At 70.3% G+C, this 55,040-nt stretch carries 58 protein-coding genes and 1 tRNA gene (1 of these 59 running past the window's edge); 29 read left to right on the top strand and 30 right to left on the bottom strand.

What is annotated here, in order from left to right:
- Positions 1 to 112: 112 nt before the first annotated feature.
- Entirely contained in the window at positions 113 to 268 is a 156-nt protein-coding gene (locus tag ACWGQ1_RS04880; RefSeq protein WP_452312465.1) for a VOC family protein, read from the bottom strand.
- A 287-nt stretch (positions 269 to 555) separates the two neighbouring features.
- On the opposite strand from ACWGQ1_RS04880, the gene ACWGQ1_RS04885 reads away from it, so the two are divergent.
- Positions 556 to 1,287 (top strand): TetR/AcrR family transcriptional regulator, encoded by a 732-nt coding sequence (locus ACWGQ1_RS04885; protein WP_136044868.1) that lies wholly within the window; start codon positions 556 to 558, stop codon positions 1,285 to 1,287.
- On the opposite strand, the gene ACWGQ1_RS04890 is transcribed toward ACWGQ1_RS04885, so the two are convergent.
- On the bottom strand, positions 1,288 to 1,980 hold the full coding sequence (locus tag ACWGQ1_RS04890; protein WP_136030119.1) for a trimeric intracellular cation channel family protein: 693 nt from the start codon (positions 1,978 to 1,980) through the stop codon (positions 1,288 to 1,290).
- A gap of 34 nt (positions 1,981 to 2,014) precedes the next feature.
- Here ACWGQ1_RS04890 and recO point away from each other — a divergent pair, with 34 nt between their 5' ends.
- Together recO and ACWGQ1_RS04900 are read left to right on the top strand one after the other, a co-directional pair.
- Positions 2,015 to 2,758, top strand: coding sequence for a DNA repair protein RecO (gene recO / locus ACWGQ1_RS04895; protein WP_136030121.1), 744 nt, complete (start codon positions 2,015 to 2,017; stop codon positions 2,756 to 2,758).
- Entirely contained in the window at positions 2,755 to 3,558 is an 804-nt protein-coding gene (locus ACWGQ1_RS04900) for an isoprenyl transferase (protein ID WP_136030123.1), read from the top strand. The genes recO and ACWGQ1_RS04900 overlap by 4 nt, the downstream gene beginning before the upstream one ends.
- Here ACWGQ1_RS04900 and ACWGQ1_RS04905 read toward each other — a convergent pair.
- Positions 3,498 to 4,109, bottom strand: a complete 612-nt coding sequence (locus ACWGQ1_RS04905) for a P-loop NTPase family protein (RefSeq protein WP_247981784.1) — start codon at positions 4,107 to 4,109, stop codon at positions 3,498 to 3,500. The two genes, ACWGQ1_RS04900 and ACWGQ1_RS04905, sit on opposite strands and share 61 nt — an antisense overlap.
- A gap of 56 nt (positions 4,110 to 4,165) precedes the next feature.
- Between ACWGQ1_RS04905 and ACWGQ1_RS04910 the strand changes: the two genes are divergently transcribed.
- On the top strand, positions 4,166 to 4,840 hold the full coding sequence (locus ACWGQ1_RS04910; RefSeq protein WP_136036919.1) for a DsbA family oxidoreductase: 675 nt from the start codon (positions 4,166 to 4,168) through the stop codon (positions 4,838 to 4,840).
- Positions 4,841 to 4,909: 69 nt separating this feature from the next.
- Here the strand turns inward: ACWGQ1_RS04910 and ACWGQ1_RS04915 are convergent, their stop codons facing one another.
- Positions 4,910 to 6,106, bottom strand: coding sequence for a metallophosphoesterase (locus ACWGQ1_RS04915; protein ID WP_452312466.1), 1,197 nt, complete (start codon positions 6,104 to 6,106; stop codon positions 4,910 to 4,912).
- Between the two features lie 154 nt (positions 6,107 to 6,260).
- The gene (locus tag ACWGQ1_RS04920; protein ID WP_136030129.1) at positions 6,261 to 6,755 is read right to left on the bottom strand and encodes a glutathione peroxidase; all 495 of its coding nucleotides are present in this window, start codon (positions 6,753 to 6,755) and stop codon (positions 6,261 to 6,263) included.
- A gap of 59 nt (positions 6,756 to 6,814) precedes the next feature.
- On the opposite strand from ACWGQ1_RS04920, the gene dusB reads away from it, so the two are divergent.
- The 6 genes from dusB (at position 6,815) to ACWGQ1_RS04950 (ending at position 13,756) form a co-directional block, all read left to right on the top strand.
- Positions 6,815 to 7,969, top strand: a complete 1,155-nt coding sequence (gene dusB / locus ACWGQ1_RS04925; RefSeq protein WP_452312467.1) for a tRNA dihydrouridine synthase DusB — start codon at positions 6,815 to 6,817, stop codon at positions 7,967 to 7,969.
- Entirely contained in the window at positions 7,959 to 9,344 is a 1,386-nt protein-coding gene (locus tag ACWGQ1_RS04930) for a deoxyguanosinetriphosphate triphosphohydrolase (RefSeq protein ID WP_136030133.1), read from the top strand. The genes dusB and ACWGQ1_RS04930 overlap by 11 nt, the downstream gene beginning before the upstream one ends.
- The gene (gene dnaG, locus ACWGQ1_RS04935) at positions 9,344 to 11,203 is read left to right on the top strand and encodes a DNA primase (RefSeq protein ID WP_452312468.1); all 1,860 of its coding nucleotides are present in this window, start codon (positions 9,344 to 9,346) and stop codon (positions 11,201 to 11,203) included. The genes ACWGQ1_RS04930 and dnaG overlap by 1 nt, the downstream gene beginning before the upstream one ends.
- 37 nt (positions 11,204 to 11,240) lie before the next feature.
- Positions 11,241 to 12,014, top strand: a complete 774-nt coding sequence (locus ACWGQ1_RS04940; RefSeq protein ID WP_136030137.1) for an ATP-binding cassette domain-containing protein — start codon at positions 11,241 to 11,243, stop codon at positions 12,012 to 12,014.
- 97 nt (positions 12,015 to 12,111) lie between these two features.
- A tRNA-Asn gene (locus tag ACWGQ1_RS04945) sits at positions 12,112 to 12,187 on the top strand.
- 153 nt (positions 12,188 to 12,340) lie between these two features.
- Positions 12,341 to 13,756 carry an amino acid permease gene (locus ACWGQ1_RS04950; protein ID WP_452312469.1) on the top strand — a complete coding sequence of 472 codons (1,416 nt, stop codon included), beginning with the start codon at positions 12,341 to 12,343 and terminating at the stop codon, positions 13,754 to 13,756.
- 3 nt (positions 13,757 to 13,759) lie between these two features.
- Here the strand turns inward: ACWGQ1_RS04950 and ACWGQ1_RS04955 are convergent, their stop codons facing one another.
- Together ACWGQ1_RS04955 and def are read right to left on the bottom strand one after the other, a co-directional pair.
- The gene (locus tag ACWGQ1_RS04955) at positions 13,760 to 14,275 is read right to left on the bottom strand and encodes a hypothetical protein (protein WP_452312470.1); all 516 of its coding nucleotides are present in this window, start codon (positions 14,273 to 14,275) and stop codon (positions 13,760 to 13,762) included.
- 115 nt (positions 14,276 to 14,390) lie between these two features.
- On the bottom strand, positions 14,391 to 14,957 hold the full coding sequence (gene def / locus ACWGQ1_RS04960; protein ID WP_136036925.1) for a peptide deformylase: 567 nt from the start codon (positions 14,955 to 14,957) through the stop codon (positions 14,391 to 14,393).
- A gap of 61 nt (positions 14,958 to 15,018) precedes the next feature.
- Here def and ACWGQ1_RS04965 point away from each other — a divergent pair, with 61 nt between their 5' ends.
- A complete protein-coding gene (locus tag ACWGQ1_RS04965; protein WP_308194377.1) occupies positions 15,019 to 16,122 on the top strand; it encodes a DMT family transporter in 1,104 nt (367 codons plus the stop codon).
- 86 nt (positions 16,123 to 16,208) lie between these two features.
- On the opposite strand, the gene pgl is transcribed toward ACWGQ1_RS04965, so the two are convergent.
- From pgl to tkt, 6 genes are read right to left on the bottom strand one after another with little or no spacing between them, the layout of a single operon-like run.
- A complete protein-coding gene (pgl, locus tag ACWGQ1_RS04970; protein WP_168387194.1) occupies positions 16,209 to 16,988 on the bottom strand; it encodes a 6-phosphogluconolactonase in 780 nt (259 codons plus the stop codon).
- 5 nt (positions 16,989 to 16,993) lie between these two features.
- Positions 16,994 to 17,929 (bottom strand): glucose-6-phosphate dehydrogenase assembly protein OpcA, encoded by a 936-nt coding sequence (locus ACWGQ1_RS04975; protein ID WP_136030148.1) that lies wholly within the window; start codon positions 17,927 to 17,929, stop codon positions 16,994 to 16,996.
- Complete coding sequence (zwf, locus tag ACWGQ1_RS04980; protein WP_136030150.1) at positions 17,926 to 19,476, bottom strand: glucose-6-phosphate dehydrogenase; 1,551 nt, start codon at positions 19,474 to 19,476, stop codon at positions 17,926 to 17,928. The genes ACWGQ1_RS04975 and zwf overlap by 4 nt, the downstream gene beginning before the upstream one ends.
- Before the next feature lie 21 nt (positions 19,477 to 19,497).
- Positions 19,498 to 21,105, bottom strand: coding sequence for a glucose-6-phosphate isomerase (locus tag ACWGQ1_RS04985; protein ID WP_136030151.1), 1,608 nt, complete (start codon positions 21,103 to 21,105; stop codon positions 19,498 to 19,500).
- Positions 21,102 to 22,214 (bottom strand): transaldolase, encoded by a 1,113-nt coding sequence (gene tal / locus ACWGQ1_RS04990; RefSeq protein WP_136030153.1) that lies wholly within the window; start codon positions 22,212 to 22,214, stop codon positions 21,102 to 21,104. Before tal ends, ACWGQ1_RS04985 begins: the two co-directional genes overlap by 4 nt.
- Positions 22,211 to 24,307 carry a transketolase gene (gene tkt / locus ACWGQ1_RS04995; protein ID WP_136030258.1) on the bottom strand — a complete coding sequence of 699 codons (2,097 nt, stop codon included), beginning with the start codon at positions 24,305 to 24,307 and terminating at the stop codon, positions 22,211 to 22,213. Before tkt ends, tal begins: the two co-directional genes overlap by 4 nt.
- 249 nt (positions 24,308 to 24,556) lie before the next feature.
- Between tkt and ACWGQ1_RS05000 the strand changes: the two genes are divergently transcribed.
- Positions 24,557 to 25,462 (top strand): heme o synthase, encoded by a 906-nt coding sequence (locus ACWGQ1_RS05000; RefSeq protein ID WP_136030155.1) that lies wholly within the window; start codon positions 24,557 to 24,559, stop codon positions 25,460 to 25,462.
- Here ACWGQ1_RS05000 and ACWGQ1_RS05005 read toward each other — a convergent pair.
- Together ACWGQ1_RS05005 and ACWGQ1_RS05010 are read right to left on the bottom strand one after the other, a co-directional pair.
- Entirely contained in the window at positions 25,408 to 25,890 is a 483-nt protein-coding gene (locus tag ACWGQ1_RS05005) for a hypothetical protein (protein WP_240753135.1), read from the bottom strand. The genes ACWGQ1_RS05000 and ACWGQ1_RS05005 overlap by 55 nt on opposite strands.
- 65 nt (positions 25,891 to 25,955) lie before the next feature.
- Positions 25,956 to 27,101: a COX15/CtaA family protein gene (locus ACWGQ1_RS05010; RefSeq protein ID WP_452312471.1), complete on the bottom strand. Its 1,146-nt coding sequence runs from the start codon at positions 27,099 to 27,101 to the stop codon at positions 25,956 to 25,958.
- Between the two features lie 231 nt (positions 27,102 to 27,332).
- On the opposite strand from ACWGQ1_RS05010, the gene sufB reads away from it, so the two are divergent.
- The 7 genes from sufB to ACWGQ1_RS05045 all read left to right on the top strand — a co-directional run bounded on the left by sufB (position 27,333) and on the right by ACWGQ1_RS05045 (position 34,010).
- Positions 27,333 to 28,751, top strand: coding sequence for a Fe-S cluster assembly protein SufB (sufB, locus tag ACWGQ1_RS05015; RefSeq protein WP_136030161.1), 1,419 nt, complete (start codon positions 27,333 to 27,335; stop codon positions 28,749 to 28,751).
- On the top strand, positions 28,752 to 29,957 hold the full coding sequence (sufD, locus tag ACWGQ1_RS05020; protein WP_452312472.1) for a Fe-S cluster assembly protein SufD: 1,206 nt from the start codon (positions 28,752 to 28,754) through the stop codon (positions 29,955 to 29,957).
- Positions 29,954 to 30,280, top strand: a complete 327-nt coding sequence (locus ACWGQ1_RS05025) for a Rieske 2Fe-2S domain-containing protein (RefSeq protein WP_452312473.1) — start codon at positions 29,954 to 29,956, stop codon at positions 30,278 to 30,280. The genes sufD and ACWGQ1_RS05025 overlap by 4 nt, the downstream gene beginning before the upstream one ends.
- Positions 30,281 to 30,283: 3 nt before the next feature.
- The gene (gene sufC / locus ACWGQ1_RS05030; protein WP_101845421.1) at positions 30,284 to 31,054 is read left to right on the top strand and encodes a Fe-S cluster assembly ATPase SufC; all 771 of its coding nucleotides are present in this window, start codon (positions 30,284 to 30,286) and stop codon (positions 31,052 to 31,054) included.
- Between the two features lie 10 nt (positions 31,055 to 31,064).
- On the top strand, positions 31,065 to 31,394 hold the full coding sequence (locus tag ACWGQ1_RS05035) for a metal-sulfur cluster assembly factor (RefSeq protein WP_017202280.1): 330 nt from the start codon (positions 31,065 to 31,067) through the stop codon (positions 31,392 to 31,394).
- Between the two features lie 94 nt (positions 31,395 to 31,488).
- Positions 31,489 to 32,643 carry a MalY/PatB family protein gene (locus ACWGQ1_RS05040; protein ID WP_136030167.1) on the top strand — a complete coding sequence of 385 codons (1,155 nt, stop codon included), beginning with the start codon at positions 31,489 to 31,491 and terminating at the stop codon, positions 32,641 to 32,643.
- A complete protein-coding gene (locus ACWGQ1_RS05045) occupies positions 32,640 to 34,010 on the top strand; it encodes an MFS transporter (protein WP_136030169.1) in 1,371 nt (456 codons plus the stop codon). Before ACWGQ1_RS05040 ends, ACWGQ1_RS05045 begins: the two co-directional genes overlap by 4 nt.
- On the opposite strand, the gene ACWGQ1_RS05050 is transcribed toward ACWGQ1_RS05045, so the two are convergent.
- A complete protein-coding gene (locus ACWGQ1_RS05050) occupies positions 33,973 to 34,557 on the bottom strand; it encodes a TetR family transcriptional regulator (RefSeq protein WP_136044877.1) in 585 nt (194 codons plus the stop codon). The two genes, ACWGQ1_RS05045 and ACWGQ1_RS05050, sit on opposite strands and share 38 nt — an antisense overlap.
- 51 nt (positions 34,558 to 34,608) lie before the next feature.
- Here ACWGQ1_RS05050 and ACWGQ1_RS05055 point away from each other — a divergent pair, with 51 nt between their 5' ends.
- Both ACWGQ1_RS05055 and ACWGQ1_RS05060 read left to right on the top strand, forming a co-directional pair.
- Positions 34,609 to 35,313 carry an ATP-binding cassette domain-containing protein gene (locus ACWGQ1_RS05055; protein WP_452312474.1) on the top strand — a complete coding sequence of 235 codons (705 nt, stop codon included), beginning with the start codon at positions 34,609 to 34,611 and terminating at the stop codon, positions 35,311 to 35,313.
- Positions 35,310 to 35,966: a CbiQ family ECF transporter T component gene (locus tag ACWGQ1_RS05060; RefSeq protein WP_452312475.1), complete on the top strand. Its 657-nt coding sequence runs from the start codon at positions 35,310 to 35,312 to the stop codon at positions 35,964 to 35,966. The genes ACWGQ1_RS05055 and ACWGQ1_RS05060 overlap by 4 nt, the downstream gene beginning before the upstream one ends.
- Here the strand turns inward: ACWGQ1_RS05060 and ACWGQ1_RS05065 are convergent.
- From ACWGQ1_RS05065 to ACWGQ1_RS05080, 4 genes are all read right to left on the bottom strand, one after another.
- Complete coding sequence (locus ACWGQ1_RS05065; RefSeq protein WP_452312476.1) at positions 35,905 to 37,200, bottom strand: acyltransferase family protein; 1,296 nt, start codon at positions 37,198 to 37,200, stop codon at positions 35,905 to 35,907. The genes ACWGQ1_RS05060 and ACWGQ1_RS05065 overlap by 62 nt on opposite strands.
- 96 nt (positions 37,201 to 37,296) lie before the next feature.
- Positions 37,297 to 37,968: a response regulator gene (locus tag ACWGQ1_RS05070; RefSeq protein ID WP_136030177.1), complete on the bottom strand. Its 672-nt coding sequence runs from the start codon at positions 37,966 to 37,968 to the stop codon at positions 37,297 to 37,299.
- Complete coding sequence (locus ACWGQ1_RS05075; protein WP_452312477.1) at positions 37,965 to 39,254, bottom strand: histidine kinase; 1,290 nt, start codon at positions 39,252 to 39,254, stop codon at positions 37,965 to 37,967. The genes ACWGQ1_RS05070 and ACWGQ1_RS05075 overlap by 4 nt, the downstream gene beginning before the upstream one ends.
- A 5-nt stretch (positions 39,255 to 39,259) precedes the next feature.
- Entirely contained in the window at positions 39,260 to 39,877 is a 618-nt protein-coding gene (locus ACWGQ1_RS05080; protein WP_452312478.1) for a VTT domain-containing protein, read from the bottom strand.
- Between the two features lie 163 nt (positions 39,878 to 40,040).
- Here ACWGQ1_RS05080 and ACWGQ1_RS05085 point away from each other — a divergent pair, with 163 nt between their 5' ends.
- Positions 40,041 to 41,639 (top strand): ABC-F family ATP-binding cassette domain-containing protein, encoded by a 1,599-nt coding sequence (locus ACWGQ1_RS05085; protein WP_136030182.1) that lies wholly within the window; start codon positions 40,041 to 40,043, stop codon positions 41,637 to 41,639.
- 40 nt (positions 41,640 to 41,679) lie between these two features.
- Positions 41,680 to 42,270, top strand: a complete 591-nt coding sequence (locus ACWGQ1_RS05090) for a pyridoxamine 5'-phosphate oxidase family protein (RefSeq protein ID WP_452312479.1) — start codon at positions 41,680 to 41,682, stop codon at positions 42,268 to 42,270.
- Between the two features lie 17 nt (positions 42,271 to 42,287).
- Here ACWGQ1_RS05090 and ACWGQ1_RS05095 read toward each other — a convergent pair whose 3' ends face one another.
- Genes ACWGQ1_RS05095 through ACWGQ1_RS05105 form a run of 3 tightly spaced genes read right to left on the bottom strand, consistent with a single transcriptional unit; the run spans position 42,288 to position 43,632 of the window.
- Positions 42,288 to 43,100 (bottom strand): SURF1 family cytochrome oxidase biogenesis protein, encoded by an 813-nt coding sequence (locus ACWGQ1_RS05095; protein ID WP_136036174.1) that lies wholly within the window; start codon positions 43,098 to 43,100, stop codon positions 42,288 to 42,290.
- Positions 43,097 to 43,291 carry a hypothetical protein gene (locus ACWGQ1_RS05100; RefSeq protein ID WP_136030186.1) on the bottom strand — a complete coding sequence of 65 codons (195 nt, stop codon included), beginning with the start codon at positions 43,289 to 43,291 and terminating at the stop codon, positions 43,097 to 43,099. Before ACWGQ1_RS05100 ends, ACWGQ1_RS05095 begins: the two co-directional genes overlap by 4 nt.
- Positions 43,288 to 43,632 (bottom strand): DUF3099 domain-containing protein, encoded by a 345-nt coding sequence (locus tag ACWGQ1_RS05105; RefSeq protein ID WP_136030188.1) that lies wholly within the window; start codon positions 43,630 to 43,632, stop codon positions 43,288 to 43,290. The genes ACWGQ1_RS05100 and ACWGQ1_RS05105 overlap by 4 nt, the downstream gene beginning before the upstream one ends.
- A gap of 127 nt (positions 43,633 to 43,759) precedes the next feature.
- Between ACWGQ1_RS05105 and ACWGQ1_RS05110 the strand changes: the two genes are divergently transcribed.
- Positions 43,760 to 44,470: a beta-ketoacyl-ACP reductase gene (locus ACWGQ1_RS05110; RefSeq protein WP_136030190.1), complete on the top strand. Its 711-nt coding sequence runs from the start codon at positions 43,760 to 43,762 to the stop codon at positions 44,468 to 44,470.
- A 43-nt stretch (positions 44,471 to 44,513) separates the two neighbouring features.
- On the opposite strand, the gene ACWGQ1_RS05115 is transcribed toward ACWGQ1_RS05110, so the two are convergent.
- From ACWGQ1_RS05115 to ACWGQ1_RS05125, 3 genes are read right to left on the bottom strand one after another with little or no spacing between them, the layout of a single operon-like run.
- Entirely contained in the window at positions 44,514 to 45,209 is a 696-nt protein-coding gene (locus ACWGQ1_RS05115) for an alpha/beta fold hydrolase (RefSeq protein ID WP_452312480.1), read from the bottom strand.
- Between the two features lie 41 nt (positions 45,210 to 45,250).
- Positions 45,251 to 45,886, bottom strand: a complete 636-nt coding sequence (gene serB / locus ACWGQ1_RS05120) for a phosphoserine phosphatase SerB (RefSeq protein WP_452312481.1) — start codon at positions 45,884 to 45,886, stop codon at positions 45,251 to 45,253.
- 48 nt (positions 45,887 to 45,934) lie between these two features.
- Complete coding sequence (locus tag ACWGQ1_RS05125; protein WP_136030197.1) at positions 45,935 to 47,176, bottom strand: glucose-1-phosphate adenylyltransferase; 1,242 nt, start codon at positions 47,174 to 47,176, stop codon at positions 45,935 to 45,937.
- Between the two features lie 69 nt (positions 47,177 to 47,245).
- Here ACWGQ1_RS05125 and glgA point away from each other — a divergent pair, with 69 nt between their 5' ends.
- From glgA to ACWGQ1_RS05140, 3 genes are all read left to right on the top strand, one after another.
- Positions 47,246 to 48,430, top strand: a complete 1,185-nt coding sequence (glgA, locus tag ACWGQ1_RS05130) for a glycogen synthase (RefSeq protein ID WP_136036171.1) — start codon at positions 47,246 to 47,248, stop codon at positions 48,428 to 48,430.
- 17 nt (positions 48,431 to 48,447) lie between these two features.
- Complete coding sequence (locus ACWGQ1_RS05135; protein WP_136036170.1) at positions 48,448 to 49,233, top strand: ABC transporter ATP-binding protein; 786 nt, start codon at positions 48,448 to 48,450, stop codon at positions 49,231 to 49,233.
- A gap of 92 nt (positions 49,234 to 49,325) precedes the next feature.
- A complete protein-coding gene (locus ACWGQ1_RS05140) occupies positions 49,326 to 49,583 on the top strand; it encodes a type B 50S ribosomal protein L31 (RefSeq protein ID WP_047520045.1) in 258 nt (85 codons plus the stop codon).
- Between the two features lie 62 nt (positions 49,584 to 49,645).
- On the opposite strand, the gene ACWGQ1_RS05145 is transcribed toward ACWGQ1_RS05140, so the two are convergent.
- Genes ACWGQ1_RS05145 through ACWGQ1_RS05155 form a run of 3 tightly spaced genes read right to left on the bottom strand, consistent with a single transcriptional unit; the run spans position 49,646 to position 53,224 of the window.
- Positions 49,646 to 49,930, bottom strand: a complete 285-nt coding sequence (locus tag ACWGQ1_RS05145) for a hypothetical protein (protein ID WP_247981764.1) — start codon at positions 49,928 to 49,930, stop codon at positions 49,646 to 49,648.
- A 38-nt stretch (positions 49,931 to 49,968) separates the two neighbouring features.
- Entirely contained in the window at positions 49,969 to 51,219 is a 1,251-nt protein-coding gene (locus ACWGQ1_RS05150; RefSeq protein ID WP_136036168.1) for an alpha/beta fold hydrolase, read from the bottom strand.
- A gap of 1 nt (position 51,220) precedes the next feature.
- Entirely contained in the window at positions 51,221 to 53,224 is a 2,004-nt protein-coding gene (locus tag ACWGQ1_RS05155; protein ID WP_136036167.1) for a DUF262 domain-containing protein, read from the bottom strand.
- A gap of 177 nt (positions 53,225 to 53,401) precedes the next feature.
- Between ACWGQ1_RS05155 and ACWGQ1_RS05160 the strand changes: the two genes are divergently transcribed.
- On the top strand, positions 53,402 to 54,175 hold the full coding sequence (locus tag ACWGQ1_RS05160; RefSeq protein WP_136030209.1) for a hypothetical protein: 774 nt from the start codon (positions 53,402 to 53,404) through the stop codon (positions 54,173 to 54,175).
- A 170-nt stretch (positions 54,176 to 54,345) separates the two neighbouring features.
- Positions 54,346 to 54,849, top strand: a complete 504-nt coding sequence (locus ACWGQ1_RS05165; RefSeq protein WP_136030211.1) for a DUF3145 domain-containing protein — start codon at positions 54,346 to 54,348, stop codon at positions 54,847 to 54,849.
- Between the two features lie 132 nt (positions 54,850 to 54,981).
- Here the strand turns inward: ACWGQ1_RS05165 and yczR are convergent, their stop codons facing one another.
- Positions 54,982 to 55,040 carry the 3' end of a MocR-like transcription factor YczR gene (yczR, locus tag ACWGQ1_RS05170; protein WP_452312482.1) on the bottom strand. Its footprint extends 1,345 nt past the window's final position, so 59 of the gene's 1,404 nt are visible here — the last part of the coding sequence; its start codon lies off the right edge, out of view; its stop codon occupies positions 54,982 to 54,984.

Raw genomic sequence — 55,040 nt, forward strand, 5'->3', positions numbered from 1 at the left:
GGAACCGTCACCCTCAAACAAAACAGAAGGAATATAGGGTAGTTCGAATCCCAAACACCGAAACCCTCCGGCCCCCAACCCCCCCCCCGCTTCCGCGTGCTCCGGCGGGTGGTCAGACCCACTGCACCAGCTGCCAGATGAGGCCGTTGGGGTCGGCGAACTGGCAGTAGCGCTCGCCCCACGGCTCGGTCTCCGGCGGTGTGACGACGCGGGCGCCGGCGGCGGCGATGCGGGCGAAGGCGGCGTCGAGGTCGTCCACGACGAACACCAGCAGCGTGCCCTGGCCTGCCGATCCGGCGATCTCCTCCGGGCGGAACGTGGGGAGCCCGGTCTGCAGGAGATCAGGTTCGGCGGGGAACCCGGGTGCTCGAGCGACACGAAGCCCTCGGCGGACATGGCCTCCGTGAATCCGAAGTGGGTGGTGGCGAAGGCTGCGGAGGCGGCGATGTCTGGCACGTTGAGCGAGAGGGCGGTCTGGGTGATGTTCATGGGTCTCCTGTTCTAAACAACGTACAACGTACAGGATTAAGTGCGCCGACGGCTAGGCTATTCCCAATGGCGAAGAATCTGGTCGATCTGCTGTGGCGTGACAGTGCCGCTGAGACCTCGTCGCGCCGTGGACCGCGAGCCCGCCACTCCACCGACGACGTCGTGACGCGCGCGATCGACCTGGCCGATGCCGACGGCCTCGCCGCGGTCACCATCCGCGCTCTGGCCCAGGCATTGGGCCTCACCCCGATGTCGATCTACACGCACGTCAACAGCCGGGCGGATCTGCTCGTGCTGATGGCCGACGCGGTCCACGGACAGCGCGCACCGTCGGGCGATGCTGACGGGTGGCGAGCCCGCGTCCGCCTCGTCGCCGCGCACAACCTCGCCCTCTACCGCGCGCACCCCTGGCTGCTCGACGTGCACGACCCCCGCACCGCTCTCGGCCCCGGCACCATCGCGACGTACGACCGCGAGCTCCGCGCCTTCGACGGGCTCGGCCTCGACGACGTGGAGCGCGACGCGGCCCTCACGTTCGTGCGGGAGTTCACGCGGTCCGCGGCCGCACGCCTGCGTGACGCCGCGGAAGCGGAGGACTTCGCGCCGATCTGGGCGGACGCCGCTCCGCGGCTCGCGGGCTATCTCGGCGACGACTACCCCCTGGCGCAGGCCGTGGGCCGGGCCGCTGGCGAGGCCATGGGCGGCCCGTCCGATGCGGACGCGGCCTGGGAGTTCGGGCTCGCGCGCGTCATCGACGGGCTCGCCGGTCTGATCGAGACCCGAGACGCGGCGCCCTGATCAGTCCTTCGGCTTGACGATCGCGATGGCCCCGGTCTCCGCGGCGACCTTGCGGCGGTAGAGGCGACGCTGCTCCGGCAGGGACACGTCGAACGTGACCGCCAGGATCCGGATGACCGCCGTCACGACGATGCCGACGATCGCGGCCAGCGTGATCGGCATGCCGACCGCGTTCGCGATCACGATGAACGTGCATCCTGCCGCAGCCGCGACCGCGTACAGCGAGCCGACGTGCATGATCGCCGTCGGCAGGCCCATCAGCATGTCGCGCAGCACGCTCCCGCCGACCGCGGCGCAGACGCCGATGAACACGGCGGGCACCTCGGGGATGCCGAACGCGAGGGCCTTGCTCGTGCCGAAGGCCCCGAACATGCCGATCACCACGGCGTCGAGCACCACGATCGCGGTGTTGAGGCGGGTGAACAGTCCCGCGAGCAGCATGCCGAGGAGCGCGGCACCGGCAGCGGTCACCAGGTACCACTGGTTCTGCAGGGTCGCGGGCGTCTGCCCGAGCAAGATGTCGCGGATGAGACCGCCGCCCATGCCGATCATGATCCCGATGATCGCGACGCCGAGCCAGTCGAGCCGCCGCTGCCCCTGGAATCCGGCGGCGAACATGGCACCCTGCACCCCGCCGAGCCCGACGCCGAGGAGGTCCGCCCACAGCGGAATGGTGAAGAGCGGTTCGGTCACCCGTCCATTGTCCCGCACGGAGGATAATCGGAAGGTGCCCACCTACCGAGACGAAGCGGTGATCCTGCGCACCCACAAGCTGGGCGAGGCGGATCGCATCGTCACGATGCTGTCGCGCCGGCACGGCAAGGTGCGGGCGGTCGCGAAGGGCGTGCGGCGCACGTCGTCGAAGTTCGGCTCGCGGCTCGAACCGTTCATGGTCGCCGATGTCCAGCTGTACGAGGGGCGCTCGCTCGACATCGTGCAGCAGGCGGAGTCGCTCGGCGCGTACGGCACCGACATCGCGGCGCACTACGACCGCTTCACCGCGGCCAACGCGATGGTCGAGACCGCCGACCGGCTGAGCGACGCGGAGGCCACCCCGGAGCAGTACCTGCTGCTGGTCGGCGGACTGCGTGCGCTCTCGCGCGGAGAGCACGTGCCACGCAGCATCCTCGACTCCTACCTCCTGCGCGTGATGTCGCTGTCGGGGTGGGCGCCGTCGCTCGACGACTGCGCCCGCTGCGGTGCCCCGGGTCCGCACACCGTGTTCGTCGCACAGCTGGGCGGGCTCGTGTGCCACGCCGACGCCCCCGCGGGCAGTCCGCGCATCGCCGAGAAGACCCTGGCACTGCTGCGCGCGCTCATCCGCGGCGACTGGGAGCTCATCGACGCCGCCCCGCACGCCGACACCGCTGCCGCCTCCGGCCTGGTGGCGGCCTATGCCCAGTGGCACCTGGAGCGCGGCATCCGCTCTCTCGCGCACGTCACCACCACCCCGGGAGAAGGAGCACGGTGAGCCCGAAGCCCTACACGCACAAGGACGCCGTCGCCTACCGGCCGCTCGACTGGACCGGGGTGTATCCGCCGCCGTTCCCCGCGGTGCCCGAGCACGTCGCGATCGTGATGGACGGCAACGGCCGCTGGGCGAACCGCCGTGGCCTCAGCCGCATCGAGGGGCACAAGGCGGGGGAGGAGGTGCTGCTCGACGTGGTCGCCGGCGCGATCCAGGCCGGGGTGAAACACCTCTCGGTCTACGCCTTCTCCACCGAGAACTGGGCCCGGTCGCCCGAGGAGGTGCGCTTCCTGATGGGCTACAACCGCGACGTGCTGCACCGCCGCCGCGACCAGCTCAACGAGTGGGGCGTGCGGGTGCGGTGGGCCGGGCGCAAGCCGCGCCTGTGGGGCAGCGTCATCAAGGAGCTGCAGTACGCCGAGCAGCTCACCCGCGGCAACGACGTGCTCACGCTCACGATGTGCGTGAACTACGGCGGCCGCGTGGAGCTGGTCGACGCGATGCGGGCGATCGCCGCCGATGTCGCGGCGGGGCGCCTCAAGCCGAACGCGATCACCGAGAAGACCGTCCGGCGTCACCTCTACGTGCCCGACATGCCCGATGTCGACCTGTTCCTGCGCAGCTCGGGCGAGCAGCGCACGTCGAACTTCCTGCTGTGGGAGTCGGCCTACGCCGAGATGGTGTTCCTCGACACGCTGTGGCCCGACTTCTCGCGCGAGGAGCTGTGGCGCGCGATCGGCGTCTACCTGTCGCGCGACCGGCGCTTCGGCGGAGCGATCGACACCCCCGACGCCTCGGCCTGAGCACGCAGCCAGCGCTCCGTCTCGCGCGGGTGCGTCAGCCGCACGACGGTGAGGTGCGGGAAGCGCTCGACGTAGCCCGGCATCCGCTCGCTCCAGGTGTGCAGCGTCTTCGTCTGCCACGCGAGGATGTTCTGCTCGGGGTCGCGGTTGAGCAGGTTCCACGGCCCCTTCTCGCGGTTTCCGTTCCAGAGTTCCTTCCGCAGAATGCCGCGGGCCAGCGTCCGCCGCAGCAGCCGGCCCCGCACCACCGGGTACGGGTAGTCGAGCCAGACCGCGAGCTGGGCGCGCGGCGTCAGGAACGCGTCGGTGCCCTTGCTCGTGTACTGCCACTCGGTCACCCAGCGGTCCTCCGCCGCGAAGGCGCGCACGTCGTCGAGGAACTCCGGGCGCGGAGTCCAGCCCGGCCCGTGGAACAGCGCGTCGATCTCGACGTGGCGGAGCCCCCACAGCTCGCCGAGGCGACGCGCGAGGGTGGTCTTGCCCGAGCCCGTGACGCCCGCGACGAGCACGCGCTCCGGCCGATGAGGGAGCGGGTCGTCGGCGGAGAGCATCCGAGCATCCTACCGAGCACGGAATACCCCGGGAGTGCATGCGGTTGGATGAAGGTGTGACTGAACCCATCTCCATCGACATCTGGTCCGACATCGCCTGCCCGTGGTGCTACATCGGCAAGCGCAATCTCGAGAAGGGTCTGGAGGCGGTCTCCGCCGACGAGGACGCCCCCCGGGTCACCGTCACGTTCCACTCGTTCGAGCTCTCGCCCGACACACCGGTCGACTTCCACGGCGACGAGGTCGACTTCCTCGCCGGGCACAAGGGCATGCCGCGTGAGCAGGTCGAGCAGATGCTGTCGCACGTCACCGGCGTGGCCGCGGACGCGGGGCTCGAGTACCGCTTCGACCTGCTGCAGCACACCAACACCGTGAAGGCGCACGAGCTGCTGCACTTCGCGAAGGCTGAGGGGCTTCAGCACGAGATGGAGGAGCGGCTGATGTCCGCGTACTTCACCGAGGGCAAGCACGTGGGTCGCATCGACGATCTGGTGGCGCTGGCGGCCGAGGTCGGCCTCGACGCCGACAAGGCCCGCGCCGCGCTCGAGAGCGAGCAGTATCTGCCCGACGTGCGTCAGGATCAGGCGCAGGCCCGGGCGTACGGCATCCAGGGCGTGCCGTTCTTCGTGGTCGACGGCCAGTACGGCATCAGCGGTGCGCAGCCGCCGGCAGCGTTCGAGAACGTGCTCCGCGACCTGTGGGCGCAGCGCGGCGAGGCCGTCGAGGCCTGACCGCCGCCGGCCGAGAGCATCAGAACGGCGGGGACCCGATCGCGGGCCCCCGCCGTTCTCTCGTTCGCGTCAGACGCGCTGCTGGCGAGGTGCCAGCGGCAGGGGTTCCATAGGCTGGTCGTCGGCGGTGAGATCGATGCCGAGGTCCTTCGCATAGACGACCCGCGAGGCGATGCGCACCTGATCGCCGCTCTCGGTCAGCTCGAACACACGCCCGCCGCGGAGGCGGTTGCGCTCCGCTCCGTCGAGGCCGTACGCGCCGAAGCCGGTTCCCGGCGCGTAGCCGAGCAGCACGCCGTAGTAGTCGCCCATGTAGTCGTTGACGTGGTCGTGGCCGACGAACACGCCCTTCACGTCGCCGCGCTCGACGATCGCGTTGAACATGCCCGAGTTGAAGGGCCCGGGGCACTCGTCCTCGTTGCGCTCTCCGACGATGCCGTGGCGCGCGCGGCCGCGGGCGGCGTCGGCCTCCGTGCGGGTGTCCACGCCGCCCCACCACATGAACCGGTGCTCCCAGAGCGCGATGTGGAGGAACATGAGGGCGGGGACCTTGCGGCCGGCGCGCTGCTCGAGCCGCTGCGACTGCTCGCGATACCAGGCGACCTGGTCCATGCGCACCCAGTCCCAGGTCGGGTAGCCGGCGAAGTCCTGTCCGGCGAGGGCGTCCGGGGCGTAGCGGCCGGAGTCCAGCAGCCAGAGCGCGAACGCCTCCCGGTTCTTCTTCGCCGACGAGCCGATGGTCAGCAGCGTGTTGCTGGTGCCGGTCACGCCGCGCGTGCTCTCCGCGTTCACGTTGTACTCGTACGAGCGGTAGATCTTCAGCATCCCCGCCTCGTCCACGCCCGACTGCGGGAGCGAGTCCTCGTCGTGGTTGCCGTAGGTCACCGCCCACGGGATGCCGCGGGACTCCATCGGCCACACGACGTTGTTGATCGCCTGCTTCACGGCGAGACGGGTCTCGCATCCGCCCGTGATCACGTCGCCGTTGATCACCACGAGGTCGGGCTGCTCCTGGTCGAGCACCTTCTCGATCAGCTCGACGGTGCGGCGGTCGGTCTGCTCGTCGTCCTGCGTGTCGTTGAACTGCACGACCGTGAAGGTCCCGTCGGCGCGGAACCGCAGTCCACGCGCGGCTTTCGCTGTCGAGGCGACCACGGTCGTGTCGGCGGCTGCGGCGGTGGTGCCGATGGGCAGGGCGGAGCCGAGGGCGCCGAGCGCTCCGGCGGTGAGGACGGTTCGCCGGCTGATCGGCAGTCGGTCGGGCATGCGGTGTCTCCTTCATCTGTGGCGGGTGTGGCCGCAGGGGAGACTAGGGGCGCCGGATGGCGAGGGTCTGACGAGCGCGTGAACACCGCGGCCGTTCGAGGGCCGCGAGCAGCCCGTTCCGGGTGACGCGGGGGTGAACGAGCGCGGCCCCGGGTCAGCGGGAGAGTGCGGCCTCGATCGCCTCGACGATCTCGGGGGAGTCCGGCTTCTGCTTCGGGCGGAAGCGCAGCACCTCTCCGTCGGGCAGCACCAGGAACTTCTCGAAGTTCCACTCCACCCGTCCGGCCTTGCCGCCCGCGTCAGGGGTCTCCTTGAGCGCCTTGTACAGCTCGGACGCGTTCCTGCCGTTGACCTTGACCTTGTCGTTGACCGGGAAGGTCACGCCGTACGTGGTGGAGCAGAACTCGAGGATCTCGTCGACCGAGCCCGGCTCCTGACCGAAGAACTGGTTGCACGGGAAGCCGACGACCGTGAAGCCGCGGTCGCCGAAACGGCGCTGCAGCTCCTCCAGCTGCTCGTACTGCGGGGTGAGCCCGCACTTGGACGCCACGTTCACCACCATCACCACGTCGGCACCGAGATCGTCGAGGGTCTTCTCCTGACCCTGAGCGTCGGTGAACGGGATCGAACGGAGCGCGGAATCGGTCATATGCACAGCTTAGGTCGCCGCATCCGCAGGGGCTCCGGGTCTGGGAGAATGGACGTGCCATGACTGTCGCCACCGCCCCCGCCCGCCCCCTCCGCATCGGCCCGATCGACCTCGACGTGCCGGTCGTGCTCGCACCCATGGCGGGCATCACCAACACGGCCTTCCGGCGACTGTGCCGGGAGTACGGCGCGGGGCTGTACGTGAGCGAGATGATCACGTCGCGCGCGCTGGTCGAGCGCAACGAGACCACGATGCGGCTGATCCGTCATCACGAGTCCGAGACGCCGCGGTCCATCCAGCTCTACGGCGTCGATCCGAAGACGATCGCGGAAGCCGTGCGCATCATCGTGGCGGAGGACCACGCCGACCACATCGACCTGAACTTCGGCTGCCCGGTGCCCAAGGTCACGCGCAAGGGCGGCGGGGCGGCTCTGCCCTGGAAGTCGAAGCTGTTCGCCGACATCGTGGATCAGGCCGTGAAGGCCGCCGGCGACATCCCGCTCACGGTCAAGATGCGCAAGGGCATCGACCGCGATCACCTCACGTTCCTCGACGCCGGGCGCGCGGCGGAGGACGCCGGCGCGGCCGCGGTGGCGCTGCACGCCCGCACCGCGAGCGAGTTCTACTCCGGCCACGCGGACTGGAACGCGATCGGCGAGCTCAAGCAGGCCGTCACGAGCATCCCGGTGCTCGGCAACGGTGACATCTGGTCGGCCGACGACGCCGTGCGCATGATGGCCGAGACCGACTGCGACGGTGTGGTGGTCGGTCGCGGCTGCCTCGGGCGGCCGTGGCTGTTCGGCGAGCTGGCCAACGCGTTCGGTGGCAAGGGCAAGACGGTCGACGCCACTCTCGGCTTCGTGTCGGATGCGTTCCGCCGTCATGCCGAACTGCTGGTGGAGTTCTTCGAGGACGAGGACCGCGGGTGCCGCGACGTGCGCAAGCACGTGTCGTGGTACTTCAAGGGCTACCCCGTCGGCGGCGACATCCGCACGGGCCTGGCGACGGCGTCGAGCCTCGCCGAGATCGACGAGCTGCTGGGTCGCCTCGACCGGTCGGCACCGTACCCTGGAGCCGACGCCGAGGGGCAGCGCGGGCGCGCCGGTCACCCGAAGAAGACGGCGCTGCCGGAGAAGTGGCTGGAGTCGCGCGAGCTGGCCTCCAGCGCCTCGGAGATGATGCGTGGAGCGGAGATCGAGAACAGTGGCGGATGACCCCTCGGTCGGCGGTCGCGCCGACGGCTACCACCCGCGCGACGCCGAGCGCTTCTTCGCCGAGACGCACCGCTCCGAGCGCGACGACTTCGCGCGTGACAGGGCCCGCGTGCTCCACTCGGCCGCGCTGCGCCGTCTGGCCGCCAAGACGCAGGTGCTCAGCCCGGCGAGCACGGCCGACTTCGCGCGCAACCGCCTGACGCATTCGCTCGAGGTGGCGCAGGTGGGTCGCGAGCTCGCCGCGGCGCTCGGCGTCTCCGCCGACGTGGTCGACACCGCCTGCCTGAGCCACGACCTCGGCCATCCGCCGTTCGGTCACAACGGCGAGCGGGCGCTGAACGAGTGGGCGGAGCCGATCGGCGGCTTCGAGGGCAATGCGCAGTCGCTGCGCATCCTCACGCGCCTCGAGGCCAAGGTGCTCGACGCGGACGAGCACTCGGTCGGCTTGAACCTGACCAGGGCCAGCCTCGACGCGACCTGTAAGTACCCCTGGACGGTGGACAGCCCCGTGCCCGACCCGGGCGGCCGGCTCAAGTTCGGTGTGTACCCGGAGGACGAGGCGGTGTTCCGCTGGATGCGCGAGGGGGCGCCCGGCCGCCTGCGGTGCATCGAAGCCGAGATCATGGATCTCTCCGACGACATCGCCTACTCGGTGCACGACTTCGAGGATGCGATCGTCAACGGCTACGTCGACGTGGCGCAGCTCGCCGACCCCGCGGCCCATGAGGCACTGCTCAGCCGCATCCAGCAGTGGGTGGGCTATGACTTCACGCGCGACGAGCTCGCCGACGCCCTCTACCGTCTGGCATCGCAGCCGATGTGGCTCGCGTCGTTCGACCGCTCGCGACAGTCGCTCGCACGGCTGAAGAACCTCACCAGCGACCTGATCGGGCGCTTCGCCCGTGCGGCCGTGTCCGCGACGCGCGAGGCCTACGGCACGGCACCGCTGGTCCGCTACAACGCGCACGTCATCGTGCCGCGCGTGATCGAGGTCGAGATCGCCGTGCTCAAGGGCATCATGGGTCAGGCCATCGTCACGATCGACGCACGAAAGGGCGTGTACAAGGAGCAGCGGCGGGTGCTCAAGCGCCTCGCCGACGCCCTGTGGTCGACCGATGCGCTGTGGTCGGCCGGTGCCGACGTGCTGGAGCCCGCGTTCGCCGCCGACTTCGTCGCCGCCGAGAGCGACGCGGAGCGGGCGAGGGTCGTGGTAGATCAGATCGCGAGCCTGACCGACCAGAGCGCGGTGGACTGGCACAACCGGCTCGTCGGGGAGATCGACCCGGCGGAGGTCGGCATCTGGACCCCGCGTCACGCGAGACCCGGCACGCGCACCCCCGTCACGCGGCGTCCCGTCGCCGAAGGGGCGCACTGATGCCGCGGATCCGGCAGGCCGACGTCGACGAGGTGAAGGCCCGCACGAACATCGCCGACATCGTGGGCGAGCGCGTGGCGCTGAAGTCGGCGGGGGTCGGATCCCTCAAGGGGCTGTGCCCGTTCCACGACGAGAAGAGCCCGAGCTTCCACGTCCGCCAGCAGGTCGGCTACTACCACTGCTTCGGCTGCGGGGAGTCGGGCGACGTGTACTCGTTCCTCCGGGCGATGGACCACGTGAGCTTCACGGAGGCGGTCGAGCGCTTGGCGGGCCGCATCGGCTACACCCTGCACTACGAAGACGGGGGAGCGGCCCCGGAGACCAGTGGCCGCAGCCGCCTGTACGCGGCGAACACCGCGGCGGCGGAGTTCTTCCGCGCCCAGCTGCTGACCCCCGACGCCGAAGCCGCGCGTCGGTTCCTCGGCGAGCGGGGCTTCGACGCCGGAGCGGCCGCGCACTTCGGGGTGGGCTTCGCGCCGCGCGGGTGGGACGGGATGCTCAAAGCGCTGTCGGCGCACGGCTTCACGCGCGACGAGCTCAGCGCCGCTGGACTCGTGTCGACCGGGCAGCGCGGCGTGTACGACCGGTTCCGCGGGCGACTGGTGTGGCCGATCCGCGACGTGTCGGGACAGACCATCGGCTTCGGCGCGCGCAAGCTCTTCGACGACGACCAGGGCCCCAAGTACCTGAACACGCCCGAGACCCCGATCTACAAGAAGGCGCAGGTGCTGTACGGGCTCGACCTCGCCAAGCGCGACATCGCCCGCGGCGACCCCCGGCGCGTCGTTGTCGTCGAGGGCTACACCGACGTGATGGCGTGTCACCTCGCCGGTCTCACGACCGCGATCGCGACGTGTGGAACGGCGTTCGGCACCGAGCACATCAAGGTCCTGCGCCGTGTCATGGGCGACGACAACGCCTCCGGCGAGGTCGTGTTCACGTTCGACGGCGACGAGGCCGGTCAGAAGGCCGCGCTGCGGGCGTTCACGGAGGACGACCGCTTCAACGCGCAGACCTTCGTGGCCGTGGCTCCGGACGGGCTCGACCCGTGCGACCTCCGCCTGCAGCGCGGCGATGCGGCCGTACGCGGGCTCATGGACGCCAAGCAGCCGATGTTCGAGTTCGCGATCGACCGCAAGCTCGCCGGCTTCGACCTCTCGACCGTGGAGGGCCGCGTGGGCGCGCTCCGGGCCGCGGCGCCGATCGTGGCGGAGATCCGGGACCGTCTGCTGCGCCCGGGATACGAGCGTGTACTGGCACGCCGTCTGGGCATGGACCCGACCGAGGTGCACGGCGAGGTCGAGCGGGCGGCTCGGGGCGCGGCGACCGGTGCGCCGAGGCGCGAGACCTCGACCCCCGACGCCACCTCGGGTGCCCCTGCGGTGGCCGCGGTCACGCTGGCGAGCCTGCCCCGCACCGCCGATGTGGCCGTGGAGCGCGACGCCCTCATGGGTGCGCTGCAGTACGGGCACCAGATCGACGCGGTGCTGCTCGACCGTGCCCTGTCGCAGCCGTTCCGCACACCGGGGCTCGACGCGGTGCGCGAGGCGATCGCGGCAGCTCCGGACCGCAGCAGGCCGGGGTGGGTGACCGATGCGGTCAATGCGGTGCGGGAGCCGTACCGGTCGCTCGGCGGCGAGCTGCTGATGACGCCGTTCCCGGCGCGCGACGAGGCGGGGGCGGTCGCCTCCGCGACGGATCTCGCGCGGCGGCTGGTGGTGCGGCAGCTCGAGCGGGAAAAGCAGGAGCTCCTGGGTGCGGTGCAGCGCGTCCCGGCGGACTCCGACGGCGGGCGGGCTCTGCGGGTCCGTCTCCGTGACATCGATGTGGAGCGTCAGCGCTTCTCGGCCGAGTCGTAACGGGGTGGGGCGCGGTGCAGCGGGCAGGATGGAAGACATGTCCCGCAGGCCCGTCTCCACGTCCGCGATCGAGTGCTCCGATCTGGTGATCGACCGCATCGGTCACGGCACACCGAACCGCGCGGTGGACGGGGTCACCTTCACCCTGGCGCCCGGCGGGCTCATCTGCGTCGCCGGACCCACGGGGTCGGGGAAGTCGACGCTCGTCGCCGCTCTCGCCGGGTCCACCGACCCCTCCGTGCGCGTGGTGGGCGGCAGCGCCCAGGTCTGCGGCATCGACATCCGCCGTCCCGGTCGCAAGCACCGCATCCTCACATACCGCACGGGATTCGTGCCGCAGGGTGCGGGCGCGGATCTGCCGCCGCGGCTCACGGTCAACGAGGTCATCGCCGAGCCGATCCTGATCCGCGAGCGCCGCGTCAACACCAAGGCGCTGTCGATCCGTGTCGCGACGCTGTTGGACGAGCTGCACCTGCCCCTGGGGACGGCGTCGAAGTTCCCGTACGAGTTGAGCGCGGGCATGCGGCAGCGCGTCGCGATCGCCCGGTCGTTCGTGCTCGAGCCGCGGGTCCTGATCGCGGACGAGGTGCTGGCCAACCTCGACCTCGAGGTGCGCCCGGTGGTGTTCGACGCGATCACGCGGCGACGCACCGAGGAGGGCATGGCGGCGCTGCTGGTGACGAACGACGCCGATTTCATCCGCGAGCTCAACGCCGAGACGCTCATGCTGCGCGGCGGCCACGTGGTGGCGAGAGGGGTGGGGAAGGACCTGCTCTGGGTGCCCAACGCGGAGACCGATTCCCGCGGCTGATGGCGACACGCCCGGCGTCCGCCGAAGGGCCGTCGGTGTCACGAACGGCCTTCGGAGTTTGCTAAGCTTGTCGAGTTGCCCGCACAGCGGAGCACATTCCTCGGTAGCTCAATTGGCAGAGCAGCCGGCTGTTAACCGGCAGGTTCTTGGTTCGAGTCCAAGCCGGGGAGCCAACGAGAAGAGCCCCCTCTGCGGAGGGGGCTCTTCTCGTCTCCCGAGACGCGCGTCCTTGCGGACGAGACCACTCTGCAGAGTATCGGTCTGTTCACAGTAAAATGTTACTCTCGTCGCACCGCTGACCTCGTTCGCGGTCGAAGGAGAGATCGATGACGACATCCGACCCCCGCGAACTGCGCTCAGGGCTCAAGTCGCGCCACATGTCCATGATCGCGATCACGGGCGTCATCGGCGCCGGGCTGTTCGTGGGTTCGGGGGCGGTGATCCACGCCGCAGGACCCGCCGCGATCATCGCCTATGCGACCGCCGGGGTGATCGTCGTGCTGGTGATGCGCATGCTGGGGGAGATGTCGGTGATGAACCCCGACAGCGGCTCCTTCTCCACGTACGCGGACCGCGCGATCGGTCGATGGGCGGGCTTCAGCATCGGCTGGCTCTACGCGTGGTTCTGGATCGTGGTCCTCGGCGTCGAGGCGACCGCCGGCGCGTTGATCCTCCACCGGTGGATGCCCGGAGTCCCGCAGTGGGGATTCGCTCTGGCGCTCATGGTGGTGCTCACCCTCACGAACCTGGCGTCCGTCGCGTCGTACGGCGAGTTCGAGTTCTGGTTCGCCGGGGTCAAGGTCGTCGCGATCGCCGCGTTCCTCGTGATCGGGGTGCTGGCGGCGCTCGGCGCGTTCCCCGGGTTCCCCCCACCGGGGCTCGACAATCTCGTGGCCCACGGCGGGTTCTTCCCGAACGGCGTGCTCGCCGCGTTCTCGAGCATCCTCGTCGTGGTGTTCTCGTACTTCGGCTCGGAGATCGCGACGATCGCCGCCGGGGAATCGACCAACCCCACCGTGGCCGTCCGCAAGGCGGTCAATTCCGTGGTGTGGCGGATCATCGTCTTCTACGTCGGGTCGATCTCCCTGATCGTGCTGTTGCTGCCCTGGAACGACGCCTCGATCGCGAAGAGCCCGTTCGTCGCGGTTCTCGACGCGATCGGCATCCCGGTGGCGGCGGTGATCATGGACGTCGTGGTGCTGGTGGCGGTGCTCTCGTGCCTGAACTCGGGCCTCTACACGGCGAGCCGCATGCTCTACTCGCTGGCTCGGCGGGGCGACGCCCCCGCGCTGCTCGGCCGCACGGCGCGGAACGGCTCGCCCCGGTACGCCGTGCTGGCCGCGACGGTCGTGGGGTTCATCACGGTCGGACTGAACTACCTTTATCCCGACACGGTCTTCCTGTTCCTGCTGAACTCGTCGGGGGCGATCGCCCTCTTCGTCTGGCTCGTGATCGCCGTGTCGCAGATCCGGCTGCGGCGGGCGGCGATGCGCCGAGGTGTGCAGGTGCCCCTGCGCATGTGGGGCTTTCCGGTGCTCAGCTACGTCGTCGTGGCGGTGATCGTCGCTCTGTGCCTGGCGATGTTCCTCCAGCCGGACACCCTCTGGCAGATCACGATCTCGCTCGCGATCGCGGTGCTCGTCAGTGTTGTCGGCATGCTCCGTCACCGCGCCGGAGGCGGCTCGACGCAGAAGGCGGCCGGGAGCGGATCGCTCCCGGCCGCCGATGCGGTGGTGGACTGACCGTCAGCGCGCGGCGCCGGCCAGGGAGCCCTCGACCTGCCCGGCCGGGTCGACGATCAGGCACTGGATCACGCGGTCGTTCGCCTGCTCCCACGAGTCCTGGCTCGGCGTGAGCGTGGTCACGTCGAGGGCCGACTCCTGGTAGCCGATACCGACGAACGAGGTGAACGCGTCGCCGATGCACCCCTCGGACGCGGCGCCGATGGCGTCTTCCGAGTAGTCGCCGTCGTCCATCGTGATCTCGTGAAAGACCTCTTCGTCGTGCGGCTCGGTGCACGGCACGACGTTCGCGTCGGTGAGCATCCCCGAGCCGGTCTCGAGCATGCAGTCGCCGAGCTTCACGGAGAAGACGTCGATGTTGGCGCTCTCCGTCACCTGGCCGGTCTCCTCGTCGCGGTTCGCGTCACCGGAGCCGCTGCCCAGGATGCTGTTGATCGCGCTGCAGCCGCTCAGGGCGAGCGAGGCCGCCGCGATCGATGCTGCGAGCACGAGCGCGCGACGAGTGCGCATCTTCATCATGTTTCCCCTCCAAAGCGTGGTGCGGGGCATGCTGATATATCCCCGCCGCGAACACGCTATAGTGCCCGAAGTCTGTGACGCAACTCGACGGATGCTGTGCGTGGGCTGAAAGCGTTCAGCCCTCGAGGTCGTCCACCCCGGGCAGCCAGCTCACACCGGGGCGACCCCATCCGCGCTTGCGGGCGATCTTCTGCGTGGTCTTCCAGTCGGCGTCCGACAGTCGATCGATGTAGAGCACTCCGTCGAGGTGGTCGAACTCGTGCTGCATGATGCGAGCACGCCACCCATCCACTTCGAGTGTCACCGGCGCGCCGTCGAGGTCGATCGCCGTCACGCGCACGCGATCGGACCGGCGGAGCGGGAACCGCTCGCCGGGGAACGACAGGCATCCCTCCGCCTCGAGATCGGGGTCGGGTGCGCCCGGCTCGGGGGGCGTCATCCACAGCACGGGATTGATCAGCACGCCTCGCCAGGGGCGGTCCTCGTCGTCGACGTAGTTGTACGTGTAGATACGCAACGGCACCCCGACCTGCGGGGCGGCCAGCCCGACGCCGGGAGCGGCGTCCATCGTCTCGAACATGTCGGAGACGAGCGTGCGCACCTCCTCGGTGATCTGCTCGACGGGGGATGCGGGGGAGTGGAGGACGGGATCGCCCATGATGCGAATCGGAAGTACGGCCACGTCACAACCCTAGTCCGCGAGACTCTCCGGGTAGGGTCGTAGTGTGAGCGCAGGGGTGTGGATGGGGATGGCCGAAGACGTCGGCGACCAGCTCGTCGGTGCCTTCCAGAACCCGGGGATCCTTCTCGGCATCCCTCTCGCCCTGGCCGGTGCCGTCTTCATGTCGCTCGGCGCGCAGTACCAGCACCGCGGGGTGGAGAAGGTCGAGCGGCTGAGCGGCTCCACCGGCACCTCCGGGCTCACGTTCGCCCAAATCAAGGGTCTGCTCACGCGCCCGTCCTGGATCATCGGCACGCTGATGCTCGGCCTCGCGATCGTCTGCCAGCTCGCAGCCCTCGTGCAGGCGCCACTGATCGTCGTGCAGCCGCTCGGCGCGATCGCCCTGGTCATCACGACGCTCCTCAACGCGCGGATCTCCGGGCATTCCCCGACCAGGCAGTCGCTCACGGCGATCGTGGCGTGCGTCGGCGGCATCTTCCTGTTCGTGTTCTTCGCGGCGATCTTCGCGACGGAGCAGGACGTCACCGACCGCGAACTGTTCGTGATCCTCGCCCTCCTGCTCGTCGTCATCATCGTGCTCGGTGCGTGCTGGCTGATCCTGCGTCACCGCATGCGCGCGCTGTTCTACGTGATCGGAGCCGGCATCCTGTACGGCTTCGTGGCGACGCTCGCGAAGGTCGTCATCAAGCGCATCGAGGCGGGCCAGTTCGAATGGATCACCGCCGTCTGCGTGCTTGCCCTGGTGTCGGCCGCGGCCGTGGGCGCGTACTTCGTGCAGACCGCCTACAGCTCGGGACCCCCCGACCTCGTGATCGCCGGACTCACGGTCGTCGACCCGCTCGTGGCGGTGCTCATCGGCATGGTCGTGCTGGGCGAGGCGGCCGCCGCGCCGTGGTGGGTGCTCATCATCTTCGCGATCGCCGGGGGCATCGCCGTGTGGGGTGTCGTGGGCCTCGCGCGCTACCACCCGCAGGTGCTCAGCGACAGCCAGGAGCTCGGCATCACCCGGGGCAGCTCGGCTCCGACGCACGCGGACGATGCCGCAGCCGCCGCACCGCCGTCACCGATGCGCGACGCGGCGTCTGCCGTCGAGGAGACGTCCGCCGCTGAAGCGCCGCGCTCTGGCGACGACCCCGAGGCGCGCACGCGCCCCGACGCCCCGTAGCCTCGTCCTCGGTTCGACGCGACGCACGCAGACGCCCGCCCGTCCCCGAGGACGAGCGGGCGCGCGACCGCGGCCGGAGGACCGGCTCAGTAGGTCTGATCGATGAGGTCGGGCGACACCTCGGACGCTGCGGCCTCGTCGACGAAGTACACCGTGCGCTTGCGCCCCTTGGCACCGGCCGCCGGCACGCTCGTGTAGCTCGCGCCCGCCAGTGCGAGGCCCAGCGCGGAGGCCTTGTCCGCTCCCGTCAGCACGAGCCAGACCCGCTTGGACGAGTTCAGGACCGGACGCGTGAGCGTGATCCGCTCCGGCGGGGGTTTGGGGGAATCGCGCACCGGCAGCGCGGCGGCGTCCGTGACCGTCACTTCCTCGCGATCCGGGAACAGCGAGGCGATGTGGCCGTCGGGACCGACGCCCAGGAAGCACACCGCGAAGGACGGCCAGGGGTGGTCGTCCGTGCCGAACCGGGCGAGTTCCGCCGCGTACGCGGCAGCGGCCTCGTCGAGGTTCAGACCGCTGTCGGACGCCGCGGCCTCGTGGATGTTCTCCTCGGGCACCGGGATGTGGTCGAGCAGGGCGTTGCGGGACTGGAGCGCGTTGCGGTCCGAGTCGTCGCGGGGAACGAAGCGCTCGTCGCCCCACCAGAAGTGCACGAGCGACCAGTCGATGTCCGCCGCGCGCGGGTTGTCGGCGACCGCACGGAGCACGGCCCCGCCCATGGAACCGCCGGTGAGGGCGATGTGGGCGACGCGACCGTTCCTGGTGCGCGCCTTGACGCGGGTGAGGAAACGATCGGCGACCCGGAGGGCGAGGGCTGTCGGGGTGGCCTCGACCACGACCCGCTTCTCTGCGGACGATTCCGACATCGGTGTCACTCTCCCGTCTCGGGCGGACCGAGCTTCTCCCAGCCATCCGTGATGACTCGACCGTACAGGAGATCTGGATCCAATCTGCGCAGCTCCTCGGCGAGGCACTCGCGCAGCGTGCGCCGCGGCAGGTGGAGGTCGTGGTTGGGCTGGTCCGGCTGCGTGAGCACGGCGATGCCGGGCGAGGGACGCTCCAGCAGGATGTCACCGGACTCACGCGTCAGACGCACGGACTTGATGCCCTCCTGCCACTCCTCCGGGCTCTCGTACGACCACCGCACCGGCACGTCCAGCGCCATCTGCAGCCACGCGGCGAGCAGAGCCGTGGAGGGGGAGGCGGCGGCCCCGCGCACCTCGACGGCGGTGATGGTCTCGTACGGCGGCTGATCCAGCACGGCGGCCAGCTGCTCGCGCCAGTGCGTGAGCCGCGTCCACGCGAGGTCGGTGTCGCCGGGCGCGTGCGTGCGGCCGAGCAGCGCGAGCCGGTCGCGCACATCGGGCGAGGTCGCGGCGTCGGTGATCCGGCGCTGCGCGATGCGGCCGAGCGGGGAGGACGACGGCGACGCCGGAGCCTCCTCCGGCCACCACGCCACGACGGGTGCGTCGGGGAGCAGGAGCCCGGTGATCAGGCTCTCCTCGTTGCTGGCGGCGTCGCCGTAGGCGTGCAGCACCACGACCTCGCTGGCTCCGGCGTCTCCGCCCACACGGATCTGTGCGTCCAGGCGGGACTCGCCGTCTCCGGTCGTGAGCACGATCACGCGCATCGGGTGCTCACGCGAGGCGTCGTTGGCCGCGTCGATCGCGGCCTCCGCGACTCCGTTGCGCGCGGAGATGACGAGCGTCAGCACGCGTCCGAGGGCGACCGCGCCGCCCTCCTCGCGCACCTTGACGAGCTGCTTCGCGACCTGGCTGACGGTCGTGTCGGGAAGGTCGATGATCACGGGCGTCTCCAGACTCGTCCGTCGCGGGCCAGCAGGTCGTCGGCGGACGCCGGGCCCCACGATCCCGGAGCGTACTGCTCCACCGGGCCGCCTTGGGCCGCCCAGTACTTCTCCACCGGGTCGAGGATCTTCCAGGAGAGCTCGACCTCCTCGTGCCGCGGGAAGAGCGGCGGGTCTCCGAGCAGCACGTCCAGGATGAGCCGCTCGTACGCCTCCGGGCTCGCCTCCGTGAAGGCGTGGCCGTAGCCGAAGTCCATCGTGACGTCGCGCACGTTCGAGCCTGTGCCGGGGACCTTCGAGCCGAACCGGATCGTGACACCCTCATCGGGCTGCACGCGGATGACGAGCGCGTTCTGTCCGAGCTCGGAGGCGTTGCCCCGGCCGAAGAGGTGCTGCGGTGCCCGGTTGAACACGACGGCGATCTCGGTCACGCGACGGCCGAGGCGCTTGCCGGTGCGCAGGTAGAACGGCACGCCCGCCCAGCGTCGCGTGTCGATCTCCAGCTTGATGGCCGCGTAGGTCTCGGTCGTGGACTCGGGGTTCATGCCCTCCTCGTCGAGGAAGCCGGTCACCTTCTCGCCGCCCTGCCAGCCACCGGCGTACTGCCCGCGGGCCGTCGCGAGCGACAGGTCCTCCGGCACGTGCACGGCGGCGAGCACCTTCTCCTTCTCGGCGCGCAGATGCTCCGCCGACAGGCTGATCGGCTCCTCCATCGCGGTGAGCGCCAGCAACTGCAGGAGGTGGTTCTGGATCACGTCACGGGCCGCCCCGATGCCGTCGTAGTACCCCGCGCGTCCCCCGACGCCGATGTCCTCGGCCATCGTGATCTGCACGTGGTCCACGTAGTTGCGGTTCCAGATCGGCTCGTACAGCTCATTGGCGAAGCGCAGCGCCAGGATGTTCTGGACCGTCTCCTTGCCGAGGTAGTGGTCGATGCGGAAGATCGAGTCGGCGGGGAACGCGACCTCCAGCGCCGCGTTCAGCGCGCGGGCTGACTCGAGGTCGTGCCCGAACGGCTTCTCGATGACCACACGCCGCCACCGCTCGTCGTCGTCGGCGTCCTGCCCGACGAGCCCGGAGTCCTTGAGCTGCTTCGCCACCAGCGGGAAGTCCTTCGGCGGGATCGACAGGTAGAACGCGTGGTTGCCCATCGTGCCGCGTTCCACGTCGAGACGCTCGACGGTCTCCCTGAGCTTGCGGAAGGAGTCCGGGTTGTCGAACTCGCCGGACACGAAGCGGATGCCCTGCAACAGCTGCGCCCAGGTCTCCTCGCGGAACGGCGTCCTGGCGTGCTCCTTCACCGCGTCGTACACGACCTGCGCGAAGTCCTGGTCCTCCCAGTCGCGTCGGGCGAACCCGACCAGAGCGAACCCGGGGGGCAGCAGGCCGCGGTTGGCGAGGTCGTACACCGCGGGCATGAGTTTCTTGCGCGACAGGTCTCCCGTGACGCCGAAGATCACGAGGGCGCTGGGCCCCGCGATCCGATTGAGCCGGCGATCGTCGGGGTCGCGCAGCGGGTTGTGCCCGCGCGAGAGGGGAACAGTCATCGGTGGGGGCTTCTCCTGCTGTTACTTCTGTGCGGCTTCGAAGAGGGTGAGCACGTCGTCGGACGACTCCGTGATCGTCAGCGAGACGACGGGACGCCCGTGCTCCGCGAGCACGCCCGCGTCGCCGGCGGCCTGCGCCTGGATGAGCTGACCGAACGTGAACGGACGATCGGGGATCTCCAGGTCGACGTCCGTGCGCTCCAGGATCTGCAGGAACACCCCCTGCGCCGGGCCGCCCTTGTGGTACTGGCCGGTCGAGTGGAGGAAGCGCGGGCCCCAGCCGAACGTGGTCGGACGACCGGAGTCGGCCGCGATCAGCTCGCGCAGGCCCTGCAGCTGCGGCACCTCGAGACGGTTGACGTACGCCTGGATCGACACGTAGCCGTCGGCGGGCAGCTGCGCCCACAGCGCGTCGAGCACGCCCTCGACCGTGCCGGAGGCCGCGAGAGCCGGGTCCGACACGCGCACCTCGACGCCGTTCTCCACGAACGCGGGGGCGGTGGGCTCGGGTCGGGCGTCGAGGAGGCCGCGCGCGGCCACCTTCGCCGACTCGACGTCGGGCTGGTCGAACGGGTTGATGCCGAGCAGGTGCCCGGCGATGGCGGTGGCGTACTCCCAGACGATGAACTGCGCGCCGAGCGTGCCGCTGACGAGGATCTCACCTTCGTGGCGCTCGTGCAGGTGGAACTCGTTCGCGTCGTCGACCAGTCGCACGATCTGCAGGTCGGCGGGCACGGGGTCGAGCTCGGGGGAGACGGGGAGCAGCACGACCGGGAGGATGCCGGTTCCCTCCTTGCCCGTGGACTCGGCGATGAGCTGCTCGATCCAGTCGGGCAGGCCCTTGATGTGGGTGCCGTCCGTGATCAGACCCAGCTTGTCGCGGCGCGGGGTGGTTGCGGCGATGGCCGCGCCAAGGCGCAGGGCCGGGTTCTCGGCGGAGTCGACGGCGACCTCGAGCAGCGAGGCCTCGGCCTCGTTCAGCAGCTCGTCGATATCGACGCCCGCGAGGCCGGACGGCACCAGGCCGAACGCGGTCAGCGCGGAGTAGCGGCCGCCCACGTTCGGGTCGGCGTTGAACACGCGGTACCCGGCCTCGCGCGCGGAGGCGTCGAGCGGCGAGCCCGGGTCGGTGACGACGACGATGCGCTCGGTCGGGTCGATGCCGAGGTCGCGGAACGCCGCCTCGAACGTGCGACGCTGCGAGTCGGTCTCGACCGTGGACCCGGACTTCGACGACACCACGAGCACGGTCTCGGCGAGGCCCTCGTCGAGCGCGGCCAGCACCTGGCCGGGCGCCGTGGAGTCGAGGATCGTGAGGGGGACCCCCGAGGTCTGCGCGATCACCTCGGGCGCGAGCGACGATCCGCCCATGCCGGCGAGCACGACGCGCGTGACTCCCTTCGCGGCGAGCTCCTCGCGCAGGGCGACGATCTCGGCGACGAGCGGCCGGGAGACGGAGACCGCCTCGACCCACCCGAGCCGGATCGAGGCCTCGGCCTCGGCCGCCGGACCCCACAGCGTGGCGTCGCCGCTCGTGATGCGCGAGGCGACCAGGTCGTGGACGAGGCTCGGGACGGTCTCCTCGATCGCGGCGCGCGCGGCGCCCGAGGCGTGGATCGCGAAGGTCATCGCTGTGCCTCCAGTGCCTCGGCGACCTGGGTGAGCAGGTCGTGCCACGAATCGATGAACTTGGCGACGCCCTCGTCCTCGAGCACCTGGGTGACGTCGGTGAAGTCGATGCCGACCTCTTCCAGCCCGGCGAAGACCTGACGGGCCTCGTCGTAGCCGCCGGTGATGGTGTCGCCGGTGACGACGCCGTGGTCGAAGGTGGCCTCGAGGGTCTTCTCCGGCATGGTGTTGACGACGCCGGGGGCGACGAGCTCGGTGACATAGAGGGTGTCGGGCAGCGCAGGGTCCTTCACGCCGGTCGACGCCCAGAGCGGACGCTGGGCGTTCGCCCCCGCCGCGAGGAGGGCCTTCGCCCGGTCGGTCTCGAAGCTCTGCTCGAACAGCTCGTAGGCCAGGCGGGCGTTGGCCAGGCCGGCCTTGCTCTTGAGGGCCTCGGCGGCGTCGGTCCCGATCGCGGTGAGGCGCTTGTCGGTCTCGGTGTCCACGCGGGAGACGAAGAACGACGCGACGGAGTGGACGGTCGACAGGTCGACACCGGCGTCCTTCGCGCGCTCCAGGCCCGTCAGGTAGGCGTCGATGACCTCGGCGTACCGCTCCAGGCTGAAGATCAGGGTCACGTTGACGCTGATGCCGTGCGCGATCGCCTCGGTGATCGCCGGGAGGCCGGCCTTGGTCGCCGGGATCTTCACGAGCAGGTTCGGGCGGTCGATCTTCGCCCACAGCTCCTTCGCCTGCGCGACGGTGCCGTCGGTGTCATGCGCGAGGTCGGGGGAGACCTCGATGGACACGCGGCCGTCCACGTGACCGGACTGCTCCCACACCGGGCGGAAGATGTCGAGCGCGGCACCCACATCCTGCGTGGTGGCCGCGAACACGGCCTCCTCCGCCGAGGCGCCGGACGCGGCGAGCTCGGTGACCTGCGCGTCGTACGACGTGTCGTTCTTGTCGGTGATCGCGTTGGCGAAGATCGTCGGGTTCGTGGTGACGCCGACGACGTTGCGCGACGAGATCAGCTCCGCGAGGTTACCGGAGGAGATGCGGGTGCGCGAGAGGTCGTCGAGCCAGATGCTGACGCCGGCCTCGGCGAGCTGTGCGGTGGGGGTGCTCATGCGTTCTCCTTGATGGTCTCGCGGGCGGCCGCGACGACGGCCTCGGTGGTGATGCCGAACTTCTCGAAGAGGGTCTTGTAGTCGGCGGAGGCGCCGAAGTGGTCGATGCCGACCGAACGACCGCGGTCGCCGACGATGCCGCGCCACGTGAGCACGGAGCCGGCCTCGACCGACACCCGCGCCGTGACCGACGACGGCAGCACGCTCTCGCGGTACGCCTCGTCCTGCTCCGCGAACCACTCGAGCGACGGGGCCGAGACGACGCGCACGTTCACGCCCTCCTCGGCGAGGGCCGCGCGGGCGTTCACCGCGAGCTGGACCTCGGATCCGGTGGCGACGATGATGACGTCGGGCGTGCCGTTCGGGGCCTCGGCGAGCACGTACGCGCCCTTGACAGCCTGAGCGGCGGAGGCGAAGGTGTCGCCGGAGGCCTCGCCGTCGCCGCGCTCGAACACCGGGATGTTCTGTCGCGTCAGGGCGATGCCGGCGGGGCCCTCGTGGCGGCGGAGGATCTCCAGCCAGACGGCGGCGGTCTCGTTCGCGTCGGCGGGGCGCACGACGGCGAGGTTCGGGATCGCGCGCAGCGTGGCGAGCTGCTCGATGGGCTGGTGGGTGGGTCCGTCCTCACCGAGGGCGACGGAGTCGTGCGTCCAGACGAAGATGCTCGGCACGTTCATCAGAGCGGCCAGACGCACCGAGGGGCGCATGTAGTCGCTGAAGATGAGGAAGGTGCCGCCGAACGCGCGCGTCGGCCCGTGCAGCACGATGCCGTTCACGATCGCGCCCATCGCGTGCTCGCGGATGCCGAAGTGCAGCACGCGGCCGTAGGGGGTGCCCGACCACTCGTGCGTCGACCACTCCTCGGGGATGAACGACGCCGCGTCCTTGATCGTGGTGAGGTTGGACTCGGCGAGGTCGGCGGACCCGCCCCAGAGCTCGGGCAGCTGTGCGGCGAGGGCGTTGATGACCTGGCCGGACGCGGCGCGGGTCGAGACGTCCTTGCCGGCCTCGAACACGGGCAGCGCGTCGGCGATGTCGGCGGGGAGCTCGCGGGCCTCGACGCGGTCGAGCAGCGCCTTGCGCTCCGGGTTCGCCTCGGCCCAGGCGTCGAACGACTTCTGCCAGGCGGCGCGCTCCTCGGCCGCGCGCTCGGCCAGGCCGCGCGTGTGGGCGATCACGTCGTCGGCCACCACGAACGTCTGCTCCGGGTCGAACCCGAGGACCTTCTTGGTCGCGGCGAGCTCGTCCGCACCCAGGGCGGAGCCGTGGATCTTGCCGGTGTTCTGCTTGCCGGGCGAGGGCCAGCCGATGATGGTCTTGAGGATGATGAGCGAGGGCTTGTCGGACTCGCCCTTCGCGGCCTCGATGGCGGCGTAGAGCTCGGCGACGTCTTCGACGTACTCGCCCGTCTTCTTCCAGTCGACCGTCTGCACGTGCCAGCCGTAGGAGGCGTAGCGGGCGGCGACATCCTCCGTGAACGCGACGTTGGTGTCGTCCTCGATGGAGATCTGGTTGGAGTCGTAGATCGCGATGAGGTTGCCCAGCTGCTGGTGGCCCGCGAGCGACGAGGCCTCGCTGGTCACGCCCTCCTGCAGGTCGCCGTCACCGGCGATCACGTAGACGAAGTGGTCGAACGGGCTCGTGCCCGCCGCGGCCTCCGGATCGAACAGCCCACGCTCGTAGCGGGCGGCGTACGCGAAGCCCACGGCGGAGGCGAGGCCCTGCCCGAGCGGACCCGTCGTGATCTCCACGCCCTTCGTGTGTCCGTACTCGGGGTGGCCGGGGGTCTTCGATCCCCACGTGCGCAGCGCCTTGAGGTCATCGAGCTCCAGGCCGAAGCCGCCGAGGTAGAGCTGCACGTACTGCGTGAGGGACGAGTGTCCGACGGAGAGGATGAACCGGTCGCGGCCGAGCCAGTCGGTGTCGGCGGGGTCGTGCCGCAGGACGCGCTGGTACAGCAGATACGCCGCGGGCGCCAGGCTCATCGCCGTGCCGGGGTGGCCGTTGCCGACCTTCTCGACCGCATCGGCCGCCAGGATCCGGGCGGTGTCCACCGCGCGTCGATCGATCTCGTCCCACTGCAATTCCGACACGTTCATGCCCTTTCCGACAGTTTCGAGGGCGCCCGTATTCCTTGGCGCATCCGCAACTTCCCTGGCGCATTCCGCACCGCCTCGAGGACGGGTGGGGGTGTGCGCAGCATCGGGCGCGCGAGTGCCTTCAGCATAGCGGTGACGGTGGATCCGATCGGTGGCCGGGGGGCACGGAAGGCGTCATCGCGTGTCATACACTGGAGAGGTTGTCCCGTAACGCGCGCGGAGGAGGCGATCGAGATCTCGACGATGTCTGATCAGACCGTACGGAAGTCGTCCATCGGTCGCACGGTGAGCGCTTACGTGACGCTGACGAAGCCCCGAGTCCTCGAACTCCTCCTCGTCTCGACCGTCCCGGTGATGTTCCTCGCCCAGGGCGGTCTCCCGAACCTCTGGCTGGTCCTCGCGACCGTCATCGGCGGATCCATGAGCGCCGGCTCGGCCGGGGCCTTCAACATGTATCTCGACCGCGACATCGACGCGCACATGCACCGCACGGAGAACCGTCCGCTGGTCACGGGCGAGGTGAGCCCGCGCGGCGCGCTGATCTTCTCCTGGACTCTCGCGATCGTGTCCACCGTCTGGCTCTGGTTCACCACCAACTGGCTCACCGCAGTGCTCTCGGCCTCGGCCATCTTCTTCTACGTCGTGATCTACACGATGATCCTCAAGCGCCGCACCGAGCAGAACATCATCTGGGGCGGCATCGCGGGCTGCTTCCCCGTGCTCATCGGCTGGTCGGCCGTCACGGGCTCTCTCGACTGGCCGGCGTTCATCCTGTTCCTGCTGGTCTTCCTGTGGACGCCGCCGCACTACTGGCCGCTGTCGATGAAGTACAAGGACGACTACGAGGACGTCGACGTCCCGATGCTCGGCGTCACGCGCAACGCCTCGCAGGTCGGCCTCCAGGTGATCCTCTACGCGTGGGCGACCGTCGCGTGCTCGCTGCTGCTGGTGCCGATCGCGAATATGGGTCTCGTCTACACGGTGTCCGCGCTGGTCTTCGGCGGCTGGTTCATCTACGAGTCGCACCGCTTGTACAACCAGGCGGTGCGGGGGACCGAGGCGCGGCCGATGCGAGTCTTCCACGCCTCGATCACCTACTTGACGCTGATCTTCGTGGCCGTCGCGGTCGACCCGCTGCTGCCGTTCTGATCCGCAGCGTCCTCCGACGCCGCGGACGCTGACGCGTCGTCCGCCGGCGTGCTGGCGGCGTCCGTGGTCGCCGTCGCATCCTGATCGGTCGCGGACCCGGTCGCGGCGATGACCTCGTTGGGGGACGGCTCATCCATTCCGGCGTCGAGCGCGACGGGCACGGCGGGCACGGCCGGGACGAGTGCCCGCGCCGCCACGAGGCCGAGGGCGAGGAGCAGGCCGATCAGGCCGGCGCCGAGCACCGCGGCTCCGACCACCACGAGCGACTGGCCGACGTAGACCTCCACCCCCGTGGCCGTGCCATCGAGCAGGGTGCTCGTCATGGTGCCGATCTGGCCGGCGATGAGCCATCCGCCGACGCCGATCGCGGCGAGGGACACGATGAGGAGAATCCAGAATCCGATGCTTCTGGTCAGTGTTCTGTGCATGCCGACCAGGCTGACCGATGCCCTGATGAGGCCCCGGTGCGCACGCTATGGATCGTCTGTGCGGCTCAGCGCCCGGTGAGCGCCGGGGCGGGGTCCTCGGCCGCGACGTCCGTCCGCACGGGGCGCTTCAGGTGCAGCACCACCACGGTGTACGTCGCGGCCGACAGCGAGGCGAGCACCATGTGGATGCCGACCAGGATCGGCGGCAGCCCCTCGCGCGCCTGCCACACCCCGACGCCGACCTGCACCAGGATCACGAGCACGAGCACGAGCAGCCAGCGGCGGGGCTCCAGGCGGAGTGCCCAGGCGGTGATCGTGAGGAACAGCACCAGGGCGGCCAGCACGTAGCCGGGCCAGGAGTGCACGTGCGCGAGGACGGTCGCGTCGAAGCCGTGGCGCAGCACGTCCGCATCACCCGAGTGCGGCCCGGAGCCGGTGGTGAGGACGCCGAACAGGATCGTCACCGCGAGCGCGAGTCCTGTCACATGCGTGACGATCGCGAACCAGCTCGGCACGGCGCGTTCGCGGGGCCCCGGTGCGGTCTTGAGGCGCACGAGGAACGCGGCCGTGACGCACACGAGAAGCAGCGACGAGGTGTAGTGGAAGCCCACGATGAAGGGGTTCAGCCCGGTCAGGACCGTGATGCCTCCGACGAGGGCCTGGGCCACCACACCGATCAGCACGAGCCACGCCAGGAGCACGAGGTCGCGACGCGTGGCCGTGGTGCGGACGGAGTGGACGGCGGCCGCGATGACGGCGAGCAGCAGCACGCCGGACGCGATCGGCGAGGCGGGGAAGTGGAAGGGGAAGGCGATCGCGAAGGCGATGCCGGCTGCGACGATGCCGCCGAGCGCGAACCACAGCGCCTTCGTGACCGCGCGACGCCCGTTCACCGTGTACAGGACGAGCAGCACGACGGTGAGAGCGATGATGCCGACGACGCCCGTCATCAGCCGGTTGCCGAACTCGATGACGCCGTGCACCCCCTGCACTTCGAGGATGGGCACGAGCGACTCGGGCGTGCACAGCGGCCAGTCGGAACAGCCGAGGCCGGAGCCGGTCAGACGCACCGCGCCGCCGGTGCCGATGATGATCGTCTCGCTGACGAACGAGAGCCACGCGAAGACGGTCAGCGCCTTCGCCCACCCGCGGGATCGCGGAACGGGGGTCGTCCGAGTCGTCGGAGGGGTGGTGATGGTCGTCTCGGGCATGCGTCCTCCGGCTCGTCGGCGACGTGGCGCGCGGCCCGTCCGCCAGGCGGAACCTGTAGAATCGGATTGTTGCGATGAGCGCTGACCGCGCTGAAGCATCGTCAACAGTTTAGGCGCGATGGAAGCGCCGATGATGAGGGCCCACTAACGGCACCCGCTCCCGCAGACTCGACGGGGATCAGGTGTGTCGGGGCGGATGACACCGTTTGGGACCTGTGAGGAGAGTGTTGCATGTCGGATGTGCTGATCGACCGCCCGGAGCTTGACGGTCTGGGGGTGTACGAGTTCGGCTGGCACGATGAGGACGCCGCGGGCGCCGTGGCGAAACGCGGCATCTCCGAAGAGGTGGTCCGCGGGATCTCTGCCCTCAAGAACGAACCCGAGTGGATGCTGAAGACCCGTCTGAAGGGGTATCAGCTCTTCGGTCGCAAGCCGATGCCGACGTGGGGCGCCGACCTCAGCGACATCGACTTCGACAACATCAAGTACTTCGTCCGCTCCACCGAGAAGCAGGCGCAGAGCTGGGAGGACCTCCCCGAGGAGATCCGCGAGACGTACGAGCGCCTGGGCATCCCCGAGGCAGAGCGCCAGCGCCTCGTGGCCGGCGTCGCCGCGCAGTACGAGTCCGAGGTCGTGTACCACCAGATCCGCGAGGACCTCGAGGCCCAGGGCGTCATCTTCATGGACACCGACACGGCGCTGCGTGAGCACCCCGAGTTCTTCGAGGAGTACTTCGGCACGGTCATCCCGGCGGGCGACAACAAGTTCGCCGCACTCAACACGGCCGTGTGGTCGGGCGGCTCGTTCGTCTACGTCCCGAAGGGCGTGCACGTCGAGATCCCGCTGCAGGCGTACTTCCGCATCAACACCGAGAACATGGGTCAGTTCGAGCGGACCCTGATCATCGCCGACGAGGACAGCTACGTCCACTACATCGAGGGCTGCACGGCTCCGATCTACAAGTCCGACTCGCTGCACTCGGCCGTGGTCGAGATCATCGTGAAGAAGAACGCCCGCGTGCGCTACACGACGATCCAGAACTGGTCGAACAACGTCTACAACCTGGTCACCAAGCGCGCCGTGGCACACGAGGGTGCGACCATGGAGTGGGTCGACGGCAACATCGGCTCCAAGGTGACGATGAAGTACCCGTCGATCTACCTGATGGGCGAGCACGCCAAGGGCGAGACCCTCTCGGTCGCCTTCGCCGGTCCCGGTCAGCACCAGGACGCGGGCGCCAAGATGATCCACATGGCGCCGTACACGCAGTCGTCGATCGTCTCGAAGTCGATCGCCCGCGGCGGCGGTCGCGCCGGCTACCGCGGTGAGGTCCGCGTCGACGCCAACGCCCACCACTCGGCGAACACCGTCCGTTGCGACGCGCTGCTCGTGGACACGAAGTCGCGCTCCGACACCTACCCGGCGATCGACATCCGCGTCGACGACGTGCAGCTCGGCCACGAGGCTACGGTCTCGAAGGTCAGCGAGGAGCAGCTCTTCTACCTCCAGTCCCGCGGCATGCCCGAGGACGAGGCGATGGCGATGATCGTGCGCGGCTTCATCGAGCCGATCGCGCGTGAGCTGCCTATGGAGTACGCGATGGAACTGAACAAGCTCATCGAGATGGGCATGGAAGGATCGGTCGGCTAAATGGCGGCCTCGACGACAGCGCCCACGGAGGCGCAGCACACGAACGCGCACATCGACCCGGCCGCCCAGGTCGCCGACGCCGGATTCGTCCCGGTGCAGACGCGCTCCGAGCGCCCGCACTCGTACGACCCGGACGACTTCGGCGCCCCCAGCGGCCGTGAGGTCAACTGGAAGCACACGCCGGTCGCGCAGCTGACGCCGCTGTTCCAGACGGCGGAGGCGAACGACGGCGTCGCGTACGCCTTCAGCTCCGGCGGGCAGTACGTGGCAGGACCGCTCGCCATCGGCGCCGCTCCGCGCGGCGAGGTCTTCCTCCCCGAGGACATCACGGCCGCCGTCGCCTGGCAGGGTGCGAGCGAGGCGGTGCACGTGCGCATCCCGCGTGAGGAGGAGGTCGCCGAGCCGATCTTCATCTCCGTCACGGGTACGGGTGCCGACCGCCGCGCCGACGCCCACATCGTGATCGAGGCGCTGGAGCACAGCGTCGCGACCGTGGTGCTGCAGCACAAGGGTTCCGCGCAGTACGCGCAGAACGTGGAGATCATTGTCCGCGATGGCGCGAAGCTCACCGTGGTCACGGTGCAGCAGTGGGAGGACGACGCGGTGCACGCGGCCGCGCACCAGGCCCGCGTCGGCTCCGACGCCACGCTCAAGCACTTCGTGGTGAGCTTCGGCGGCGGCCTCGTGCGCGTGAACCCGAGCGTGGAGCTCGCGGGCGCGGGTTCCGAGGGCTACCTCTACGGGCTGTCGTACGCGAACGCCGGGCAGCACCTGGAGAGCCAGGTCTACCTGCACCACAAGGGTCCGCACACCACGGGCGACGTGCTCTACAAGGGTGCCCTCCAGGGCGCGAGCGCGCACAGTGTGTGGATCGGCGACGTGCTGATCGGCGCCGACGCCACGGGCACCGACTCGTACGAGGCGAACCGCAACCTGGTGCTCACCGAGGGGGCGCGCGCCGACTCGATCCCGAACCTCGAGATCGAGACGGGCGACATCGTCGGCGCGGGCCACGCGAGTGCGACCGGTCGCTTCGACGACGAGCAGCTCTTCTACCTGCAGGCCCGCGGCATCCCGGAGGAGGAGGCGCGGCGTCTCGTCGTGCTCGGCTTCCTCACCGACATCGTGCTGCGCCTCGGTATCCCGACGCTCGAGGCGGAGCTGCTCGCCGCCATCGAGGCCGAGCTCGCCGAGGTGGACGCGTGACCGCCGAGCGCGTCTGCGCGGTCTCCGACCTGGAGCAGGACACCCCGCTCCGCGTCGAGCCGGGCGGCGTGCCCATCACGGTGATCAAGGACGGCGCTGGCGTGATCCACGCCATCGGCGACACCTGCACGCACGGCGACATCTCGCTGTCCGAGGGCTTCGTGGAAGGCGACACGGTGGAGTGCTGGGCTCACGGCTCGGCCTTCTCCCTGATCACCGGGAAGCCCCAGAACCTCCCCGCTTACGAGCCCGTCCCGGTCTATGTCGTCGAGATCGACGGCGACGACGTGCTCATCGATCCTGCTGTGACGAAGGAAGTCTGAAGAATGTCTGTTCTCGAGATCCGCGACCTGCACGTGACGGTCGAGACCGAGGCGGGGACCACCCCGATCCTCAACGGAATCACCCTCACCATGAACACCGGTGAGACCCACGCCATCATGGGCCCCAACGGCTCGGGCAAGTCGACCCTGGCCTACACGATCGCCGGTCACCCGAAGTACACGGTGACCTCCGGCTCGATCACGTTCGACGGGGAGGACGTGCTGGCGATGAGCGTCGACGAGCGCGCCCGCGCCGGGCTCTTCCTCGCGATGCAGTACCCGGTGGAGATCCCCGGCGTCACCGTGACGAACTTCCTGCGCACGGCGAAGACCGCGCTCGACGGCGAGGCGCCCTCGATCCGCCAGTGGACCAAGGACGTCAAGGAGTCCATGGCGAACCTGCGCATGGACCCGAAGTTCGCGCAGCGCAACGTCAACGAGGGCTTCTCCGGCGGCGAGAAGAAGCGCCACGAGATCCTGCAGCTCGAGGTGCTCAAGCCGAAGTTCGCCGTGCTCGACGAGACCGACTCGGGTCTCGACGTCGACGCGCTGAAGATCGTGTCCGAGGGCGTGAACCGTGCCAAGGAGTCCACGGGACTCGGCGTGCTCCTGATCACGCACTACACCCGGATCCTGCGGTACATCCGCCCCGACTTCGTGCACGTCGTCGTCGCGGGCAAGATCGTCGAAGAGGGCGGGCCCGAGCTCGCCGACCGGCTGGAGAACGAGGGCTACGACCGGTTCCTCGACCCTTCCGCCCCGATCGAGGCGTAGGCTGAGCCGTATGACAGCGACCCTCACGGATGAGAAGTACGACGCGGTCACCGAGGCGCTCAAGGACGTCATGGACCCGGAGCTCGGGATCAACGTCGTCGACCTCGGCCTCATCTACGACCTCGCCTGGGATGACGAGAACGATGCTCTCGTCATCCACATGACGTTGACCAGCGCGGGCTGCCCGCTGACCGACGTCCTCGAAGACCAGACCGCGCAGGCTCTCGACAACGTCGTGGACCGGTTCCGCATCAACTGGGTGTGGATGCCGCCGTGGGGTCCGGAGCGGATCACGGACGACGGGCGCGACATGATGCGCGCGCTGGGATTCGCAATCTGACGCTGAAGACAGTGATGCACGACGGAGCGGGCGCGGAGACGCGCCCGCTTCGCTGACTCCGCGGCGAGGCGGGGACGAGAACTCGGGAGATCGAATGTTGCATGTTCAGGCGCTGTCCCTGGCGGAGCTCCGTGAGCGCAGCAGCGAGAAGTGGCGCGAGTACCCCGCCGATGTGCTTCCGCTCTTCGTCGCCGAGACCGACTTCCCCCTCGCCCCCGCGATCACCGCGGCCCTGCACCGTGCGGTCGAGCGTGGCGACACGGGGTACATCGCCTCGAAGACGCCGCTGGCCGAGGCGTTCGCGGGCTTCGCGCGCCGCCGTTACGACTGGGCGGTGGATCCCGCTCGCACTCGCAGCACGGCCGACGTGAGCATGGGCATCGTGGAGATCCTGCGCCGCGTGACGCAGCCGGGGGAGCGGGTCGTCGTCACCCCGCCCGTGTACCCGCCGTTCTACGACCTCGTGGAGGAGGCCGGTGCGGAGGTGCTGCGGGTGCCGCTGCGCGACACGGGCACGGGGTGGGAGCTCGACCTCGACGGGATCCGCGGGGCGTTCGACGACGGTGCGACCGCGATCCTGCTGTGCAACCCGCACAACCCGACCGGCACGGTGCACGACCGAGACGCCCTCGCCGCGCTGGCGGAGATCGCTGCCGAGTACGGCGCCGCCGTCGTGTCCGACGAGATCCACGCGCCGCTCGCCCAGCCGGGGACCGGGTTCACGCCCTTCCTCGCGGCGAGCGAGACGGCCGCACGCGTCGGCTATGCGGTCGTGAGCGCCAGCAAGGCGTTCAACCTCGCCGGCCTGAAGTGTGCGCTGATGGTCACGGCCGACGACGACACCAGCGCCGTGGTGCGCGGGCTCCCCGTGGAGGTCGAGTGGCGCACCGGTCAGTTCGGTCTGCTCGCCTCGGTCGCAGCGTTCGCGGAGGAGAGCGATGCGTGGCTGGACGGGCTGCTCGACACGCTCGACCAGAACCGCGTGCTCCTGGAGGACCTGCTGGCGCGGCATCTTCCCGGTGCCCGCTACCGGATCCCGGACGCGGGCTACCTGGCCTGGATCGACCTGTCGGCTCTGGGCTGGGGCGACAACCCCGCGCGGCGGATCCTGCGGGATGCGAAGGTCGCCCTGCACTTCGGCCCGGCGTTCGGCACCGAGGGAGCGGGCCACGTGCGACTGAACTTCGGGACGAGCCCGGAGATCCTGACGGAGGCCGTCGAGCGGATCGCCGCGCTCGTGGAGCGATGACCGCGCCGCAGCCCGTCGCATCGATCTGGGATCGCGGCCGAATCTGGGTGACGGTGGGCGCGGTCGCGCTCATCTTCCTCGCCGCGATCGAGGCGCTCGCGGTCACCACGGTCATGCCGATCGTGAGTGCGGCGCTCGACGGCGAGGCGCTGTTCGCCGTCGCGTTCGCCGGCACCCTTGCGACGAGCGTGATCGGGATGGTCGCGACCGGTGCCTGGTCCGACGCGCGCGGGCCGCGCGGCGCGCTGTACGTGGCGGTGGCGCTGTTCATCGTCGGCCTGCTGATCTCGGGCTTCGCGACCTCGATGCCGCAGTTCCTGATCGGTCGGCTCGTGCAGGGGCTCGGCACCGGCGGTCAGACGGTCGCGCTGTACGTCGTGGTCGCGCGGCTCTACCCGCCGGAGCTGCACGGGCGCGTGTTCGCGGCGTTCGCGGCCGCCTGGGTCGTCCCGTCGATGGTGGGGCCGTTCCTCGCGGGAGCGGTCGCGGAGTACCTGCACTGGCGCTGGGCGTTCCTGGGCGTCGCGGTGCTCACCGCGATCGCCTTCCTGATGATCGCGGTCCGGCTGCGTGGTGTCGACCTGGGCGGCGGCGAACCCCAGGACCGGCGTGCGCTGCGCCTCCGCCTGCTGCTCGCCGTCGTGGTGGCGGCGTTGGCGGTGGTGATCGGCGTCTCGGCCGAGCTCGACGACGGGGTGCGCTGGCCGGTCGCCGTGGCCGCGATCCTCGGGATCGGCGTCGCGGTGCTGCCGCTGCTCCCCGCCCGTACCCTCCGCGCGGGAGCCGGGTTGCCCAGCGTCGTGCTGATGCGCGGCGTGGCCGCCGGCGCGTTCTTCGCGGCGGAGGCCTACATCCCCTACCTGCTCATCCGGAAGTACGACTTCACCGCCACGTGGGCGGGGGTGGCGCTCATGCTCGCGGCGTTCGCGTGGGCTGGAGCCTCGGCGCTGCAGGGGCGCTACGGCGAGCGGCTAGGCAACCGCCGCATCACGCTGCTGAGCCTCGGAGCCCTCCTGGTGGCGATGCTGGCGGTGCTCGCGGCGGCCGTGTTCCCGGTGTCGCCCGTCGTGGTGATCCTCGGGTGGGCGTTCGCGGGTGGCGGCATGGGGCTGCTGTATCCGCGCCTGACGGTGCTCACGCTGGCCTACTCGGACGAATCGAACCAGGGGTTCAACTCCTCGGCGCTGTCGATCTCCGACGCGACGGGGTCCGCGGTCGCGATCGCGGTCGCGGGGCTCGCCGTGGCCACCCTCGGCGGCGGTCCTGGCGCCTTCGGCGTGGTGTTCGCGTTCGGTCTCGGTCTCGTGCTGCTGGCGCTCGTGCCGGGTCTCAGGCTCGGGCACGCCGCGGAGCCCGCGGTGCGCTGACCTCGCCTGCGAGCGCCCGCACGCCCAGGTCGAACGCGCGGTCGAGACCCGCCGTGACGTCGATCTCGTCCGAGGGTGGCAGGGCGCCGTGGCTGTCGGCGTGCATGCGCTGCTGCACGAGCGTCGCGTGGCCGAGGACGAAGTGAAGGATCGCGGTCGCGCGGGTTTCGGGGTCGTCGGCGCCGTCGCTCCGCAGCGCGGCGATGAGCGCGTCGAGCGCGTGCGCCGAGCCGAGCTGGAGCGCGTAGGTGCTCAGCACGATCTCGGCGCCGTCGCGGTGGGCGAACAGAGCATCCCGCAGGCCGCGGGCGGTGGCGAGGACGCCGGTGGTTCCGCGGGGGAGGCTCGCGGTGATGCGGTCGGCGAGATCGGCGAGCAGCTCCTGCTTGCTCGCGAAGTGCCAGTAGAGAGCACTGGGCTGCACGTCGAGCCGCGCGGCGATGCGCCGCATCGAGAGGTCGGCCAGACCGACCTCGTCGAGCAGGGCGAGAGCGCTGCGGGCGACGCTGTCGCGGTCGTGTCGGGCCGGATTGGGCTCGGGAGTCATGACCCCACTATAGTGAACGGCGTTCAGGTGAACGGTGTTCAGGAGGTGGGAGTGCGCGAGCAGCGTCGGGCCGAGGAAGCCGCCGCATCGATCGTGCTGGAGCACGTGCGGGTGGAGGTCGACGGCCGGGCGATCCTCGATGACGTGAGCCTCGACCTCGCGGCACGACGCATCGCCGTGATCGGGGCGAACGGCTCGGGAAAGTCGACGTTCGCGCGTGTGCTGGACGGCCTGATCGTGCCGACGGCGGGCACCGCGGTCGTGCACGGGCTCGACGTGGTGCGCGACACGCGGGAGCTCCGACGCCGCGTCGGCTTCGTGTTCACGGATCCCGACGCGCAGATCCTCATGCCGACGCCCGCGGAAGATCTCGCCCTGTCGCTGCGGGGCCTCCCGCGCGCGGAGGTCGACCGACGCGTGCGCGAGACCCTTGCGGTGCACGGACTCGAGGCGCACGCGGACGTGCCGGCGTCGTCGCTGTCCGGCGGGCAGAAGCAGCTGCTCGCGCTGGCGGCCGTGCTCGTGACCGAGCCGCGGCTGCTCGTGGCCGACGAGCCGACCACGCTCCTCGACCGCCGCAACGCCCGGCGCATCGCGGAGCTGCTGATGGCGCAGGAGGCGCAGGTCGTGGTGGCCACGCACGACCTCGACCTGGCCGCGCGCTGCGACCTGGCCGTGCTGTTCGAGGGCGGGCGAGCCGTGGCCGTGGGCCACCCGGATGCGGTGATCGACGAGTACTGCCGGGTGTCCGCGTGATCTCGCTCTACCGCCCCGGCACGAGCGTGCTGCATCGCCTCCCCGCGGGGATGAAGCTCGCGGGGCTCGTGCTCTGCGCCCTCGGCCTGACCCTGCTTCCGCCGCAGCCCGTCGTCGTGAGCGTGGCCCTCGCCGCCACGGTCGTGCTCTATCCGCTCGGAGGGCAGAGTCCGCGCACGCTGCTCGTCGAACTGTGGCGGTTGCGATGGATCCTCCTCGTGCTGGGGGTGATGCTGGCGGTGTTCGTCTCGCCGATCGCCGCGTGGGTCGGTGCCGGTCGGGTCGCGGCGCTGCTGCTCGTCGCCGCACTGGTGACGATGACCACGCGGATGTCCGACCTGCTCGATGTGCTGCAGACGGTGCTGCGGCCGCTGCGTCGCTGGGGTGTCGATCCGGAGGTCGTCGCGCTGACGCTGTCGCTCACGCTCACGATGGTGCCGGTGGTCGCGGCGTTCGTCCACCGGCTCCGTGAGGCCGAGCGCGCTCGAGGGGTGCGCCTGGGGCCGCGCGCGGCGGTGCCGCTCCTCGTGCTCACCCTCCGGCACGCCGACCGGGTGGGCGACGCCCTCGCCGCGCGGGGTGGCCTGAGCCTCACCCGATCGCGAGCGCTGGCACCGGTTCGGCCGCCCTGGCGAGGCGCAGCGCGGCCATGAGCAGGGCCACGGCCACGACCGCGGTCGTGACGGACGTGCCCACGACCAGCAGCAGCACCACGCCGCCGAGCCCGAGCAGCCCGGCCGAGACCAGCCGCCCGGACGATCGGGTGCCCGTCGGCGCCGGCTGTCGTTCGAAGCGGTCGACGGCGACGGCCACCCCTGCGGTCAGGGCCAGCGCCGACAGCAGCCACAGCGGGCGTGTCAGCCACCACTCCGGGCCGTCGAGCGCCGGGAGAGCGGCACCGGTGCCGAGGGCGACGACTGCGGTCAAGCCGGCCATCGCCAGCAGCACGGGCATGTGCCACAGGTAGATCGTCATCGTGCGGCGGGTGACGAATCGCGTGAACGCCGCCGCCGCGACGGTGCTGCTCGCCCGGGCGATCCGCTCGCGGTGCAGGGACAGCAGGCCCGTGTGGACGACGCCGACCAGCAGGAGCGCGGCGGTGGGCGGGTTGATGTTGGCGATGAGGTCGGGGGAGTACACGCCGGCGACGAAGAGCACGGTGAGGAGCACTCCGGCGCCCGCGGTGACGGCGGCCCGGGTGCGGCGGGCGAGGGCGTCGATGCGCCCGTCGGCGAGGAAGAATCCGAGCTGCTGCAGCGTGAGCCAGACGAAGGCGAGGTTGAGGAACCCCAGTCCTGCCGCGCCGGTCACGCCGCGTAGCGCATCCACCGCGACCGAGGCGGCCGCGAGCGCTCCGATCGTGCGCAGCGGAGCACGCTCGTGGAGGGCCGCCAGGGCGGGCAGCAGCAGCTGGCACAGCAGGAAGACCCCGAGGAACCACAGGGGCTGCCCGTAGCGGAAGCCCGCGACCGCGATCAGCTCGGCCGGCACGCCGAGGAGCGTCAGGACGGCCAGTGCCACGCCGACCGCGGCGACCGTGATGACTGCGGGACGCAGCAGCCGGTGTACCCGTGCGGTCAGGAAGTCGAGGGTGCTCGCGCCCCTCGCCCGCAGCCGACGGGAGGCGAGCAGCCCGGAGAACCCTCCGATCACGAAGAACAGCGGCATGACCTGCAGCACCCAGCTGAGCGGTGCGATCCATCCCGTGCCGTCGCTCGCGTTCTCGAACACCGGGGCGCCGTCGGCCACCGTGACGCCCACCATGATGGCGTGCAGCACCACCACGCCGAGCACGCAGAGCGCGCGGATGAAGTCGATGCCGGTGTCGCGTCGTGCGGACGGCGCGGGCGGGGGAGCGGCGGCGGGCAGCGCCTGGACGATGGCCATGAGTCCTCCTCGGAACGGTGTCCTCGGAGGCTAGGGACGGGGTGTCCGCGGCGGCATCACCCTGCGGTGTCGATCAGACCCCTACCGTGGGGGGAGTCAGGACGAGGGCTCGACCAGCCCGGTGTCGTAAGCGAGGATCACCGCGTGGACGCGGTCGCGCAGGCCGAGCTTGGACAGCACCTTGCCCACGTGCGTCTTCACGGTCTGCTCCGCGATGAAGAGGTCCGTGGCGATCTCGGAGTTCGACCGGCCGCGACCGATCAGCACCAGCACCTCGCGCTCGCGATCGGTCAGCTCCGCCAGCACGGTCGCGGAGCGGGGGGCGCGCGGGCGTCGTCCGGCGAACTGCTCGATCATGCGGCGGGTGACGCTCGGAGCCAGCAGGGCGTCGCCGCCCGCGACCACCCGCACCGCGTGCACGAGCTCCTCGGGCAGGGCGTCCTTGAGCAGGAAGCCGCTCGCGCCCGCCTCCAGTGCGTCGTAGACGTAGTCGTCGATGTCGAACGTCGTGAGCATCAGGATGCGCGGCACGTGAGCGGCGGGATACGACGTGCCGAGGATGCGGCGCGTGGCCTCGATGCCGTCGAGCTCCGGCATCCGCACGTCCATCAGGATCACGTCCGGATCGAGCCGGGCGGACAGCGCCACGGCCTCGGCGCCGTTCGCGGCCTGTCCGGCCACGCGGATCCCGTCGTGGGCGTCGAGAAGGGCGGCGAAACCCGCACGGACCATCGCCTGGTCGTCGGCGATGAGCACGCTGATCGTCACGGGGTCTCCTCGTCTGCTGCGGCCGGCGGGGCTGCCGTCATGCCGTGGTCGGCGGTGGTCGGGGTCGAGCCGTTGGCCAGGGGGAGGGTCGCCTCGACGCGCCACCCGCCGTCGTCCGTGGGGCCGGCGGAGAGGCTGCCGCCGAGGATCTCCGCGCGCTCGCGCATTCCCCGCAGCCCGTAGCCCCCGGGGTGGGCTTCCGGCGGTCGCGGCGGCGCGGCGTTCTGCACGACGAGCCGCAGCGCCGCCGAGTCCGCGTGCACGCGCACCGTGACACGGGCCCCCGGCGCGTGACGGACGGCGTTGCTCAGCGCCTCCTGCACGATGCGGAACGCGGCGATCTGCACGGTGGGCTCCGCGCCAGACGCGGCATCCGTGCCCTCCATCACGAGCCCCACCTCGACGCCGGCGCGGCGGATGCTGTCGACGAGCGCGGGGATGTCGTCCAGGCCCTGCTGCGGGGCGAGCTCGGCGTGCTGGTCCTCCGTGCGCAGCACCCCCAGCATGCGCCGCATCTCGGTGAGCGAGGTGCGGGCGGTCGCGGCGATGTCCTCGAACTCGGCCGTCGCGGTGTCGTCGAGACCGGGGATCCGGTATCGCGCGGTGGACGCCTGCACCTGGATGACCGACATGCTGTGCGCCACCACGTCGTGCAGCTCGCGCGCGATCCGTGTGCGCTCCTCGACGAGGGCGCGGCGCGACTCCTCCAGCGCGCTGTGCTCCCGCTCGCGCGTGAGCTCCTGGGCCACGCGGACGCGTCCGGCGACGAGCACGGCGATGAGGTACATGGCCGCGGCGAGCGACGACGTCACGATGAGGTCGGCGGTCGCACTCCCGGCGGACGCGTCGCTGGCGACCATGTCGGCACGCAGCAGCGGAGCGGTGAGCGACGTGAGGGCCCCGAGCACGAGGGCGACGGCTCCGAGGCGGGGGCCGTGCACGAAGGTCACGACCCCCACGAACAGGACGAAGGTGAGCAGTGCCGGCACCGACCAGGGCCACGGCGACTGGATGGCCTGCGCGGGGACCACGAGGAGCGGCAGGGTGAAGGTCGCGGCGGTGAACAGCGCGATGGCCGTGCGCGGTCGGGCAAGGGCGACGAGCGGCGCTCCGCACAGCGCCGCGCCGACGAGGAACGTCAGCGGCAGGGGGGTGCCGGAGAGTACGGTCTGCAGGGGCACGAGCAGCGCGTACAGCACGACGACCGCCGCATACAGCGCCGCGAGGGCGGTGGTGCGGCGGTTCATCCGCGGCGCGCGCGGGGGTCGGGCTCGGCGGCGTGCCATGACTCTCATCCTGCCAGGTGGGCCACGGGCGCACGGCGACGACGGGCGGCGGCGATCCGGTCGATCACGACACCGATCACCAGGGCCACGCCGATGCCGAGCAGAGCGCTGAGCAGGGGCTGGTCCTTGATCCATGCACCGGCGAGCAGCCCGATCGCGAGGCTGAAGATGCTCCAGCTCGCGCCCGCGATGAGGCTCAGAGGCAGGAACCGGCGCCAGGGGAAGCCCAGCGCACCCGCGGACATGTTCACCGCGACGCGACCGACGGGGATGTACCGCGCGCCGAGGATGAGCGTGGCGCTGCGTCGATCGAGCGCGCGCTGGGCGTATGTGAAGGCCGTGACCACCCTCGGCCGCCGCATCCAGGCGAACCGTGAGGTGCCCAGCCGGCGTCCGATCAGGAAGGCGAGGTTGTCGCCGATGGCGGCGCCGACCGCCGCGACGAGCCCCAGGAGAAGCAGGTTTCCGTCGCCGGTGGATGCGGCGACGGCGGCCGCGGCGACGAGCACGGTCTCGCTCGGCACGGGCGGGAAGAACCCGTCGATCACCGTGACGGCGAACAGCACCAGGTACAGCCAGGGGGAGGCGATCGCCTGCATGATGAGCTCGTTGAGGATGTCCACTCCTGCACGGTAGGCGGGCGGTCGCGCAGCGGGCATCCCTCTGCGGTATTCCGGCTCTCACTCTCGGGAGGGATCTTGCCGGGCGGTGAGGCTCTCCGGGCGGCATATACTGGGAGGCTGGCCGATCGGCCGCTCACCCACCCCGAAGGAACGGACGTCCGCTGTGCTTGCCGTGCACGACCTCGAGATCCGCGTTGGCGCGCGCCTGCTGATGGAGAACGTGTCGTTCCGCGTGGGCGACGGAGACAAGATCGGACTGGTCGGGCGCAACGGCGCCGGCAAGACCACTCTCACCAAGGTGCTCGCGGGGGATGTGCTGCCCTCCGGAGGCTCGGTCACCCGATCGGGTGAGCTCGGCTACCTGCCGCAGGACCCGCGTTCCGGGAACCCCGAAGACCTCGCGCGCACGCGCATCCTCGACGCGCGCGGCCTCGGTCAGCTTAACCTCGGCATGACGGAGGCATCGCTCGCGATGGGCTCGGACGACCCGGCGGTCGCGGCGAAGGCCATGAAGCGCTACGCCACGCTCACGGAGCGGTTCGAGGCGCAGGGCGGGTACGCCGCGGAGGCGGAGGCCGCGTCGATCGCGCACAACCTCTCGCTGCCGGACCGCATCCTCGACCAGCCGCTCTCGACGCTGTCGGGCGGTCAGCGTCGGCGCATCGAGCTGGCGCGCATCCTGTTCTCCGACGCCGACACGATGATCCTCGACGAGCCGACCAACCACCTCGACGCCGACAGCGTCGTGTGGCTTCGTGAGTTCCTGAAGAACTACAAGGGCGGCCTGATCGTCATCAGCCACGACGTCGAGCTCGTGGGGGAGACCGTGAACCGCGTGTTCTATCTCGACGCGAACCGCCAGGTCATCGACATCTACAACATGAACTGGAAGAACTACCTGCGCCAGCGCGCCGCCGACGAGGAGCGCCGGAAGAAGGAGCGCGCGAACGCGGAGAAGAAAGCGACGACGCTGCAGCAGCAGGCCGCGCGCTTCGGCGCCAAGGCGTCGAAGGCCGCGGCCGCGCACCAGATGATCGCGCGCGCCGAGAAGCTGCTCGCCGGACTCGACGAGGTGCGGCAGGAGGACCGGGTCGCGAAGCTGCGGTTCCCGAAGCCTGCCCCCTGCGGCAAGACCCCGCTCATGGCGTCCGGGCTGTCGAAGTCCTACGGCTCGCTGGAGATCTTCACCGATGTCGACCTCGCGATCGACCGCGGCTCGAAGGTGGTCGTCCTCGGACTCAACGGCGCAGGGAAGACGACGCTGCTGCGGATGCTCGCCGGGGTCGACCAGCCCGACACGGGCCAGCTCGAGCCGGGGCACGGCCTCAAGGTGGGCTACTACGCGCAGGAGCACGAGAACCTCGACGTCTCCCGCTCGGTGCTGGAGAACATGGTCTCCGCCGCTCCGCACATCACCGAGACGGAGGCGCGCAAGGTGCTCGGCTCGTTCCTGTTCACCGGCGACGACGTCCTGAAGCCCGCCGGGGTGCTTTCCGGTGGGGAGAAGACCCGCCTCTCGCTCGCCACGCTCGTGGTCTCGTCGGCCAACCTGCTGCTGCTCGACGAGCCGACCAACAACCTCGACCCGGCATCGCGCGAGGAGATCCTCGGGGCGCTCGCGCACTACGAGGGCGCCGTGGTGCTCGTGTCGCACGACCCCGGAGCGGTGCAGTCGCTCAACCCGGAGCGGGTGCTCATCCTCCCGGACGGCGTCGAGGACATCTGGAACCAGGAGTACCAGGAGCTCATCGAGCTCGCCTGACCCGGCGCGGCCCGAGCGACGGCGTGACATCATCGGGAGCATGAGCACGCCCGCGCCGAACCATCCGTCCGACATGCGCGCATGGCTGCGGAGCCTGCCGGCGCTCACCGGTCGCGGGCGACCGGTCGACGTCGCCGCGCTCCCGGCGGAGCCCCTGCCGCTGTTCCTCTCGTGGATCCGGCTCGCTGCCGATCAGGGGGTGCCGGAGCCGCACGCCGCCACCCTGGCGACGGTCGATCGCGACGGCATGCCGGATGCGCGCACGCTCCTCCTCAAGGATGCGGACGCCCGCGGATGGGCGTTCGCGGGGCCTCGTTCGTCGGGCAAGGGCATCCAGCTCGCCGTGCACGCCGTGGCGGCACTGAACTTCTGGTGGCAGCCGCTCGCCCGGGCGGTGCGGCTCCGCGGGCCGGTGCGGGAGGCGACGCCCGCGGAGAGCGCGGCCGACCTGGCCGCACGGTCTCCGGCCGCGCGGGACGGGGTCGCCGCCGGGGACTGGGTGCTGTGGCGCCTGCAGCCCTCGCGGGTGGAGTTCTGGCAGGGGGCGACCGATCGACGGCACACTCGGATCGTGTACGAGGTGGCACCGGGCGGCTGGGGACGGCACGCGAGCGGTACGACCGGCACCTGAGCGCGCGGCACTCGGGCTCAGCGGGCGTCGAGCAGCTCGTCCTCGACGTCGGCGTCGCGGTCGCGCCGGCGCGGCGCCTTCACGGGTGCCGGCTTCCCCTCGAGCTCCTCGCGGTGCTTCACGATCTCGGTGCGGATGATGTAGCCGATGAAGATGAACCCCATGATCGCGAACAGGATCCACTGGATCGCGTACGACAGGTGCGGACCGGGATCGTCGGTGGGCGACTCGAAGCCGCCGAGGGTTCCCGAGCCGGCCGGGTCCTCCGACACCAGTCGCCCGTATGCGCCGGTGAGGGCGCCACCGTCGATGGTCTCGGAGATCGACGGCAGATGGATCGTGGGCACCTGGCCTTCCGGCGCGCCGCGACCGGAGGCGGGAAGCGGCTCGCCGGGTCGAAGGCGCACCGTGACCGTGACCTCGCCGGACGGTGGGGCGGGGATGGCGTCCGGCACGTCACCCTCGCCCGGCGGAACCCACCCCCGGTCGACGATCAGCACGCGTCCGTCGACATCGCGGAACGGCACCAGCACCTCGAAGGCGCTCGTGCCCCCGTGCGGGCGGTTGCGCACGAGCAGCTGTTCGTCGGCGAGGTACTCGCCCTGCAGGGTGACCGGCCGCCACTCGTCGTCGGGATCGAGCACGTCGTCGTCGCCCAGCACCTCGGTGAGGGGCACCGCGGGGGCGTCGTAGTTCTGCTCGACCAGCGCGATCTGCTCGGCCCGCGATTCGTTGCGCTCGAACTGCCAGTGCGACAGGAAGGCGCAGGCGATCGCGAACCCGATCGCGATCAGGGTGTAGACGCCCCAGCGGGTCAGGCGGTTGTTCACGAGGGCACACCGTCTCTCACGGTCACGGGGAAGTCACGGGCGGCCAGATAGTCGCGGAGGAAGTCCACGTGCTCGGGGCACGCCAGCCAGATCTTCTCGCGGTCGGGGGCGTGGATGCGGGGATTGCGCCACACGACCTGGCTGGTCGCCGCGCTCCGGCATCCGGCGCGCGAGCAGATCAGATCGGTCATTGCTCCGCGCGGCCTTCGCGGATCGTGAAGACGCCGGGGTTCGCCTCCTGCACAGGCGGAGGACCGGGAGCCGCATCGAGCTCCTGCAACGGCGACTCGGCGGAGGTCTCCGTGCTGTCGCTTCCCGCATTGGCGAACACCACGGCGATGTAGGGCAGCACAGCGGCGGCCAGGGCGAACACCCATGTGTACCACCCGAACGGCTGCACGAAGAACATCAGGCCGAAGCACACGATGCGGATCGTCATCGTGAGCGCGTAGCGGCGCACGCGGTGGTCGCTCTCGTCCCCGGGAGACTGGGGGAGAGAGGTGACGGCCGGGACTCGACGTGCGTTCTTCACGATGCTTCCAGCCTACGCCGGTGCGGGCTCGGCGGCGCCCCGATTCCGCCCGGGGCACGCTCGCTGCAGTCGCTAGGATCGTTCACGGCTCGGAAACCCGACCCCCGACCAGAGCAGGAGTGCCCCCATGAGTGCTGACCGCGTCGTCCTCGTCACCGGAGGCAACCGCGGCATCGGCCGCGCCATCGCCGAGCGCTTTGTGCGAGAGGGGTACCGCGTGGCCGTCACCGCCCGCAGCGGCGAGGGTCCGGAGGGCACGCTCACGGTGCGCGCCGATGTCACCGATGCCGCGTCCCTCGATGCCGCGTTCACCGAGGTCGAGCAGCAGCTCGGCCCGGTCGAGGTCGTGGTGGCCAACGCCGGGATCACGAAGGACACCCTCCTGCTGCGCATGAGCGAGGACGACTTCGACAGCGTGGTCGCCACCAACCTCGGCGGCACCTTCCGCGTCGTCAAGCGTGCTTCGAAGGGCATGCTGCGCGCACGGTTCGGACGCATCATCCTCATCTCCAGCGTCGTCGGGCTCTACGGCTCCGCCGGTCAGGTCAACTACGCGGCGTCGAAGAGCGCCCTGGTCGGCTTCGCCCGGTCGATCACGCGTGAGCTCGGGGCCCGCGGCATCACCGCCAACGTCGTCGCGCCCGGGTTCATCGAGACCGACATGACCGCGGAGCTCCCGGAGGAGACGCAGAAGCAGTACCAGGCCAGCATTCCCGCCGGAAGGTTCGCGACGGCGGATGAGGTCGCGGGTGTGGTCACCTGGCTCGCGAGCGATGATGCCGCCTACATCTCGGGTGCCGTCATTCCCGTCGACGGCGGCCTCGGGATGGGCCACTGACGCGCTGAGAGGCCCGGGCTCCGGCCCGTTCCGCGCGTCGGACTCACCGGTCGACGGCGGCGACCAGCAGCTCACCCAGGCGCTGCGGAACCGAGAACTGCGGCCAGTGGCCGGACCCGATGCGCACGACCTCGGCGTCGGCGATGGCGTGGAATTCCTCCGCGTATGCACCCCACTGTGCGATCGTCGCCTCGAACGCCTCCTCGTCGAGCCCGCCCATGAGCAGCGTCACCGGCACGGAGTGGCGCGCGGGGTTCTCGAGCTGGATCTCGTCCGCGGGCACGCGTCCCGGCACGCTCTGCGTCAGCCCGACCGTGCGGGCCCGTGTCGCGTCGTCGAGGTCGTGCACATCCTCGTCGGGGAAGAAGTCCCACCCGGGGAACGGGACGGCACCGTCGACGACCTCGAACTCATTGATGCCCGAACCGGGCGGCGGCGGCACCGTGTCGACGAAGATCACGCGCCGCACGCGCTCGGGCCTCGCGTCGGCGACTCCCCAGGCCACATTGCCGCCTCCGCTGTGACCGACGACGACCACCTCGCCCTCGACCTCATCGACGGCGGCGACGCCCGCGGCCACCCACTCCGCCATGCCGATGTCGGAGGCGGCCGGACCGGACGCCCCGAGACCGGGAAGGGTGAGCGGATGGGTGCGGTGTCCTGCCTGCTCCAGCGCCGGTATCACGTCGTCCCAGCTGCGCGCGTCGAGCCAGAGTCCGGGGATGAGGATGATGTCCATGCGGCGACGCTAGCGCTGGCCGCCGACATCCACCACCGCCCTCACGGCAGGAGAGGGATGACCTCGGCGAGATCCTGCGTGGCGACGACGAGGCTCGCGGCCTCCCGGACGGCCGGCTTCGCGTTGAACGCGAGTCCGAGTCCGGCGACGGCCATCATGGGCAGATCGTTCGCCCCGTCACCGATGGCGATGGTGGCGTGCGCCGGCACCCCGAGGTCGTCCGCCCAGGTCCGCAGCCAGGACGCCTTGGCCTTGCCGTCGACGATCTCGCCGTCGACATGACCGGTCAGCCTGCCGTCCGCGACCTCGAGGCCGTTGGCACGCCACCGGTCGACGCCGAGCTCGGGAGCGATGTGGTCGAGGATCTCGTGGAACCCGCCGGACACGACGCCCACCACGCCACCGCGCGCGTGCACGGCGGCGGTGAGCTCGCGGACGCCCGGGGTCGGCTCGATGCGGGCGCGGACGCGCTCGAACGCCGACACCGGCACCCCCTCCAGCGCGGCGACGCGGGAGCGGAGGCTGGATGCGAAGTCGATCTCGCCCCGCATCGCGGCCTCGGTGGCGGCCTGCACCTCCGCGCGGCGGCCGGCCTCGTCGGCGAGGAGTTCGATCACCTCGTTGCGGATGAGCGTGGAATCGGCATCGAGGACGACGAGGAAGCGCGCGGAGGTCACCCTCCGAGCCTAGCGATGCGGGCGCACGGGCCCGGACGGCGTGACGGCTCAGCGCTCGATGAAGACGCCCTTGCCGACCACGGTGATGCCCGACTCCGTCACGGTGAAGCCGCGCGCGAGGTCTCGCTCACGGTCCACACCGACCGTCGCGCCGTCCGCGAGGACGACGTTCTTGTCGAGGATCGCCCGGTGCACGCGAGCGCCCTGCCCGACGTGCACATGATCGAACACGACGGAGTCGGTGATGGTCGAACCGCCACCGGCCAGGGTCCACGGTCCCACCACGCTCCGCTCGAGGTGCGTGCCGGACAGGACGGAGCCGAGGGACACGATCGAGTCGATCGCGTTGCCGATGCGGCCGACGGAATCGCGCACGAACTTCGCAGGCGGCGAGTTCACCGCCTGCGAGTGGATCGGCCACTCCATGTTGTAGAGGTTGAACACGGGCAGTGTCGAGATCAGATCACGGTGCGCGTCGAAGAACGAGTCGATCGTCCCCACATCCCGCCAGTAGGAGCGGTCGCGCGGCGACGAGCCGGGGACGTCGTTCTGCTTCATGTCGTAGTAGCCGGCCTCGCCGCGGTCGACGAAGTACGGCACGATGTCGCCACCCATGTCGTGGCTCGACGTCGGGGACTCGCCGTCCGCCTCGACGGCGGCGATCAGGGCGTCCGCGTCGAAGATGTAGTTGCCCATCGAGGCCAGGACCTCGTGGGGGGAGTCCGCGAGACCGGTGGCGTCGGTCGGCTTCTCGAGGAACTGCCGGATGCGTCCGGACTCCGGGTCCGCGTCGATCACGCCGAACTGCGAGGCGAGGGCGAGCGGCTGCCGGATGCCGGCCACGGTGGCCTTGGCGCCCGACTCGATGTGCGCCTCGAGCATCTGGCGGAAGTCCATGCGGTAGACGTGGTCGGCGCCGATAACCACGACGATGTCCGGCTTCTCGTCGTTGATCAGGTTCATGCTCTGCAGGATCGCGTCGGCCGAGCCGGAGAACCAGCGCTTGCCCAGTCGCTGCTGCGCGGGGACGGAGGCGACGTACGAGTCGAGCAGTGCCGACATCCGCCAGGTCTGCGAGATGTGCCGGTCCAGGCTATGGGACTTGTACTGGGTGAGCACCACGATCTGACGCAGGCCCGAGTTGATCAGGTTGGAGATGGCGAAATCGATCAGGCGGTACTGGCCGCCGAACGGCACGGCAGGCTTCGCACGATCCCCTGTCAGCGGCATGAGTCGCTTGCCCTCGCCGCCGGCGAGGATGATCCCGAAGACCTTCTTTGGAGCGGACATGGCTCCACCATAGATGCCGCCGCGCCGGGGAAACTAGCGTCTGGACAAGCCGGTCGCTAGCGTCTAGGCATGCGAGTCGAGATGATCAGCAAGGAGTACCCACCGGAGATCTACGGCGGCGCCGGAGTGCACGTGGCTGAGCTGGTCGCCGCCCTGCGCGAGAGCATCGATGTGACGGTCCGCGCCTTCGGTGCGCCGCGCGAGGAGGAGGGCACGTTCGCGTACCGCACGCCGACCGGACTGGCCGGCGCGAACCCGGCGCTGCAGACGCTGGGCACCGACCTCGAGATCGTCGCCGCGATCGGCGGGGCCGACCTCGTGCACAGCCACACCTGGTACGCGAACTTCGCCGGTCATCTCGCGTCGCAGCTGCACGGCATCCCGCACGTGCTGACCGCGCACAGCCTGGAGCCGCTGCGACCGTGGAAGGCGGAGCAGCTCGGCGGCGGCTACGCGGTGTCGAGCGGGATCGAGAAGCTGGCGTACGAGAACGCGGCCGCCGTCGTCGCGGTGAGCGCGGGGATGCGCGCCGACATCCTGCGCAGCTATCCCGGGGTGGACCCCGCGCGTGTCCGGGTGATCCACAACGGCATCGATGTGGAGCGCTGGCGGCCGGTCGAGGACGCCGCGTTCCTGGAGTCGATCGGCATGGACCCCGCTCGCCCGTCCGTGGTGTTCGTCGGGCGGATCACCCGGCAGAAGGGACTGCCGTACCTGCTCCAGGCGGCCCGGCTCCTGCCGCCGGAGGTGCAGCTGGTGCTGTGCGCCGGCGCCCCGGACACCCCGGAGATCATGGCCGAGGTGCAGGAGGGGGTGCGGCTTTTGCAGCAGACTCGCGAGGGCGTCATCTGGATCGAGCGCATGCTCCCCCGCGACGAGCTGTCGGCCATCCTCGCCGCAGCGACCACGTTCGTGTGCCCCTCGGTGTACGAGCCGCTGGGCATCGTGAACCTGGAGGCGATGGCGTGCGGCGCCGCGGTTGTCGGCACGGCCACGGGTGGGATCCCGGAGGTGGTCGACGACGGCGTGACCGGCCGCCTGGTGCCGATCGAGCAGGTGCAGGACGGCACGGGCACCCCGATCGACCCGGAGCGCTTCGTCGCCGACCTGGCCGCCGTGCTGACCGAGGTCGCGACGGATCCGGAGCGCGCCCGCGCATACGGTGAAGCCGGACGGGAGCGGGCGCGGACCCAGTTCAGCTGGACCGCGATCGCGGAAGCGACCCGCGCGCTCTACGCGGAGCTGATCCGTTGAGCCGATAGGCTGGCCGCATGCCGATCGCTCTGGATTTCGCTGACGTCGTCGTGCGCCGAGAGGGGCGCAACATCATCGATCACGTGACCTGGCAGGTCGCCGACGATCAGCGATGGGTGATCCTCGGGCCGAACGGCGCGGGCAAGACCACGCTGCTGCAGCTGGCCGACACGCTCATGCACCCGACGGCCGGCACGGTCACCGTGCTGGGCGAGACGCTCGGTCGCACCGACGTGTTCGAGATCCGCCCCCGGATCGGGTTCGCCTCCTCCGCGATGGCCAAGCGGGTTCCGCGTGACGAGACCGTGCTCAACACGGTGCTCACGGCCGCGTACTCGGTGCTCGGCCGGTGGAACGAGAGCTATGAGGACATCGATGAGCGCCGCGCCCTCCGCGTGTTGCGCGATTGGCGTCTGGATCACCTCGCCGACCGCACGTTCGGCACGCTCAGCGACGGCGAGCAGAAGCGTGTCCAGATCGCGCGCGCCGTCATGACCGACCCGGAGCTGCTGCTGCTCGACGAGCCGACGGCCTCGCTCGACCTCGGCTCGCGCGAGGAGCTGCTCGCCCTGCTCGGCGGGTACGCCTCGGCGCCGTCGACGCCCGCGATGCTGATGGTGACGCACCACGTGGAGGAGATCCCGGTCGGTTTCACGCACGTGCTGCTGCTGCGTGACGGCGTCGTCGTCGCGGCGGGGCCGATCGAGGAGTCGCTCACGAGCGAGTCGCTGACGGCCGCGTTCGGGATGCCGATCACGCTGTCTCAGGAGGGTGGCCGCTACGCCGCCCGCGCCGCGTCCTGACGCGGCATCTGATAGAATCGACCCTTGGTGCTCTCTGCACCGCAGACTTCCCTCGTCCCTGGCACAATCCAGGGCAGCAACTAAGGAATCCCATGAAGACTGACATTCACCCCGACTACCAGGCCGTCGTGTTCCGCGACCTCGGCTCGGGCGAGACCTTCCTCACCCGTTCCACCGTCACCAGCGACAAGACCATCGAGCTGGACGGCGTGGAGTACCCGGTGATCGACGTCGAGATCTCCTCGGCTTCGCACCCCTTCTACACGGGCAAGCAGCGCATCATGGACTCGGCCGGTCGCGTCGAGAAGTTCAACCAGCGCTTCAAGGGCTTCGGCGGCTCCTCCAAGTAAGGGCCCCCGACGAAGGCCCCGCGTTCCTCGGAACGCGGGGCCTTCGTCATTCCCGGCGCCCGTCACAGGTCGATGATGATCCTGGTGCCGCGGATGCGGTCGGGCGGGTCGCCCGGGGAGGGGGCGGGGGCGGTGCGCCGTGTCTGCCGATCGCGCTCCTGGCCGGCTTCGTGAGCAGAGGGGGACCACACGCTGTCGAATGCGCCGACGAGCCCGCCGCCGGTCGCGTGCTCGTACTTCTCCTCGACGGGCTTGCGCGAGAACGTGTGCCGCATCCCGGCGATCAGCAGCGCGGGACCCGTGACCAGGACCAGCGCGACCGTCGCCCACGCCATGACGTCTCGCATGCCCCCAGGATAGGCGGCTGCAGTGTCGCCGTGGGGCGTCAGCGCAGGCGTCGACCCGCGGCGAGGTCGATCAGGCGGGAGAGCACCTGGCCCGTCCGCAAGCCGTTGTGCTCGTGTTCGCTGGTCACCCACAGGGATACCCCGGGGAGCAGTCGCGCGGTCTCGAGTGAGAACTCGAGTGGCACGTACACGTCATCCACGTACACGGCGGCGGCTCCCGTCGCACCCGAGGCGGTGATCGCCGCGGGGTCGTAGATCTGCGGCCAGGCATGCTCGGCCAGGGCCAGAGTGACCTCGCGCCACGGCCGCAGCGCTGGAACCGTGTCGGTCCACTCGCGGCGGATGTGCTCGCCCGTGAACAGCGTGGGATCGTCCTGGAAGTCGGCGGGTTCGACGCGCTCGGCCGACCACCGGGTCGCATGGCCGCTCGCGTAGCTCGACTCATGGAACACGTAGTACAGCGGATTGCGGCCGCCGAAGGGCATGGCGTGCATCAGGTCGTACCGGAAGGCGTTAGACGAGGGGTCGCGCTCCAGGAGCGACCACACCGTCTGCCATCCGTCGTCGGTGCCGAGCGCGGAGCCGACCGAGCGCAGGCGCGAGCGCGAGACGACCTCGCCGTCCGGCAGGACGATGCGGCCCTCGTCGGCGAGGTCGATCAGTCGGCGCATGGTGTCGCGGTGCTCGGGGAACCGGCGGTAGTAGCGCTCGGAGGCCATGCGCATCTTGTCGTAGCACAGCGCGTAGACCTCGTCGGGGTGCCGCTCGACGGTGCTGAGGCCGCCGGTGATGAACACGTCGCGCAGCGACCCGGCATCGGTCGACAGGTAGGCGAGCGTGGTGAACCCGCCGAACGACTGACCCAGCACGCTCCAGGTGGTGGCACCGAGGTGCTCGCGCATCGCCTCGGCGTCGCGCACGATCGCATCGGCGCGCAGGTGGGTCAGGTGCTCGGCCGCCGCGTCGGCTCCTTGAGCGAGGTCGTCGTCGCCGACGGGGGTGGAACGACCGGTGCCCCGCTGGTCGAGCAGCACGACCCGGTAGTGCGCGAGCGCCTGGTCGAGCCACGCCGGGGCGGTGGAGGAGTGGAACGGCCGCGGCGCCTCGTGCCCAGGGCCGCCCTGCAGGAAGACCAGGTACGGCAGCTGCTCTCCGCCCTCGCGTGCGACCACCGCGGCGAACACGTCGATGGTGCGCGCGTCGGCGGGGTCGTCCCACACGAGCGGCACGGTCAGGGTGTGCTCGTCGATCGTCAGGTCGAGCAGGCGGCGGCGGACGGTGGTGGTCATGTCACATCACGTTCCCGATGTAGGAGTACTTGACGAAGACCTCGGAGGCGAGCCCGGACTCCTCCAGCACGCCCTGCACCGCGGTCATCATGTAGTTCGAGTCCCACCCCATGTACAGCGAGTGCTCGTCGTCGAGCCGGTCCCACTGGCCCTTCCACGCCTGGGCGTCGTAGACGGGGCCGCCGTGCGCGGCGCAGTACGCGACGGCCGCCTCACGGGTGTCGGTCCACGCACGCCGGAACACGCGGTTGAAGAGGTGCTTGACGTCGTAGACCTCCCAGCGCTCTCCGCGGTACTCGACGTAGTCGAACTCGCGCTCCCAGCCGGCCGGCCAGCCGCGCCGGCGGACGGCGTCGAGGATCGGGGTGAGGCCGTCGTCGTCGATCTCCGGCAGGGCAGGGCGGGCCCAGATCCGCAGCAGCTCGGTCGTCAGCGCGACCGTGCGGGCCGTGATGGCGGCGGTGCCCCAGGCCGCAGCGGCGGTCAGCTCTCGCGTGGCCGGCACGGTGCTGCGCGCGTAGGCCACGTCGCGCTTGACCGGGAACGATGCTCCGAACACGCGCTCGGTCAGCCCCTGCTCGAGCAGCGTGAGGTTGCCCAGCGTGGGAGCGAGCGCGCGGTGGCTGTTCTGCTCGTCCTCGCTGTACTCGCTCCACGGACGCACGCCGTCGCCCGACCACGCGTCACCGGGGACGGCCGGGACGATGTGCTCGACATCGAAGCCCTCGACCTCGTCGACGCCTTCGAGTCGCCCGAGCACATAGGCGGGGTAAGGCAGCTCGCTGTACTTCAGGACGGCGCTCACACGCTCGTCCGACGGCGTGATGCGGGCGATCGCACGGGCAAGCGCTTCCTGACCGTTCGCGCGCGCCCGGCAGAGCCGCGCGATCAGGCGCTCGGTCGGCAGATTCACCAGCACGCGGCGGAGGTACATGGCCTGCAGCCACTCGAGCGTCTGCAGGAACTCGGCTCGGTCGATGCGTCCGCGGACGTGGTCGCTGTAGGCGTTGAGCACCAGCGGATACGACGAGCGTCCGAACGTGTTGACGGCCCGCAGCTGCCGCGCGATCTCGAGGTCGGGCTCCCGTGACGGGTCGAGCAGGATGCCGTAGAGCTCCGCGAAGTGCCGCCAGTTCGCGGCATCGGCCTGGAGGTGCGCGACGTCGACGCGCGGGAACGACTGGCGGAACGCGCTGTACACGCCGTGCTCGCCGTTCGCCGCGACCTCTCGGCCGGTGACCATGACGAGGTAGTGGCGCCAGAACGCGCCGATCGCCTCGCCGGTGTGCTGTTCGATGGGCAGCCAGAAGCGCGACTCGACGTCGAGCTGTTCGGCGTGGCTCAGGCCCATCAGGATGTAGTTGTGGATGAGCTCGTGGTCGCGCAGCGGCTCACCGGTGGAGTTGAGGCTCTCGAAGATCTGCTGCGCGTTGGCACGGGGGCCCAGCGTGATCGACACGTGCTCCAGGCGCTGCAGCCCCCGCCAGATCAGCGGCACTTCGTCGACGTGGATCTGGCTGCGGAAGAACGCGTAGTTGTCGTCGAACCGCGACTCGCGGTCGAGGTCGTCGCGGCGGTCGAGGACGACGGACTCGTACAGCTCGGCCCATGCGTCGTGGGGTCGGAGCTTGGTGCGTCCGGGAGCGTCCGCCAGGACGAGCACGCGGGAGAGCTCGGCGGCGAGGGCCGGATCGGTGTCGCGGACCGCGTGATGCAGGGCGGCGACGAGGAGCATGAGCGTGGTGATCCGCTGCTGTCCGTCGATCAGGATGAGGTCGGCGTCCTCACCGCTGCCGTCCTGCGCGGAGAGGATCGAGCCGAGGAAGTGACGGTGGGCGTCGTCTTCCGCCGCGACCGCGCGGACGTCGGACAGGAGCCGTTCGCAGCCGCCGATGTCCCACCGGTACTGCCGCTGATACACGGGGACGACGATGGTCGTGCGTCCCGCCGCGAGCCATTCGATCGTGTTGACTGCTGTCGCCTCGACGTTGGTCGCGGTGCTCATGCTGGTGTCTGATCCTCCCGTTGCGACGGGCGCCGAGAACGCGCTCGACGCCCCGCCCAGTCTATTCGGGTTATGCACGGCCGCCCTCCGGGGAGGCGGCGAGCCCCGCTGTTAGGCTTGCCTTATCAGGGCCTGTTAAAACGTGCTGGCCCCCGATGAAAGGAACATGACTCGATCATGGGATACATCAAGTCCGCAGCGCTGGAGGAGAAGGGCTTCGTCGTCCTCGACAGCTACGACCAGGAGGCCGACCCCAAGGAGTGGCTGGACGTCGAGTACAACGACTGGAAGTCCTCGGGCGACACCCGGTTCGCGCCCCTCGCCAGCGCCTTCGGCGACATCGAGTGCAACGGCTTCTGGAACCACAAGCCGCCGCGCACCGATAAGGACGGCGTCTGGATCGACTCCCAGGTCGCGAAGGCACCGAACCTGACGCGTCGCGCGCAGGAGCCGGGCGCCAACGTCGGTCGGTGCCGCATCATCGAGCTGCAGCCCACCCCGTACGGCGACTGCCTGTACAACCTGCACCAGGACGACAACAACCGCCTGAACCCGGACGGGACCGGCTGGGTCGTCCGCGGCTTCTTCAACCTCACCGACGACAAGGACAGCTACTTCGTCCTGCGCGAGAACCGCACCGACCCGAGCATCGAGTACCGCATCGCACTGCCGGCCGGCGCGCAGCTGATCGTGGACACACAGCGCCTGTGGCATGCCGCCACCCACAACGGCACCGACCCGCGCTACTGCCTGATCACGTCGTGGACCTCGGGCCCCGAGCTCGACGCCTACATCGAGAAGTACCACGGCACCGACGACGTCCCGAACGTCGAGGTCCCGCAGGACGTGCTGGAGTTCGGCTACGCCGAGCAGGCGCGCAAGGACGCGGCGCGCGCCGCGTACTACGCCGCCAAGGGCCAGCAGGTCAAGCAGGCCATGAGCGAGGCGTGATCCTCCGCTGATACGACGAGGGCCCCGGTCGCTCGACCGGGGCCTTCGTCATGGAATCACACGCTTGTGATTTATGCGGAACTCCGCGAGAATGGGCGCACAACCGCATACTCTCGCCACTTCGTGGGTCAGGTCGTAGGGGAAGACGCACCTGATGAAACGGAGAGATCATGGCGACGGCTTACGCACGCGGAGTGGTGTTCATCCACTCGGCGCCTCGCGCGCTCTGCCCGCACCTGGAATGGGCGGTCGGTCGCGCTATCGGGCGTGCGGTGAACTTCGACTGGACGGAGCAGCCGGTCCTCGACGGCGCCCGGCGCGCCGAGTTCTACTGGGACGGCCCCGTCGGCACGGGTGCTGCGCTCGCGACCGCGATCCGCGGCTGGGAGCACCTGCGCTTCGAGGTCACGGAAGACCCGACGCCCCGCAGTGACGGCGGACGCTGGCTGCACACTCCGGATCTCGGCATCCACTACGCGCAGACCGACGCCGCCGGCAACATCGTGATCGGCGAGGACCGCATCCGCTACGCGATGGAGATCGCCGCAGGAAACGCCGTCGAGCTGCAGCGCGAGCTGGACATCGCGCTCGGCTCCGCCTGGGACGAGGAGCTCGAACCGTTCCGCCACGCCAGTGACGATGCGCGCGTCGTCTGGCTCCACAAGGTCGGTTGACCGGCCCGCAGACCGGGGGCGCGGGAGGCGTGAGTATCGGATTCCGGTGAGTGATCCCGGACGCTGAGAAGACGTATCCTCGCCCCGCTCGACGAAGACCCCGCCACGGACGACGCGGCGGGGTCTTCGTCGTCAGATGACAGCCGCGTGGCGCATCTCCGCTGCGGGCTGTCGGCTGCCTCCCACCAGGT

Source organism: Microbacterium sp. NPDC055599 (genome assembly GCF_053618975.1).

Coding starts and splice junctions, on each gene's coding strand:
- ACWGQ1_RS05125 (WP_136030197.1), bottom strand. CDS start 47,176: ATGTCCGCTCCAAAGAAGGTCTTCGGGATCATCCTCGCCGGCGGCGAG.
- ACWGQ1_RS04950 (WP_452312469.1), top strand. CDS start 12,341: ATGACGACATCCGACCCCCGCGAACTGCGCTCAGGGCTCAAGTCGCGC.
- tal (WP_136030153.1), bottom strand. CDS start 22,214: ATGAGCACCCCCACCGCACAGCTCGCCGAGGCCGGCGTCAGCATCTGG.
- ACWGQ1_RS04885 (WP_136044868.1), top strand. CDS start 556: ATGGCGAAGAATCTGGTCGATCTGCTGTGGCGTGACAGTGCCGCTGAG.
- ACWGQ1_RS04955 (WP_452312470.1), bottom strand. CDS start 14,275: ATGATGAAGATGCGCACTCGTCGCGCGCTCGTGCTCGCAGCATCGATC.
- ACWGQ1_RS04905 (WP_247981784.1), bottom strand. CDS start 4,109: ATGCTCTCCGCCGACGACCCGCTCCCTCATCGGCCGGAGCGCGTGCTC.
- ACWGQ1_RS05010 (WP_452312471.1), bottom strand. CDS start 27,101: ATGCCCGAGACGACCATCACCACCCCTCCGACGACTCGGACGACCCCC.
- pgl (WP_168387194.1), bottom strand. CDS start 16,988: ATGTCGGAATCGTCCGCAGAGAAGCGGGTCGTGGTCGAGGCCACCCCG.
- ACWGQ1_RS05040 (WP_136030167.1), top strand. CDS start 31,489: ATGTTGCATGTTCAGGCGCTGTCCCTGGCGGAGCTCCGTGAGCGCAGC.
- ACWGQ1_RS05150 (WP_136036168.1), bottom strand. CDS start 51,219: ATGACCACCACCGTCCGCCGCCGCCTGCTCGACCTGACGATCGACGAG.
- glgA (WP_136036171.1), top strand. CDS start 47,246: ATGCGAGTCGAGATGATCAGCAAGGAGTACCCACCGGAGATCTACGGC.
- ACWGQ1_RS04965 (WP_308194377.1), top strand. CDS start 15,019: ATGGGGATGGCCGAAGACGTCGGCGACCAGCTCGTCGGTGCCTTCCAG.
- ACWGQ1_RS05160 (WP_136030209.1), top strand. CDS start 53,402: ATGGGATACATCAAGTCCGCAGCGCTGGAGGAGAAGGGCTTCGTCGTC.
- ACWGQ1_RS05135 (WP_136036170.1), top strand. CDS start 48,448: ATGCCGATCGCTCTGGATTTCGCTGACGTCGTCGTGCGCCGAGAGGGG.
- ACWGQ1_RS05035 (WP_017202280.1), top strand. CDS start 31,065: ATGACAGCGACCCTCACGGATGAGAAGTACGACGCGGTCACCGAGGCG.
- ACWGQ1_RS04940 (WP_136030137.1), top strand. CDS start 11,241: ATGTCCCGCAGGCCCGTCTCCACGTCCGCGATCGAGTGCTCCGATCTG.
- ACWGQ1_RS05115 (WP_452312480.1), bottom strand. CDS start 45,209: ATGGACATCATCCTCATCCCCGGACTCTGGCTCGACGCGCGCAGCTGG.
- ACWGQ1_RS05075 (WP_452312477.1), bottom strand. CDS start 39,254: ATGGCACGCCGCCGAGCCCGACCCCCGCGCGCGCCGCGGATGAACCGC.
- zwf (WP_136030150.1), bottom strand. CDS start 19,476: ATGACTGTTCCCCTCTCGCGCGGGCACAACCCGCTGCGCGACCCCGAC.
- sufB (WP_136030161.1), top strand. CDS start 27,333: ATGTCGGATGTGCTGATCGACCGCCCGGAGCTTGACGGTCTGGGGGTG.
- ACWGQ1_RS05110 (WP_136030190.1), top strand. CDS start 43,760: ATGAGTGCTGACCGCGTCGTCCTCGTCACCGGAGGCAACCGCGGCATC.
- ACWGQ1_RS05140 (WP_047520045.1), top strand. CDS start 49,326: ATGAAGACTGACATTCACCCCGACTACCAGGCCGTCGTGTTCCGCGAC.
- ACWGQ1_RS04920 (WP_136030129.1), bottom strand. CDS start 6,755: ATGACCGATTCCGCGCTCCGTTCGATCCCGTTCACCGACGCTCAGGGT.
- ACWGQ1_RS05165 (WP_136030211.1), top strand. CDS start 54,346: ATGGCGACGGCTTACGCACGCGGAGTGGTGTTCATCCACTCGGCGCCT.
- dnaG (WP_452312468.1), top strand. CDS start 9,344: ATGCCGCGGATCCGGCAGGCCGACGTCGACGAGGTGAAGGCCCGCACG.
- dusB (WP_452312467.1), top strand. CDS start 6,815: ATGACTGTCGCCACCGCCCCCGCCCGCCCCCTCCGCATCGGCCCGATC.
- ACWGQ1_RS05005 (WP_240753135.1), bottom strand. CDS start 25,890: ATGCACAGAACACTGACCAGAAGCATCGGATTCTGGATTCTCCTCATC.
- sufC (WP_101845421.1), top strand. CDS start 30,284: ATGTCTGTTCTCGAGATCCGCGACCTGCACGTGACGGTCGAGACCGAG.
- ACWGQ1_RS05100 (WP_136030186.1), bottom strand. CDS start 43,291: ATGACCGATCTGATCTGCTCGCGCGCCGGATGCCGGAGCGCGGCGACC.
- ACWGQ1_RS05045 (WP_136030169.1), top strand. CDS start 32,640: ATGACCGCGCCGCAGCCCGTCGCATCGATCTGGGATCGCGGCCGAATC.
- sufD (WP_452312472.1), top strand. CDS start 28,752: ATGGCGGCCTCGACGACAGCGCCCACGGAGGCGCAGCACACGAACGCG.
- ACWGQ1_RS04985 (WP_136030151.1), bottom strand. CDS start 21,105: ATGACCTTCGCGATCCACGCCTCGGGCGCCGCGCGCGCCGCGATCGAG.
- ACWGQ1_RS05000 (WP_136030155.1), top strand. CDS start 24,557: ATGTCTGATCAGACCGTACGGAAGTCGTCCATCGGTCGCACGGTGAGC.
- ACWGQ1_RS05050 (WP_136044877.1), bottom strand. CDS start 34,557: ATGACTCCCGAGCCCAATCCGGCCCGACACGACCGCGACAGCGTCGCC.
- ACWGQ1_RS05090 (WP_452312479.1), top strand. CDS start 41,680: ATGAGCACGCCCGCGCCGAACCATCCGTCCGACATGCGCGCATGGCTG.
- ACWGQ1_RS04915 (WP_452312466.1), bottom strand. CDS start 6,106: ATGCCCGACCGACTGCCGATCAGCCGGCGAACCGTCCTCACCGCCGGA.
- ACWGQ1_RS05145 (WP_247981764.1), bottom strand. CDS start 49,930: ATGCGAGACGTCATGGCGTGGGCGACGGTCGCGCTGGTCCTGGTCACG.
- ACWGQ1_RS05065 (WP_452312476.1), bottom strand. CDS start 37,200: ATGGCCATCGTCCAGGCGCTGCCCGCCGCCGCTCCCCCGCCCGCGCCG.
- ACWGQ1_RS05155 (WP_136036167.1), bottom strand. CDS start 53,224: ATGAGCACCGCGACCAACGTCGAGGCGACAGCAGTCAACACGATCGAA.